Raw genomic sequence first — 55529 nt, forward strand, 5'->3', positions numbered from 1 at the left:
AGGACCGCCTGTCGCGCCGGATCGCGCGCGGCATCGTGTATGCCCGCGAGAAAGCCCCCATCGAGACCACCGTGCAACTGGCCGAGATCGTCAAGCGGGCCTACCCCGGCTTCAGCAAGGGCATCCACCCGGCGCGGCGCACCTTTCAGGCGCTGCGGATTCACGTCAACGACGAGCTGGGGGCTTTGCGCGACGGTCTGGAAGCCGCCGAGGCCCTGCTCAAACCCGGCGGACGGCTGGCCGTGATCAGCTTCCACTCGCTGGAAGACCGCATCGTCAAGCGCTTTCTGCTGGGCAGCGCGACTTTGCGCCCGCTGACCAAGCGCCCGGAAATCGCCTCCGAGACCGAGCAGGCCACCAATCCGCGCGCCCGCAGCGCCAAGCTCCGCAGCGCCGAGAAGCTTGAGCCAGAAGAACTTGAGCCAGCAGAAGCGGACCCGGAGGCGGCAGCGTGACCTCATTGCCCCCGCTGCGCCCGCGCCTGGACCGGCTGGACCTCACGGAAGCCACCTGGCGGGGCCGGGCCATCCGTTACGTGGCGATCTATCTGGCGCTGGCGCTGCTGCTGGTGGGCGCGCGGTATCTGACCCAGGACATCCGCCCGGCATTGCGCGTCGTTCAGGATCAGGAGGCGAAGTTGCTGACCCAGCGCAACGATCTGGCGGTGGGGGTGCAGACGCTGGAAAACCCGCAACGCATCCGCGACTGGGCCTTCGCCAACGGCATGATCCGCTTCGCAGAGGCTCCCAAGGAATCGCAGGCGATCCTGCCGCTGCCGCCTCCGGGTCAGGAAGCTCTTCCAGCCAGCCCGGAGATTGCCCCTCCCACTTCGCCTGACAGCCCAACTTCACCCTCCATATCAGCCCAGCCCGCCAGTCCAGAGACATCAAGCAGCCCAGCCCCGTCCGCCAGCCCAGCCCAGATCAGCCCAGCCCAGCCCAGAAACGACGTGCCCGACAACACCGTGGAGGTGAGAACGCAGTGGAGGTAAAGATTCGCAACCGGTCCCGATTGATGCAGTTTCTGGCGACGCTGATGTTCCTGAGCCTGGTGTGGGCCTATGCGCAACTGGAGTGGAACGCGCCGCAGAGCGTCAGGCGCACGCTGGTGCAGGCGCGCGGCACCATCACCTCCAGTGACGGCAAGGTGCTGGCGCAGAGCATAGATGGCAAACGCGTCTACCCGCAGGGCCATCTGGCCGGGCAGGTGCTGGGCATGATGGGCACCACCAACGGCCTCGAAGGGCTGGAGTACGCCTATGACCGCCCGCTGGAAGCCGGGCAGAACCTGAAACTGACCATCAACACCGGGGTGCAGGCCGCCGCCGAGTCCGCGCTGAGCAAGGCCATTCCCGAACATCAGGCCGACTACGGCTCGGTGGTGGTCATGGAAACCCGCACCGGGCGCGTGCTGGCCGCCGCCAGTTACCCGCAGTTCGATCCCAACCACTGGCGCGACTTTCCCCTGGAAGCCCGGCGCAACCGCCCCTTTCTGGACGTTTACGAGCCGGGTTCGGTGATCAAGGGGCTGGTGGTGGCCGCCGCGATCAACGAGGGCCTGACCACCCCGAAGACCACCTACGACACGCCCATGCAACGGCATGTCGGCGGTCGCTGGGGCAGCGTCATCCACGACGCGGTGGACCATCCCGCCACCCTGACCACCAAGCAGGTGCTGCGCTACAGCAGCAACGTGGGCATGAGCCACATCGTCGAGAACTTCGGGTCCGACAAACTGCGCAATTACTACACGGAGTACGGCTTCGGCAGCTACCCGGACATGCCCGTGGTTCCCGCCGCCACCGGTCAGCTTCAGCCGCTGCGCAAGTGGGACGATCTGGTGCGCGTGACCAACGCTTTCGGGCAGGGGATGAGTACGACCACGCTGCAACTGGCCTCCGCCTACAACGCCCTGGCCAACGACGGCCTGTACCTGCCGCCCCAGCTCATCGAGGGTGTGGCCGCCAGCGGCGAGCGGCGCGAGATCCTGCGCCCGGAGGTGGCCCGCACCACCCGCGACATGTTGCAGGCCGTGATCGAGGAAGGCATTCCGCACGCGGCTGGGGTCAAGGGCTACGCGCTGGGCGGCAAGACCGGCACGGCCCAGGTCGTGGTGGACGGGCGTTATTCCTCCACCGTCTACAACAGCGTCTTCACAGGCTTTTTCCCGGTCGACGCCCCCAAGATGACGGTGGTGGTGATGGTCCACGGCGCGAAGATCAACTACCACGGCTCCATGCTGGCCGCCCCGATCTTCAAGGAAATCTCGACGGAAGTGCTGTCGAGCTGGGGGGCCGCACCGAAAATGGAGACACCCAAGACCACTGAGAAATAGACAGAAAGAGTGCCGTTGACCAGCGGGGGGTGGATGCGAGTTCGGGCATCCACCCCCCTGCTTTGTGATGAGCTTTCGTCGAGGGTCTGGTGTCCTGATAGAACAGGCGAGGTTGGAGGGATGTCCCAGGTCTCGATGTGGTCTTGAAGTGTGATCTTCCACACTAAAGGGACTGAAAAAATAGAAATCCATTGCGAATCTGATTAAAAATTTATGTATTGGCTCGTTTGAAAATGAGAGGAAGGCAGTCCTGTTGACCCTCGTCTCATTTTCAGACTTCTATCTCAGCCGTTATTTTTTATTCTTTTTGGACTTGAGAAAATATTTGCGCGGTGATTTGTGAGACTGAAGACAGGTCAGGCTCATAAGCTAATGATGTTGTCCCTCTAGGCTCACTTCTGAGGTCGGGGGTGTCTTGACTGCTGCCCTCAGACTTGATGACGACCCAATTCGTACTGTGCGGCCTGTCTTTTGACGGCGCATCGTAGGCGGGCTGCCCCACCGCCCACGCCCCAAGGAGAACACATGGTTTCAAAACTCAATCGCTGGACCTTTGCAGCTCTGTTCGGCTTCGCGGGTCTTGCCTGCGCCACCCCTGCCCTGCCCGCCAGCTCTGTCGCCAGCGACGCCGTTCGTCAGGCGATGGTGGTCATCCCGCCCCCCGCACCCGTGGTGGTCCGTGCCCCAGTTCAGGTGGCCCGTCCGCAGCCCGCGCAGACTTCCGCACAGAATGCACGGAGTACCGTGGCCGCAAATGCCGCTGCGCAGGCCCGCGCCGCCGCCATCGTCCAGACGCAGCGGCAACAGGCCCAGCAGGCCGCCGCGCCCGTGGCCGCCATCACCGCGCGGGGCAGAACGGCCATCGTGCGCGCCACTGCCTATAACAGCCTTGCGGGGCAGACCGACAGCACGCCGTTCATTACGGCCACCGGCACCCGCACCCGCCCCGGCGTGGTGGCCCTGAGCCGCGACATGCTGCGCTCCTTTCCCTACGGCACCCGGATCACCATCGAAGACCTGAGCGGGCGTTACAACAACCTGCTGCGGGGCCGGACCTTTATCGTCGAGGACACGATGGCCGCCCGCAAGACCGGCAGCCTGGACATCTGGATGGGCAGCCGCCGCGACGCCCTCAACTTCGGCGCGCGTCAGGTGCGGATTACTGCCCTTCGTTAAACCGTTTCTTCGCCATTGAGGGCCGTCCAGATGGGCGGCTCTTTTTCTGGTCTGCTCAGCCCGGTGGCTCCTCTGCTCAGGTGGAGTCGGGGACCGTGTGAAGCTGGAGGGGGACTCATTTTTGCCATTCCCGCAGGCCAGACCAAGCCTGTCCTGTTCTGGCCAGTGAGGGGATCGACAGAGCCAGCCGTCCCCGGCGTTCAGCGTCCCGTCTGCTATCCTCCGCTTCGCATGGCTTCCGTCCGCCCCACACTGCCGCAGACCTCCGCACCGCGCCCCTCGGGTCTGGCGTGGTCCATCGCGCGGGCGCACCTGTCGCGGCGGCGCACCCAGAACATCCTGACCATCGGCGGCATCGCCGTGGGCGTGATGGCCCTGATCGCCGCCCTGAGCCTGACCAACGGCTTTACCCGCGCGCTGGTGGACGCCACGCTGCGCGCCAGCCCTCACCTGAGCCTGTCCTCGTTCAGCCCTGAAGGCCGTGACCCCGAGATGGAACGGGCGCTGAAGGCGGACCCGCGCGTGGCGGCGTTTACCCCCTTCCTGGCCGACAAGGGGCTGATCACCCGTCCGGCGGGCCTGGGCAACCGCGCGGGCGTGGACTTTGCCACCCTGTTCGGTGTGACACCGCAGGCCGCGAAGGTGCTGCAACTGCCGCCAGGACAGAGCGAGTTGCTGGAAACGCTGGGGCCGGGCGAGATCCTGCTCGGCTCGGCGCTGGCCCGCAGCATCGGCGGCTTTACCGGTGACGAGGTGCGGCTGCTGAACAGCAGTTACCGTCGGGGCAGTTTCAAGGTCAAGGGGATTTTCACCACCGGCAATTACCTGATCGACAGCGCCTACGCCTTTACCAGTCTGGGAACCTTGCAGAAATTGCAGGGCACTGGCAACATCACCGGCTATCAGGTGCGCCTGACCGATCCCAATCTGGCCCCTGTTGTCGGCACGGACCTGACCCGCAGCCGCGCCTATAGCCCGCTGCCGTGGCAGAGCATCTACGGCACGCTGCTGGATCAACTGGCGTTGCAGAAAAAGGTGATCGGCTTCGTGGTCTTTCTGATCGTGATCGTCGCGGCCTTCGGGATTGCCAACGTGCTGACCCTGGCGGTGTTCGAGAAAACGCAGGAAATCGCCATCCTGCGCGCTATCGGGGCCACGCGCGGGCTGATCACGCGCATCTTTTTGCTAGAGGGGCTGGTGCTGGGGCTGGGCGGTCTGCTGGTGGGCAACCTGCTGGGCCTGGGCATCAGCGCGTATTTCACCGTCAGGCCCTTCCAGATTCCCGGCGATCTGTACTTCATCACCTCGCTGCCGGTGGAGGTGCGCTGGACCGATCTGCTGGGAGTGAACGCCGTGGGTCTGATCACCACGATGCTGGCCGCGCTGATTCCTGCCCGCCGCGCCGCCAGCATCGAACCGGCACGCATCATCCGCTGAGAGAGTGTCGATCTGCACATAGAAAACCCGCCTTTGCGGCGGGCCTGCGAATGGGTAATGACATTCTCGGTTTAGTTCAACAAAATCACTGGCTGAGCTGACCGATAATGCTGAACATCGGCAGGAACATGCCTGCCACGATGGTCCCCACAATGCCGCCCAGGAAGACGATCATGATCGGCTCAATAGCAGCGGTCATGCTCTCGACGGCCTCATCCACTTCGCGGTCATAGAAGTCGCCCACCTTGCTCAGCATCGAGTCCAGCGCGCCGGTTTCCTCGCCGATGGAGATCATGCTGACCACCATCGGCGGAAAGACCTTGCTGGTCGCCAGGCTGGAACTCATCTGCTCGCCCACCATCACCACGTTCTTGGCGTTCTCGATGGTTTCCTCGACGATGGCGTTGTCTGCCGTGCCCTTGGTGATTTCCAGCGCCTCGATGATGTTCACGCCGCTGCTGATCAGCAGGCCGAAGGTGCGGGCAAAGGACGCGATGGCGCTCTTCTGGGTCAGGTTGCCGAACACGGGCAGCTTGAGCTTGATGTCGTCGATGACCATCCGGCCCTTGGGCATCTTGTACACCCAGCGGTAGGCGAAGGTGATGATCACCGCGAAGACCACGAGCAGCCACGCCGAATGTTGCAGGAATTCCGAGACCGCCATCAGCATCTTGGTAATGAAGGGCAGCGGCGCGTTGAGCTGCGCCAGGATGCCCGCGAACTGCGGCACGATGGTGGTCAGCAGGAAATAGGTGATCAGGATGGCGAAGACCAGCACCACCACCGGGTAGGTCAGCGCGCTCTTGATCTTGCCGCGCAGGATCAGTTCCTTTTCCTGGAAGGCGGCGATGCGCTCCAGCACCGAGTCGAGGGTGCCGCTGGTCTCGCCGGCGCGCACCAAGTTGACGTACAGGCGGTTGAAGACCTTGGGATACTTTGTGATGGCCTCACTCAGCGGCGTGCCCGCCTCCACGTCGCTGCGGATGGTCTTGACGGTCTTCTGAAAGCCCTTGTGTTCGATCTGGCCCTGCAACACCGCCAGCGACTGCACCAGCGGCACCCCGGCGTTGATCAGCGTGGCGAGCTGTTTGCTGAAGATGGACACTTGCTTGAGGCTGGGCGGGCGGTCATCCAGAAAGGGAATCTTGAGATCCGCGTTCAGGCCGGACTTGGGGGCCTTGATCTCGACGATCATCAGGTTCTTGGCCCGCAGGGTGTCGCGGACCTGGGCCTCCGTTTCGGCCTCCATCTGGGATTTGAGGATCTTGCCAGAGCGGTCGCGTGCGCGGTATTCGAAGACGGCCATATTGGGGCCAGTATAATCTGGGGTGGTCTTGCGCTGGCCTTACAAGCGTCCCCTCTTATGCCTGAATCCCTGACTCCCCTGACTGAAAACGACGCTGCTCTCGCCGTGGATACGGCCTGGGCCGTTCTCCGGCGCGGCGGCGTGGTGGCCTATCCCAGCGAGACGGTCTGGGGACTGGCCGCTGTGCCGGATCACCCGGAGGCCGTGGAGCGCCTGTACGTGGTCAAGGGCCGCGCCGCCCACCGCCCGGTGCAGGTGTCGTGCCAGGATGCCCGCGCCGCGCTGGAATTGGCCCGGCCCAGTGCGGCCCTCACGGCGCTGTCTGTCCTGTGGCCCGGCCCGCTGACGCTGGTGACCCCGGCCCTGTCCGGCACCCCGCCCACGCTGGCCCCCGGCGGTCTGGTGGGTCTGCGCGTGCCGTCGCATCCGCTGGCGCTGGCGCTGCTGCGGCGCTGTGGCGGACGGTTGCTGACCACCAGTTGCAACCCCAGCGGTCTGCCCCCGGCCCTGACGGCGGCCCAGGCGCGGGACATGGCGCTGGCGGATTTCGTGTTGCCCGACGTTCAGGCTGCGGAGGGGGAGCCGATGGGCGGGCAGGCGAGCACCGTGGTCCAGTTGCCGGAAGGGACGGTGCTGCGCTCCGGCCTATTGGACGGCGCAGTGGCCGCGCTGCTGGCGGGGCTGCGAGAGTGACGGAATCCATTTCCCCGCCCCGCCTGTCCGCCTTGATCGGTGCGGCGCTGCTGGCGGCTGGACGGCCCGTGACTGCGCGTGAACTGGCCGACACGCTGGATATTCCCGAGGGTACGGCCCAGCGTGAACTGGAGGCGTTCGCAATCACCCTCGCGGCAGCCAATCTGGGTTTCGTCACCGAGGCGGTGGCGGGAGGGTGGCGCTTGATCGTGCCGCCCGCTCTGGCTGCCCGCCTGTCGCCGCTGCTGGCCCCGCCGCCGCTGCCCGCGCTGAGCAGCGCCGCGCTGGAGGTGCTGGCGGTGATCGCCTACCGCCAGCCCGTGACCCGCGCCGAGATCGAGGCCATGCGCGGCGGCAGCGCGGGCACGGTGGTCACCTTGCAGGAGCGCGAACTGGTCAAGGTGGTGGGCCGCTCGGACGCGGTGGGCGGCCCGCTGCTGTACGGCACCACCGCGCGCTTCCTGCTGGACTTCGGGCTGGGCGGCCTGGAAGACCTTCCGGCGTTGCAGGACGGTGGATTCTCACACCTGTTGCGCGGCTAAAGCGGGGCGGGCCATACCGCGCCTGAACCGTCGGGGGTATCCGGGTGGAGTCCCCCCCCGGAGGGCGCGTTGACTTCTGGCCTTTGCCGGTACACTCACTGTGCAAATAGACTTACTGTGCAAATAGACCCACTGTACAAACGCGACCTGCCCCCAACACCCCATGAATAACACCACCAGCCTCGAAACCTTCGATTTCCTGCAATTGATGTACCTGCTGAGCGAGCAGGGCCGCACGGGCGTGCTGACCGTTCACCGCGCCGACGGGCCGTTTCAGGCGTTTCTGGAAGGCCACCGGGTCCGGCATTTTCAGTTCGCGGCCCAGACTGGGGTTCCCGCCCTGCTGCGGCTGCTGCGCGATCCGCAGGGCCGGTTTCAGTTCGACGAGGGTGTGGTCCATCCCAATCCGCTGCTGAACGTCAATCTGGACGACGTGGCGCTGGAGGTGCTGGACGGCCTGCCGGAAAAGCCGCTGCCGTACACTGGCCCGGCCAAGATCACCTCGCCGGAACGGGTGGCGCGCATCCGCTGGGGCCTGAAAGAGCAGGCGATTCTCAAGCAGATCGAGGTCCAGCGGCCCGTCTCGGTGCTGTCGCAGGACCCCGACGCCCGCAAGCTGCTGCAAAAGATGCACCAGATCAAGCTGATCGCGCCGCGCAAGTCCCGCGTGGCCCGCCTGAGCGTGGCCGTGACCCGCGAGGTCTGGGGCGTGGCTGTTATCGACGAGCTGATCCTCAAGCGTTGGAAGGAGGACATGCTGCGCCCACCGCAGAACATCGCCATCAAGACGGACGATGGGCAGGTCCATACCCTGCCGGTGCGCGGCGGCCCGAATCTGTCCAACTCGCTGCTGATTCCTGCCGAACTGCTGATGAGAACCGGTCTACGTGCCGGAGACAGCGTGCTGGTGCGTCCTGCATGAAGCTGGGCCGGGTGAGCTGGGTCCCGCTCGTCGTGCCGCAAATCGGGTAGCCTCAGCGCATGACCAGGACTCCCCATCTTCCCGCCCAGACCGTGAAACTGGCCGTAATCCAGATGCATGTGACCGACCTGCTGGACGACAACGTGGCCCGCGCCGAGGCGCATATGCGCGACGCTGCCGCTCAGGGGGCGCAGATGATCCTGCTCCCCGAACTGTTCGAGAACCTGTATTTCTGTCAGGTGGAGCGCGAGGACTACTTCGCCCTGGCCCACCCGCAGGAAGATCACCCTTTCATCGGGCGCTTTCAGAATCTGGCGCGCGAATTGGGCGTGGTGCTGCCGCTGAGCTACTTCGAGCGGGCCGGGCAGGCGCATTACAACAGTCTGGTCTGCATCGACGCGGACGGCAGCGTGCTGGGCAACTACCGCAAGACCCACATCCCCGATGGTCCCGGCTACGAGGAAAAGTATTACTTCAACCCCGGCGATACCGGCTTCAAGGTCTGGCCCACCCGCTATGGGCGCGTCGGCGTGGGCATCTGCTGGGACCAGTGGTATCCCGAATCCGCCCGCGTGATGATGCTCCAGGGCGCGGACTTTCTGCTGTATCCCACCGCCATCGGCAGCGAACCTGCCGAGGTGGACACTCCAAACACCCACCACATGTGGCAGCGCGCGATGGTGGGCCACGCGGTCAGCAATTCCAGTTATGTAGGCGCAGCCAACCGCATCGGCACCGAAATTGTCGGAGGGCTGAGTCAGACGTATTACGGCCACTCCTTCATCAGCGACTACACGGGGGAACTGGTGGCCGAATTCGGTGACAGCGACGAGGGCGCGCTGACCCATGACCTGAATCTGGCCGAGGCCCGCAAATTCCGCGCTGGCATGGGCTTTTTCCGGGACCGCCGCCCGGAGCTTTACGGCCCCCTGCTGACGATGGACGGCGTGACGCGCCGGGGCTGAGGAAGAGGTGACTCAGGGCTTCTGGCCCCCCTGAACGAAGGTGCAGGAGGTTTAGTCGTTCTGTCTTTGATCCAGCCAGAAGTTCAGCGCGAGGCGGTTTTCAGCCTCCACGCCCTCAACGCTGATTGTCCTCAATGCTGATTACGGGGCCTGTCCCGCATATGGCCCGCTCAATACGCGTCTGGCTCCCCGGTAGCGCGGTGCCCAGTAGCGGTCCGCCATCAGGGTGTCCAGCGAGACCTTGCCCTGGTAGCTGTTGGCGCTGACGAAGGTGTCGCCGCCCAGATAGATCCCCACATGCGAGATGCGCCCGCCGCCCGCCGTGTCGAAGAACACCAGATCGCCGGGTTGCAGTTGGTCCGCCGCCACCGGCTGGCCCACCCGCGCCTGATCGGCACTGACGCGGGGCAGCCGCACGCCCAGCGGCGCGAAGACCTGTAACACGAAACCGCTGCAATCCAGTCCGCTGCGGGTGGTGCCGCCGTAGCGGTACGGCGTGCCCAGCAGCGCCATCGCCATGCCGCGCCAGTCGCCGGGCAGCGTGGTGGCCGTGGAAGGCACCTCCTGTACTGCCGGGCCGGGTGTGGGAAGAGCTGGCCCCTCTGATACGGGTGATACGGGCAGCGGCTCGCTGGGCGAGGGCTGACTGGGCAGGGGCTGACTGGGCACGGGCTGCACAGGCAGTGGCTCGGGCGGCTGGGGAACGCTCAGAACAGGTGGGGGCGTCAGGGTGGAGGCCAGCGAGAGGACCGGCACCACAGCAAGTGGCCCCGGAGTGGGGGCCAGGGCGACGGGTGCAGCTTGCGTGCTGGACGGCAAGGTGGCGTTCGTGGGCAACAGCAGCACCTGGCCCACGCTGAGAATCGCGCCTTCGGGCAGGGTGTTTTCTGCCAGCAGCGCGTCCACGCTGACCCTGTAGCGCTTGGAGATGGCGTACAGCGTTTCCTTCGGCCCGACGACATGCCGCGCCGCACTCGACACCCGCAGCACCTGCCCGACTTTCAGATCAGGGCTGTGCAGGCCGTTCAGCGCCAGCAATGCATCCACGCTCAGGCCCGCGCGCTTTGCGACAGCGTAAGCAGTGTCTTTAGCCTGAACCGTGACGGTCATGCCCTGAAAGCCGCCAGTCTGCGCGCCCGCCAGCCCGCCCAGGGACAGCAGGGCGCTCAGGATCAGGGCCGGAACGGATGGAACAACTGAGGGCTGGGGCATCAGGAATAGGCTCGCAGGGGGCGAAAAAGTGAATTGACTCGGACACGGGAGGAAAAAGATTGTGCGTACCGTAACACATCATGAAGGATTGAAAAAGGAGAGCGAGATGAGAAACGTCATCCAAAAGATGTTTGACAGGTGGGCCGCTGTGCGGTAGATGAAGAATCCCGCAGTCCTCATCGCCCCTTTCATCGGCTGTGCCGCCTGACATTCTCCTGGGCGGCGGGCGTATGGTGGGCGGGTGTTTGCGCGTGTCGGCGAGTGGCGGATCAATACTTTCAGGGCGCTGGGACATCCCAATTACCGCCGCTACTGGCTCTCGCAGTTGCTGTCGCTGGTGGGATCGTGGATGCAGACCACGGCGCAGCAGTATCTGGTGCTGGAACTGTCCGGGGGCAGCAGTGCGGCGCTGGGCTACGTGACGGTGGCGCAGTTCATGCCCAGCCTGCTGCTGTCGCTGTTCGCCGGGGCCATCGTGGACCGCGTGCCCCGGCGGCGGGTGCTGCTGACCACCCAGTTCGTGCTGCTGACCACCGCCCTGACGCTGGCGATCACCACCCACCTGGGCGTGGTGTCGCTTCCGTTGGTCATGATCCTGGCCTTCGTGTCGGGCTGCGCCAACGCCTTCGATATGCCCGCCCGCCAGAGCATGGTGGTGGACTTCGTGCCGCGTGAGGCCGTGACCAACGCGGTGGCCCTGAACAGCCTGTCCTTCAATGTCAGCCGCACGTTGGGACAGGCGCTGTTCGGGGTGGTGGCGGTGCTGGGTGTGCAGCTTCTGGCTGGCGGAGACGCCACGAACATCGCCCGACTGGCCTTTCCCTTCTACCTGAACGTGGCGTCGTTCGGGGCCGTGATCTACGTGCTGTCCACGCTGCCCTTCCCGGCGCGTCCCGGTGTGCGGCGCGGCAAGGTGGGCGACGACATCCGCGAGGGCCTGCGCTACGTGCGCGCCACGCCCAGCGTCCGCAACGTGATGCTGCTGGTGGGCCTGCTGAGCCTGACCGTCATCAACTTCAACGTGATCATTCCCTACTTTGCCCGTGTGGTTTACGGCGAGCGGGAGGCGGCCTTCGGCCTGCTGTCGGCGTTTTTCGGTGTGGGCGCGATGGGCGGCGCGCTGTGGCAGGCCAGCAAGCCCAATCCGGTGCGGAACCTGCGGTACGGCGCGCTGATTCTGATCGCCAGCACCGTTGCGCTGGCCCTGACCCCTGGCTCCACGCTGGCCGCGCCAGTCCTGGCCGCCTGCGGTTTCGGGATGCTCACGCTGCTGGTCAGCGCCAACAGCACCGTGCAACTGACCATCCCGGACCACCTGCGCGGACGGGTGATGAGCCTGTATTCCTTCGTGCTGGTGGGAATGGGACCGCCCGGCGCGCTGCTGTCCAGCGCATTGATCAACAAAGACGGCCCGCTCGGCTCGCGCTGGGGATTGATTGTGCTGGCAGCGCTGGGACTGATCTCCTTGCTGGCGCTGTGGCGCAGGCTGCCGCGCACGCTGGATGAGCCGAAAGTGGCAGCCGACTGACCGGGCCACCATTGCACCCCCTCTCTCTCAACCCGGTTCAAATCCTGCCCCGCGCGCAGACTGTTATGCTTCACACATGGTTTCAGACCGCACCCACGAACATTCGCAAGTGCTGATCACCTGGACGCTGATCGTGATCGGCATCGGCGCGGTGATCGGCATCGGCACTGCCGCCGCTCTGATGGCGCGCAAGGACCGCCCTCTTCTAGATGACCCGGACGCGCCACTGTTTATCTGAGTGGCCTTGGTTTTCCATGTCACCCTCTTCCCGGTGGAGAGGGTTTTTTCGTCTCTGCCCCTCAGAACGGCCAGACGCGTGGAATGATCAGTAGGGAGACTGCGAACGTCACCAGCGTCAGGCCAGAGCCGACGCGCACGAAATCCATGAAGGTGTAGCGTCCGGGGCCGTAGACCAGCATGCACGACGGCTCCAGCGGCGTGATGAACGAGTTGCTGGCCGCAATCGTGATCCCGATGATGAAGGGGCGTGGATCGTAGCCCAGCGTCTTGGCCGTGCCAATCGCCAGCGGCAGCATCACCAGGGCCGCCGCCTGATTGCTCATCGGCTGGGTCAGGGCCACCGTGACCACGAACAGCGCGGCCAGCAGGCCATAGGGTCCCAGCGGTTCCAGCACACCCGACAGTGCCCCGGTCAGCACGCCCGCCGCCCCGGTGGCCTCGAAGGCCGTACCGAAGGCCAGCATGGAGGCGATCAGCACGATGATCGGCCACTCCACCGCGCCGTACGCCTCCTCCGGCGAGATCAGGCGGAAGATCAGGCTCAGGGCGACGGCCACCACCACGGCCACCGACAGGGGCACGACGCCGAATGCACCCAGACCCACCGCCCCCACGAACAGGGCCACCGCCAGCGGCGCGCGGCGCGGGTCACGCACGCGCTCGGTCAGGTCACCCATCACCGCCAGATCATCTCCCAGCGAGTCGATGCGGGCCGCATTCCCCTGGATCAGTAGCAGGTCGCCCACCGCCAGCCGCACCCCCGCCAGCCGCTCGAAATTCTGCGCGCGGCGGTGCAGCGCCAGCACCGAGACGCCGTAGCGTTCGCGGAAGCGGCCCTCCTTGAGCGTGCGCCCCAGCAGCGGCGAACCGGGCAGCACGACGGCCTCGATCAACCTCACGTCCCCGTCCTGGCCCGGCTCTGCGCGCAGCTTCTGCTCGGACTTGCTCACCACGCCCAGCGTGCTTTTCCCCGCCAGGATGCGCTCGGTCTGGCCCTCCACCGCCAGCGTGTCGCCGGACTGGACCATAAAATCCGGCCCCGGCGCGTAGAAGGTCTGGTTGCCCCGGCGCACGGCCACCACCGTCAGTCCGTAGTCGCGCCCCAGTCCACTGTCGCGCAGCGCCCTGTCGGCCAGCGCACTACCGGGGGCCACGGTCAGGTCGGCCAGATAGTCGCGCAACGAGTCTTCCAGCGCGGGTTCGCGGTCTGGCAGCAAACGGGGGGCCACGAAAAACAGATACAGCAGCCCCACCACCGCCACCGGCAACCCCACCCAGGCCAGCTCGAAGAAGCCCAGCGGCCTCTGCCCGGTGGTGGGCAGCGCCCCCGAGACCACCAGATTGGTGGTGGTGCCGATCAGGGTGATGGTTCCGCCCAGAATGCTGGCAAAGGCCAGCGGCATCAACGCCCGGCCCGCCCCGATGCCCGCCCGTTTGGACAGGCCCGCCACCACGGGCAGGAAAACGGCGGTGGTGGCGGTGTTGCTGGTAAACGCGCTGATCCCCGCCACCGTGCCCAGCAGCCCGCGCAGCATGGCCGGGGCGTTGCGGGCGCGGCGGGCCAGCGACACGCCGATCCACTCGATCACCCCCGCCCGCAGCAGCACCCGCGTCAGGATGAACAGCGAGGCCAGCGTGAGGACCGTGTCGCTGCCAAAGCCCGCGAATGCCTGCTTGGGCGTTACTAGCCCGGTCAGCAGCAGCCCCGAGAGCAGGCCCAGCGCGGTCACGTCCACCGGCAGCCATTCGGTGGCGAACAGCACCAGCGCGGCCACGAACAGGATCAGAATTAGGGTTACGGGGTCCATACAGTCACCTGTGGGCAATGGGGAGTGGGGAAGAGGAGGCGAAGGGTCCGCAGTTGCCCAGAGTGTGCGCGGGAGCAAGGTTGATCAGATGAGACGGTCTAGATCAGGCTTGATGGCGGCCCGGCTCCACTCCTCTGGGCAACCTGCTGCCGCGCGGTGGCACGGATACGGCGGCGCTGATACTGTGATCCGACACCGGCTGCCCATCCCCGCCACCCAAAGGAGTCCCCATGCCCACCGTCCATGTCTTTGCCCGCGATCACATCAACACCGACGAGATCATTCCCGCCCGCCACCTGACCACCGACGTGGAGGCCGAGCTGGCGAAATTTGCCATGGAGGATTACGACAAGACCTTCGTGCAGCGCGTCCAGCCCGGCGATCTCATCGTGGCCGGGGCCGACTTCGGCTGTGGCAGCAGCCGCGAACATGCCGTCTGGGCGCTGCGCGGTGCAGGGGTCAGCGCAGTCATCGCCCCCAACTTTGCGCGCATCTATTACCGCAATTCCATCAACAACGGCTTTCTGGCGCTGGAATGCGACGGAATCGTGGAAGCCTTTCAGGACGGCGACAACGCCGATCTGGACTTGCAGGCAGGGACCATCACCAACACGCGCACCGGGCAGGCCCTGACCTTCGTGCCCGTGCCGCAGTTCGCGCTGGACGTGCAGAAGGCGGGCGGCTGGCTGGAATACATGAAGGAACACGACGCTGCCGATCTGGAAGCCGAGACCCTGAACGCCCACAGCACGGAAGCGGGACACGGCCACCCCGGTCACGACTCCACTGAATTCGACTCAGCCGCCCCAAATCCCGCTGCACAGGAGAAGACCCATGCCTAAGATCGTGACCCTGCCCGGCGACGGCATCGGCCCCGAAGTGACCGCCGCCGCCGTGGAAGTGCTGCGCGAGGTGGCCCCGGACCTGACCTTCGAGGAACACGCCATCGGCGGGATGGCCTACGACGCGCACGGCGATCCCTTTCCTCAGCGGACCCGCGACGCGCTGGCCGACGCCGACGCCGTGCTGCTGGGCACCGTGGGCGGGCCGCAGAACAGCCCCTGGAACAGCCTGCCGCGCCCGATGCGCCCCGAGAGTGGCCTGCTGGCCCTCCGCAAGGCGCTGGGCTGCTACGCCAACCTGCGTCCGGTGCGCGTGCAGCCGGGCCTGGAACACCTGTCGCCCCTGAAGCCCGAACTGGCGCGCGGCGTGGACATTTTAATCGTGCGCGAGCTGCTGGGCGGCGTGTATTTCGATCAGGACCGCAAGATCGACGGCGACACCGCCTACAACACCATGCGCTACACCACCCCCGAGGTGGAGCGCGTGGCGAGAATGGCCTTCTGGGCCGCCGAGCAGCGCAAGGGCCGCGTGACCAGCGTGGACAAGGCCAACGTGCTGGAGGTCAGCGAGCTGTGGCGGCGCGACGTGCAGGCGCTGCGGGACCGCGATTACCGCAACATCCACCTGAACCACGAGTACGTCGATTCCGTCGCCATGCTGATCGTCTCCGATCCCAGCCGCTATGACGTGATCGTCACCGAGAACCTGTTCGGCGACATTCTGAGCGATCTGGCCGCCGTGATCCCCGGCAGCCTGGGCCTGATGCCCAGCGCGTCCCTGGGCGACGGCGCGGGCCTGTTCGAGCCGATCCACGGCAGCGCCCCCGACATCGCCGGGAAAGGGATCGCCAATCCCGCCGCCGCCATCATGAGCGCCGCCATGCTGCTGCGCCACGGCCTCAAGCGCAGCGACGCCGCCAACCAGATCGAGCGCGCCGTGGCCCTGGCCCTGCGCGAGGAACCCACCCGCGATCTGGGCGGCAAGGCCGACACCAGAACCTTCACGAACGCCGTGCTGGAAGCGATGGGCACGCCCGTCGGCTGATCGAACCAGGCAGTCCGGGGGCGGGGCGCTGGATGGCCCCGTCCCCCTTTCGTTTTTCCTATGCCAGCCACACGCTATCCTGCTCGCATGCGACTGGTCAGAATGCAGCACGGCGGCGGGGCTTCTTGGGGAGAAGTGGAGGGCGAAACGGTGCAGTTCACCGAGGGCATGGGCGGGCCGCGCACGGGCCAGAGCGCTCCGCTGGACATGGCGGCGCTGCTTGCCCCTGCCGAGCCGTCCAAGATCGTCTGCGTGGGGCGCAATTACCTGGACCACATCCGCGAGCTGGGCAACGACACGGGCGACTTGCCCACCGAACCCGGCATCTTCTTGAAAGGCCCCAACACCCTGGCCGAGCCGGGCGGCACGGTGGACGCCCCCGACTGGAGCGACAACTTTCACTTCGAGGGTGAGCTGGCGCTGGTGATCGGCACGCGGGCGCAGGGGCTGACGCCGGAGAATGCGCTGGCCGCCGTCGCCGGGTACACCTGCGGACTGGACCTGACCGCGCGGGACCGCCAGAAGACGGACCTGCAATGGTTCCGGGCCAAGGCGGCGGACCGTTTCTGCCCGCTGGGGCCGTGGCTGGAGACCGAACTGGACCCGGCGGACCTGCGCGTGCAGACCCGCGTGAACGGCGACACGCTGCAAGACAGCCGCACCAGCCTGATGATCTTCGACGTGCCCGCCATTTTGGCCTACGTGACCCGCTTCGTGACCTTGGAACCGGGCGACGTGGTGCTGACCGGCACGCCCTCGGGCGTCGGCCCCCTGAAGTCGGGCGACACGGTGGAGGTGGAGGTGGAGGGCATCGGGGTGCTGGTCACGCAGATCGGCTGAGGTCTGGCCCCACTAGTATCTCGGCTCTTTCTCCAGTCCAGGCGCTAGCCTGTGCGCGTGACTCCCGCCGACAAGCACGCCGCCCACCCTACAAACTATGATCTGACCACCCTGGCTGCCCGCGCGGGCGAGGAGGCTCGGCCCAACGCGTCCGCGCCGCTCGTCGAGCCGATCTACCAGTCCACCGTCTACGCTTTTCCCGATCTGGACGCGCTGGACGGGGCCATGAGCGGCGCGGAACCTGCCGCCTTTTACTACCGCAACGGCACCCCCAACGGCGCGAGTCTGGAACGCGCCCTGGCCGTGCTGGAAGGCACCGAGGGCGCATTGGTGGCCGCCAGCGGCATGGCCGCTATCAGCGCCGCCTTTCTGGGCGTTCTGAAAACAGGCGATCACGTCATCACCGACGCCCGCGTGTACGGCGTGACCTACGCCCTGCTGGCCGAGGAATTTCCACGCCTGGGCATTGAGGTCTCCTTCGTGGACGCCTGCGATCTGAACGAGGTGGAGGCGGCGTTTCGTCCCAACACCAGGATCGTGCATGTCGAGAGCCTGACCAATCCGCTGCTGACCGTGCCGGACGTGCCCGCCCTGGCAAAGCTGGCGCATGAGCGTGACGCGCTCCTGAGCGTGGACAACACCTTCGCCAGCCCTGCCGTCTTCCGCCCGGCCCTGCACGGTGCGGACCTGATCACCCACAGCGTCAGCAAGTACCTCAGCGGGCACAGCACCGCGTTCGGTGGCGTGCTGTGCGCCCGCGCCGATCTGGTGGCGCTGGCCCGCACCCGCCTGTTGCGGCTGGGCGGCACCATGTCCGCCTTCGATGCCTGGATGACCATGCAGGGCCTGAAAACCCTGGGCTTGCGAATGCGCGCTCATTCCGGCAACGCGCAGGCCGTGGCCGACGTGCTGGTCAACCACCCGCGCGTGAAGGCGGTGTACCATCCCGGCCTGAGCGATCACCCGCAGTTTCATCTGGCGATGGACCTCTTCCCGAACGGCTTCGGCGGCATGCTGGCCGCCGACATCGAGGACGCTCCCGCTTTCGTCAAGGCGCTGGCGGGCCGCATTCCCCTGGCCCCCAGCCTGGCCGACGTGATCACCACCCTGTCGTGGCCGTGGGGCACCTCGCACCGCGCACTGCCCGAGGCCGAGCGCCGCCGCCTGGGCATCACGCCGGAGCTGCTGCGGATCAGCGTGGGCATCGAGGACATCGGCGACCTGCTGGGGGATTTCGAGAGCGCTCTGGAAGGCTGAAGTTAAGGCAGCGGCAGACGTGTGGGAATGGGGGCCGCAAAATCGGGCTTGAGTGGAGGAATCTGCTGTCTCAGGGGCCGGAGCCTTAGGGAAGAGCAACGGTCTGCGCCCCGCTCGTCCGCTTTGAAGGCGGGCGTCTGGCCCGGTTTGACCCACAACTGGTACTGCCGGATGCTTCCCACCGCCGCTCCCCCGGGTTGACCGGGTTCGCATCTTTCCGTCGCCGCCGTGAAGCGGTAGGGCGTGGTGGGCAGGCCCCCGGCAACCACCCGCCTGAAATCCCAGACGTTCAGCCACTTCAGGCCCACACCCGCGTCTCCGAAGTTTTCCAGCATCGCCAGTTCGCGCAGGCCGTCGCGGTTAATGTCCAGCACGCTGTAGACCTCGCTGATCGCGCTGCCCTCGAAGGCTAGGTGCAGCACGGGTTTCCCAGCGCGCGTGATCAGCAGGCCCAGCGTGTCTGCCATGTAGATTGAGCAGGTCTGATAAACCAGCGCCGTTTCCTGCGCGCCCGCTTTCAGGAACGGTCCCGGCGCACGCCCAATCAGCTTCGGCGCGGCAAAACGTTCCCCCAGCGCGCAATCTTCTCCCCCGCGCAGAGCGGCGGCCCGTCCGATCAGCGCGCGTTCCTGGGGCGTGGCCTGCGGCGGCGTGAGTATCAGCGCCGCGCTATACAGCACGCGCCAGCCTGCCTGGGCATCTGCTCCGCCTCCCAGCAGCATCAAGGAGGCCACGCCCGCCGTCACCCTGTTCAGGAGTTTCATGCTCCAGCGTAACAGGTGCGGGCCAGTGATCAGTCGTAGCGCAGACCTGTTGGGGGCAGAGCAGTTGGAGGGCAGGGGGGGCGCGGACGGTCTGTGACTGGAAGGCGTCGGTAGATTTTCCAGCCGGGTGGGGGAGGCTGTGCGTTCTTCCGCTGTGCCCTGGCTTGCTGCCCCGGTTTCCTGGCCCGCCAATTCAGAATCGGGCCGTCTATACTGGGCCGTGTGAAGCCCATTGGCCCCTACGTGGCAGTTCAGGCCCTGCCTCCCCCGGCGAATGGGGTGGCGGCGGCTGACAGCCCCATTCAGACCTTTCGGGCCACGGACCGGCTGACTGGAATCCCTGTTCTGCTGCATGTCCTGCCCTATGCACAGGGGCTGCCGGAAGTGCCGTTCTCGCCCCATCTGCTGCCGGTGGTAGACAGCGGTGTGGACGGCGAACAGGCGTATCTAGTAACTGAACTGCCGCTTCAGGCCCACCCCGCGCAGGACCCGGAACTGGCCGCGCGCGGCGCACTGGCGGCCCTGAGTGCCCTGCACGAGCGGGGCATGACACATGGCGGTGTCAGTGGAGCGCAGCTCTGGAACCACGACGGTGGGGTCGCGCTGGCCGGGGCGGGCCTGCCCTGGCGCGAGGACGCCACCCCGCAGGGTGATCTGAGCGATCTGGCCCTGACCTTGCAGGCGCTGGGCGCGTTGCCGGAGGCCCTGCGCCCCCTGCTCCAGCAGCCCGGTTCCCTGAGCGCACATGGAGCGCTGGCGCTGCTCGGCGGCGATGTGGCAGAGCAGAAGCAGAAAACGGCGGGGCAGCAGGAAGCCGCAGTGGAGTTGCCGCTGGATCAGCCTGCCGCGCTGGGTCAGCCGTCGGAAGAAAAGAATGCCGCAGCCATCATGTCGGGGCCTTCCAGCTCCGAGGTATCGGGAGGCCAGTCTGCGGTTCCGCCGTCCTCCCCTGTGGAGCTTGCGCCTGTACCTTCTGGGAAGAATGGGGCCTCCAGCCCGTCTGGGACCGAAGGAGGGGGAATCGACGGCGAGGGGAGTGCCGTCGGGTCTGCCCAGACCGAGACTGCAATGCCCGCGTCTGAACAGGGACAGACTTCGGTGGTCTCTCCCTTTTCCAACGCTCCGACGGGGCAGTCGGAAACACCGCAGGAGCGCCGCAGACGCCAGAACGATGAGCGTCAGGAGCAGGCCGCGTTGGACAGCCAGGCCGCCGCTGAGCGCCGGGCGGCATACCTGAAAGAGCAGAGCGAACAGGAAATGCGTGAGATTGCACAGGCCGCCGAACTGGCCGCGCGGGGTGTACCGGTGCCCGAGCCGTTTCAGATGGGCTTCGCGGCTGACAGCACTGACAATGTGGGCGGCGCAGTTCCCGGTCTGCAAACGCGTCAGGTCGAGCGTCTGCCTGCCTCTCTGCGCCGTCCGGGCGGGGAAGCGCTGGACGGGACGGGAACGGTGCAGCGGCTCCCCAGCTCTGCCTCGGCTGCGGGGACTCCGGCGCGGCGCGATCTTCCGCCGATCCGTATCGGCTGGGATGAAGACGATTCCTGGCGGGTGGTCCGAACCGCACCGAAGAGCAGTCAGCCCTCGCCGCTGCTGCGCTGGGTGCCGCTGGCGCTGGTGGTCATCGTGTTGCTGGGCGCGGCCCTGCTGTGGGCGCTGCGGCCCGCCCGCGCGGCCTCTACCGCCGCTGGCAGCGCCGCCCTGGGCGCACCATGCTGCAATGTGGACTTCACCCTGCGCGGCGCGGCGGGCGTCACGGCCCAGTTGAATGTCGTCTCGGCTCCCGCCAGCGCGAAACTGGCGGCGAACCAGACGCTGGGCCTCGCGCCAGGGAAGGTGAACTTTCCAGTTCAGGGAACGTACCAGTTGAATGTGGTGGCCGAGGGCTACCGATCTGCGCCGCTGACCGTCACGGTTCCGCGCACGCAGCCCGTGACCATTGATCTGGGCAATTAGGCTGCGGCATTAGAGATCAGCCGCAGAGGGTTCCGATTTGGGCGGCCTCCCTCGACTTCCAAGTGAATCTGGCACACTTTCTGTCCTTTGAAGTCCCGGAGACGTTCGGCGCAGGTAGTACGGATTCCGTCTTGCGTTCCGAGCCGCCCTGACAGTTGTGGCCCCAAGATAAGAAATGAGGAGGCGTGCATTACTGACGCCTCCTCTTTCCTTCGTCCCAATTTGATGTATCGACTACCGTGAAAATACGCTGATCTGCAAAAACAGGTAAGTGGCAGGTACGGCGAACAGCAGGCTGTCGATGCGGTCCAGAAAACCGCCGTGGCCGGGCAAACTGGTGCCGCTGTCCTTGGTTTTCAGGGCGCGTTTGACCAGACTCTCGGCCAGATCGCCGAGCTGGCTGGCGCTGGCCACCAGAATGGAGTACAGCAGCGATTCCAGCGGGGACCAGATGCCAGTCAGGCTGGCAATCGCCAGCACGATCAGAAAGCCCGCCAGCAGGCCGCCAATCGCCCCCTCCACGGTCTTGCCGGGGCTGACCTCCGGGGCCAGTTTGCGGCGTCCGAAGTAATAGCCGCCGAAAAAGCCCCCGATGTCGGCGGCAAACGTCGCCAGCAGCGGCAGGGCGAAGTACAGCAGGCCCGCCGTGGCGTCCGGGCTGTAGCGCAGCAGCAGAAAGTAGCCCAGCAGCCACGGAATGTACAGCAGCCCGAACACGCTGTAGACCACCCGTTCCAGCGGGCGTTCGCCGGGGCGCACCACCTCCATGACCAGCAGATAGGCCACCGCCACCGTCAGGACCACCTCGCGCCAGGAACCGCCGGGCCAGGGTGGAGTCTGTGCCCAGATGGGCAGGCTGGCGACGATGATGGCGGCGGCGAACACGCCCAGACTGGCCCGCCGCACGTCGATGTCGTTGCGGTCCAGCATGCGGATGTACTCGTACAGGCCCATCACCGAGACGAACACCAGCGCCGGAAGCATGGCCCACCAGCCGATCCACACGATGGCGCTCACGATGGCGAAGCCCACCACCGAGGTCAGAACGCGGGTACTCAGCGTTTCCATGACCCTTCCTGTCGGCATGTCTTCTGAGGGCCTGGCTTCCGATGGTCCGGCTTCAGATGGCGGGGCGCAATGGAAAACGTGGAGCGTGGTGATCTTCCACGATCCACGCTCCACAGGCCACGTCCGGGCGCAGCTTTCACCCGAGGATTTCCTGCTCCTTCTTCTGGAAGGTGCTGTCCACGCGCGCGATGAATTCGTCGGTGATCTTCTGCACGTCGGCCTCGCCGCGCTTGATGTCGTCGTCGCCGATGCCTTCGAGCTTCTTGACGTCGTCCAGCGAGTGTTTACGCAGGTTGCGCACGGCGATGCGGGCGTCCTCGGCGTAGGTTCTGGCGTTCTTGACCAGATCCTTGCGGCGTTCCTCGGTCAGCACGGGCATGCTGAGGAAGATGGTGTCGCCCTTGTTGTTGGGATTCAGCCCCAGATCGCTGTCGCGGATGGCCTTCTCGATGGGGGCCAGTGCGCCCCGGTCCCAGGGCGTGATGACCAGCGTGCGCGCGTCGGGCGTGCTGACGCTGGCGACCTGATCGATGGGCATGGACTGGCCGTAGTAGTCCACCACGATGCGCTTGAGGATGCCGGGATTGGCGCGGCCCGTGCGCAGGACGCTCAGGCTGTTTTCCAGCGACTCGATGGCCTTGCCCATCTTCTCGCGGGTCTCGGCCTGGATGGTTTTCATGTCGGACATGGGGAAACACTCCTTTGAATGATTGGAGGCGAATGTGTGATGGGGCAGAGTTTAGCGTGTAGAAGCGGCGGGGACGAGGCGCTGTTCTTTATCTTCGCCTCTCGCATACGTCATACACGCCTAGCTCTGGATCAGCGTGCCGACCCGTTCGCCCCGGAACAGCCGTTCCAGGTTGCCCGGCTCGAACAGATCGAAGACCACGATGGGCAGGCCCTTGTCCATGCAAAGCGTGATGGCGGTGGCGTCCATGACGGCCAGACGACGCTCCACGACTTCATGGTGGGTCAGGGTGTCGTATTTGACCGCCCCTGGATTTTTCTGTGGATCGCTGTCGTACACGCCGTCCACCTTGTTTTTGGCCATTAGCACCACTTCCGCGCCTATTTCCAGGGCGCGCAGGGTGCTGGTGGTGTCGGTGGTGAAGAACGGTGCGCCGTTGCCCCCGCCAAAAATAACCACGCGGCCCTTTTCCAGGTGACGCATGGCCCGGCGGCGGATGTACGGCTCGGCCACCGCCGCCATCGGAATGGCGCTCATGACGCGGGTGGGGCGTCCGGCAGTTTCCATCGCGTCCTGCAACGCCATCGCGTTCATCACGGTGCCCAGCATGCCGATGTAGTCGGCAGTGGCCGGGTCCATGCCCACGCCGTTGCGCGCGCCGCGCCAGAAGTTGCCGCCGCCGATCACGATGGCCAGTTCCACATCGCTGCCTTCCAGTGAGGTGGAGATCAGCCGGGCGAGGCGGGCGGTGGTGTCGGGACTGATGCCGAAGCCCTCCTCTCCGGCCAGGAATTCACCGGAGAGTTTGAGCAGAACGCGCTTGAACATGGGCATGGGATACCACCTCGCAGGAGAAGATCACAGAAAGAAAGTTACGGAAAGAAAGTCAAGAAAAAACCCGGTAACCGCTGCTGGGGCCACCGGGAAGACAGGAATGCGGCCCAGAAAAAAGGGCGGCTATCTGCGCCGCCCCATCTTGAATTACGAACCGATCTCGAAGCGGACGAAGTTGCTGACCGTGGCGTCACCCAGGTACTTGCCCACCGTCATGGAGTTGTCCTTGACGAACTTCTGCTCGGGCAGTACTTTTTCCTCGTAGAACTTGCCGATCTGCCCGCTCACGATCTTCTCGACGATCTGCTGGGGCTTGCCCTCGTTGAGCGCTTTGTTGGTCAGGATCTCGCGCTCCTTCTCGATGTCGTCGCTGTTGACCTGCTCGCGCTTCAGGTACTGCGGGTTCTCGGCGGCCACGTGCAGGGCCACGTCCTTGGCCTGGGCCGCGCTCCCGCCGTCCAGGTCCACCAGCACGCCGATCTTGCCGTTGCTGTGAACATAGCCGGCGATCTGCTGGCCTTCCATGTAGGTCACCCGGTTCAGCACCAGATTTTCGCCGATGCGGCCAGCGGCGGCAGCTAGGGCGACTCCCACGGTGTCGCCGCCGTCCATCTTGAAGTTCTTGAACTCCTCGACGTCGCTGGTTTTGGCCTGGAGTGCGGCTGCGGCCATTCCTTCCACGAGCTTCTGGAAGTCGGCGTTGCGGGCCACGAAGTCGGTCTCGCTGTTGACTTCCACCATCGCGGCGGTCTTGCCGTCGACCACAAAGCGCACCAGACCCTCACGGGCTTCACGGTCCGACTTCTTGGCGGCCTTGACGATGCCGCGTTCGCGCAGCAGGGCTACGGCCTTGTCCTCGTCGTTGCCCGCGTCGGCCAGCGCCTTCTTGACGTCCATCATGCCCGCGCCAGTCATTTCGCGCAGCTTCTTGATCGATTGCAGCATAGTGATTCCTCCTGAAAAGTGTTTAGAGCAGGGTATTGAGAGCAAAAATAGGGGGCGCGGCCCGCTCACCGCGCAGCGACGCCCCCCACCATTGAGTGGGTTTAGCTGCGGCCCTGTTTAGCTGCGACCCTGGGTGGTGGTGACCTGGGCGGTGTCGCCCTCGGCCCCCTGCTCGGCGTTCTTCATGTCGGCGTTCTCGCCTTCCACGCGCTCGCCGGACACGTCCTCGCCGCCGCCACGCGCCTCGACCAGCAGGTCACCGATGCGGTGCGTGATGAGCTGGATGCTGCGGATGGCGTCGTCGTTGCCGGGCACGATGTAGTCGATCACGTCGGGATCGCTGTCGGTATCGGCCAGCGCGATGACGGGAATGCCCAGCTTGTTGGCTTCCTTGACGGCGATGACTTCCTTGGTGGGGTCCACCACGAAGATCGCGTCGGGCAGGCGGTTCATCTTGCGGATGCCGCCCACGAAGCGCAGCAGACGCTCACGCTCGGTACTCAGGGCAATACGCTCGGCCTTGCCACGGTCATTGATGCGCTCGGACTCGAACAGGTCATCCAGTTCGTTCAGGCGGTCAATGCGGGTGCGCATGGTCTTGAAGTTGGTGAGCATGCCGCCCAGCCAGCGGCTGGTGACAAAGGGCATACCGGTGCGGCGCGCTTCCAGCTCCACGATTTCCTGCGCCTGCTTCTTAGTGCCGACGAACAGGATCACGCCGCCGCGCTCCGCGAGTTCCTTGATGAAATCGAAGCTGCGGTCCACCTGCTTGAGGGTCTTTTGCAGGTCGATGATGAAAATACCGTTGCGTTCGGCGAAGATGAACCGCTTGAACTTGGGGTTCCAGCGCTTGGTTTCGTGACCGAAGTGAACTCCGGCTTCCAGCAGTTGCTTCATGCTGATGTAGGACATGTGGCTCCGTAAGCGTTGAGTGGGAAGAGTTTGCCATTTTCGTGCCAGCCCAGCGTCTGTTCTCGCTTTGTTTGTCGTGAACGCTGTGGGCCAGGCCGATGCGCGACGCTTGAGCGCGCACGGCGGGTCACGGGGGCACCCAACCGAGGAGTATAGCGCGTCTGGAGATGGGAGGGAAGTCTTGAATTCGCCTGTTCGCCCTCTGAATTGCGCCATCCATCTACTGGAAGCGCTGGTGATTGAACCAGTGATTGAACAGAACGGCAACCGGGCCGGAAAAGGACAGACGAAAAAAGCGTGGACACCCTCCTGGGCGCTCCACGCTTCCTGACTGATCTGGCCGGGCTAGAAGGCCACCTGCGCCTGGAGTTCCTGGGTGGTGCGGAAGGTGGTCTGTGCGTCTCCCGCCGTGGAATTGGCCATCGTTCCCGAGCCGCTGACCTGGGCCAGAATGTTGGCGCTGGCCTGGATGTTCAGCTCGATGACGTTCCAGCCGGGCTGCACATTGACGGCCACCGTGACCGGCAACGTGGAAATCTGCGGAATGCTCAGAATTTTCGCGCAGTCCATGGTGCCACGGAGCTGGGTGGCACCGTCGCTGTACAGCCACACGCGGACATTCACGCGGCGGCTGAGCAGACCGGGTTTGCTGCCGGTCATGGCGCTGGTCTGGCGCGATCCAGCACCGTCTTTCACGTCCAACGACATCAGCGTGAATGCGCGGGCGTCTGGCGCACTGCTCTGCACGCTGCCCAGGCAATCCAGATTCCCTGCGATCTCGGCGATGGGCAGGCTCTGCTTGGTCAGTTCGGCCTCGCCGGGAAGTGTCAGGGTAAACGAACCGTCCGTGTGGACGCTGGAAGACGCGCCCGGCAGGCCGGAAACGGCCACCCGTCCCTCGCCCTGCCACCCGGAGACCTTGCCGCTGATGGTCTGCACGGTGGGTTGATCGGACGCCTGCGGGGTGGGGAGGCCGCCGCCGCAGGCCACCAGTGCCAGGGACAGTCCGCCCAGAAGTCCCCATTTTGCCCCTTGAATCCTCAACACGTTCTGCATGCCATCAGGGTAAACAGACGTCCCTGACGCGCCTCTGACAGATTCGCGGATTGAGCGGGCATTTGTCACACGGTCAGGTGGGTGGTGTGGGGTATTCGTCTGGCGCTGGGTTCTGGCGACAGAGTCTATGGATGCTGTGGCCTCTGCCTGCATCCTTTGCATGCCGTCCCTGATCCCGCTTCTGGCCGCCGTGGTCACGCCCCACCCCTGCTACACTCCCCGGCGATGACGCAAGCGCCGCTCTACATTCTGGGCATCGACACCTCCTGCGACGATACCGGCGTGGGCATCGTGGAGCTGAGTGCGAGCGGCAGCGTGCAGGTGCGCGCCAACCGGATCTGGACGCAGGCCGTCCACGCGCAGTACGGCGGCGTGATGCCCGAACTCGCCAGCCGCGAACATGTGGAGCGCATTGACGGTGTTATGGCGGATGCGCTGGCCGAGGCAGGTCTGAAGGTGTCCGATATAGGCGCGGTGGCGGCCACTTCTGGCCCCGGTCTGGTGGGGGCGCTGCTGGTGGGCCTGATGTACGGCAAGGGACTGGCGCAGGCGCTGGACGTGCCGTTCTTCGCCGCGCACCATCTGGAAGGCCATATCTTCGCCGCTGCCTCCGAGGACAACCTGCAAGCGCCGTATCTGGCCCTGGTGGTCAGCGGCGGGCACACCCACCTGTTCGACGTGCCGGAAGAGGGGAAATACATCCTGGTAGGCGCGACCCGTGACGACGCGGCGGGGGAGGCGTTCGACAAGATCGCCCGGCTGGCAGGTCTGGGCTATCCGGGGGGGCCAGCCATTGCCGAAGCCGCCCTGCGTGGCAATCCCGACGCCGTGCCGTTCAAGGAACCCCTGCAAGGCCAGAAAGCCTTCGAGTTCAGCTTCAGCGGGCTTAAAACTGCCGCTCTGCTGGCGCACAAGGCCGGGGCGAAGCCCGAAGACCTGGCTGCCAGTTTCCAGAGAGCCGCTGTGCATGTGCTGGTCAAGACCACCCGCCGCGCCGCCGAGGCTTACGGAAGGCAGACGGTGGTGGTGTCGGGCGGCGTGGCGGCCAACACGGCTCTGCGTGAAGCCTTCAATCAGACTGATCTGCACGTCGTTTTCCCCGGCAAGGGTCTGAACACCGACAACGGCGCGATGATCGCTCTGGCGGGGGCCGCCGCGCTCCGGGCAGGCCGTGCGCCCAGCCCGCTGGCGGCGGGGGCGACGGCTTACGCGCCGCTGGCGAACGGGTAGGGAAAACCAGAATCCGCAGGGGAAACCAGAGTCCTCAGCACGCTCGGTAAGGAAAAGCCCCCTCATCCACATGGGCGGGAGGCGTTCTTGATGCCGTTCAGACTCGGTTCGCCGTTGCCGTGCTGAGTTTACGCGCTGGGCTGCCCCGCCCGCGCTTCCCTGGCTTCCTCGGCCAACTGGCGGCGCAGGATTTTCATGGCCGCTGTCTTGGGCAGCTCCTCGTTGCGGAATTCCACGCTGCGGGGGGCCTTGTACGCGCTGAGGTGCTGGCGGCAGAACGCGATGATCTCGGCCTCGGTGGCGCTTGCGCCGGGCTTCAGATGCACCACGGCATGCACCGTCTCGCCCCGGTACTCGTCGGGCAGGCCCACGGCGGCGGCTTCCAGCACGGCGGGGTGGGCGTTCAGCACCTCGTCCACCTCACGCGGGTAGACATTGTGGCCGCCCGCGATGATCAGGTCCTTCTTGCGGTCCACGATGCGGAAATAGCCGTCGCCGTCCACCGTCGCCATGTCTCCGGTCAGCAGCCACGTCAGGCCGTGCAACTCGCGCATGGTCTTTTCGGTGGCCTCCGGGCGCTGCCAGTAGCCCAGCATGATGTTCGGCCCGGCCACCCACAGCTCGCCCACTTCACCAGTGTCCACGATCTCGCCGTCCTCGCCCACCACGATGGCGTCCACCCCTGGCATGGGCAGACCGATGCTGCCTTCCTCCTGCCGCCCGAAAATGGGGTTGGTGTGCGTGATGGGGCTGGCCTCGGTCAGGCCGTAGCCCTCCACCAGATTCGCGCCCCCGGTGATCTCGCGGAACTTGCGGGCGGTTTCCAGCAGCAGGGGCGCGCTGCCGCTGATGCACGCGCGGATGCTGGTCAGGTCATGCTTGGGCGTGTCCGGGTGGTTGTTGATGGCGTTGTACAGCGTTGGCACACCGGGAAACAGTGTCGCCCTGGAAGCCTCGATCTGGTCCAGCACCATCCCGATATCGCGGGCGTTGGGTATCAGCGCCATCGTCGCGCCGATCAGGATGCTGAGGTTCATGGCCACGGTCATCCCATAGACGTGGAAGAAGGGAATGGCGGCCAGCGTGACCTCCTGCCCGTCTTTCAGGTCCGTCATCCACACGCGGCCCTGCTCAGCGTTGGCGATCAGGTTGCGGTGGCTGAGCATCGCGCCCTTGGGAACGCCAGTGGTGCCCCCGGTGTATTGCAGCAGCGCCAGATCGCCGGGCCGCCGGGGCGCGGGTGCGGGCGTGGGTGGCTGGAACTTCAGCAGATCGGTGTACTGGAGAAGGCGGGCGCTGTCCGGCACCTCCACCCATGTTCCCTCGCGCCGCGCCTTGATGGGGTACAGCAGATTTTTGGGGAACGGCAGAGCGTCCTGAATCCCGGTCACGATCACCCGTCTGACCGGCACACGGCCCTGAATCTGAGCGTAGCGCGGGTAAAAGGTGTCCAGCAGGATCAGGGTCTCGCTGCCGCTGTCTTTGAGCTGGTATTCCAGTTCGTCGGCCACGTACAGCGGACTGGTGTTGACCACCACCGCCCCGGCCAGCAGCGTGCCGAAGAAGGCGGTCACGAACTGCGGGCAGTTGGGCAGCATCACCGAGACGCGGTCCCCCGGCTCCACGCCCATTTTTTGCAGTGCCAGTGCAAACTTCTGCGCGTCCTGCCAGAGTTCGCGGTAGGAGGTGTTCGCCCCCAGAAAGGCCAATGCCGTCCGGTCCGGGTAGGTCTGGGCGGCGCGTTCCAGCAGTTGCGGCAGCGTCAGATTGCTGGGCGTGAAGTCGTGTGGCACGCCGGGTTCGTAATGCTTAAGCCACGGACGGGGCAGGGTTGATGGGACGGGCAGGGTAGGGGACACGGCGCTCCTCCAGGGGTGGGGCGAGGGGATGGAGTGAATTGACGCGGCGCTGATCGGGCCGGAAGCCAGAAAGAAAAAATTAAACTTGGTCCAATTATTACCGAAGGACGGTCCGATCTTCAAGCCACACCCCCACCATTGCCCCCGTATGTGTATCGCCTGAAGTTTTTTTACGCGAGTGATGAATGTTGCGCTGGACGTTCTGCGGGTGGCCGACTGGCAGACTGAGGGCATGACCCCGCCTGTCTCTGACCCGTCTGTCCATGAAGCCTTTCTGCGTGAAACCCTGGCCCTGGCCCGCAAGTCACTGGACGTCGGGAGTTCGCCTATTGGGGCCGTGCTGGTGGACAAAAACGGAGAAGTGATCGCGCGGGGACGCAACCGCGTGGGCGAACCCCAGACTGCCCGGCGGGTGGGCGACGCCAGCGTGGCGCACGCCGAGATGGACGTGTTTTTCCAGGTAGGCAAGCTGGAAAACCCGCAGGACCTGACCCTCTACACCAGTCTGGAACCCTGCCTGATGTGCGGCGGGGCCTCGGCGCTGCTAGAAGTGGGCCGGATCGTGTGGGCCACCGCCGATCCCTGGGGCGGCGCGGGCCGCCTGCTGGCGTGGTCCGATCACCCGGCCATGCAGGAAACGGAGATTGTTCCCTGTCCCCTGCCAGACTTGGAAACAGAGGGGGCGAGTCTGTTTGCCCCCGAGGCCAAACGGGCTTTCCCCGACGAGGGCTGGGCGCTGTGGCGCGAGAAATACCCGACGGAGACTGAGGGCGTCTGATCCGCCTATCATCCTTGCCATGAAGCAACTCGATCTGGAGCCTGAATGAGCGTGCTGGTGGTGGGCAGCGTCAATGCCGATCTGACGGTGCGGGCCGCGCGCATTCCCGGCCCCGGTGAAACGGTGCTGGGCAATGAGGCGCGAACCTCGCCGGGCGGGAAGGGGGCGAACGGCGCAGTGGCGGCGGCGCTGGCTGGGGCAACGGTTTCAATGGTGGGGGGGGTTGGAGAGGACGCTTTTCAGGACGTGGCCCTCTCTGGCCTGAAACGGGCGGGCGTGGACCTGTCCGGTCTGCTGACGCTGGACGCCCCCACCGGACTGGCCCTGATCACCGTCTCGGACGCGGGCGAGAACGCCATCACGGTGGCGAGCGGCGCGAATGCCCGGTTAGCGCCCCCGCATCTGCCTGAGAGTTTTGATGGGTTCACGCATCTGCTGATGCAACAGGAACTGCCGCCCGAGATCACGTTGGAGGCGGCGAAACGTGCCTCGGCGGCGGGTCTGATGGTCCTTCTCAACGCTACCCCCACCCGCGACACCTCTCCCGAACTGCTGCGTCTGACGGGTCATCTGCTGGTCAACGAACACGAACTGGCTGCCCTGGCTGGCGACGGGGAGGTGGAGATCAGCGCCCGCTCATTGCTGGAGCGTGGGCCGCAGGCTGTGACTGTCACCCTGGGCGGCGAGGGCAGCCTGACCGTGACAGCAGGGGAAACGTACCGCCTGCCCGCGCATCCGGTCAACGCCGTGGACACCACCGGGGCGGGGGATACCTTCTGCGGCGTGCTGACCGCGCGGCTTTCTCACGGCGACACTCTGAAAACGGCGTTGCACTGGGCCGGGATCGCCGCTGCCCTGGCCTGCACCCGCCCCGGCGCGCAGGACGCCATGCCCACCTGGGCCGAGGTGGAGCGGGAGAACGCTCACGGCCCTCAGCCCCTTTGACCCTTAGAGCAGGTTTCCGAATGGAGTCACCGGAAAAAGAGACTTCCGGTGACTCCATTCTCTCCTTCGGAGCTGTGCCAGTCCATCCTGCTCGGCAAAAGTCTCTCGCTCCGCTCGATCATAAAAATGGTCTTTTTATGACAACTGCTCTAGACTTCTCCCCATGCGTTACCGGATTTTTACCGAACAGGACAACGACGCGCTTCAGGCGCTGGACCTGACCGTGCAGCGGCATCTGGACCCTACCTTCGACGCCTTGCCCGAACGGGAACGCGAGGGCCGCATCAGCACCAGCCTTCCCGCCCTGAAGTTCTACGAACGCAGCGAGCATTCCTTTGTGGCCGAGGACGAGGGTCAACTGGTGGGCTTCATCTTCGCGCAGTCGGTGTGGCAGGGCGACAAACCTATCGTGCTGGTGCGGACGCTGAGCCTGTCGCCCGGCGCACCTGTGGAAACGGCGCAGGGCCTGCTCCACGCCACCATCAAAAGTGCTTACGACACTGCCGTCTACGAGGTGCATTTTCCGTTGGTCCCCGGTCTGGAAGACACCGCGCGGGCCGAGGAAGCCGTGACCATCGGCGCTTACGCGGTGCGGCATCTGGGCAGCCGTCTGGAGACCTCGCCGGGCGTGCGGCTGAATCTCGCCGCACACCCCGCTGGGGGTGGTGAGGTTTCCGGCAGTTTGGGCGGGGGCGGGGACGCATAATGGCGGGTATGACCACTCCCGCTACCCGTGTGCTGCTGGGCGTTCGCGGCATGTCCCGCGAGGCCGGCAAGACTGTCGCCGCTGCCCTGTCCGCCCTGCCCGGCGTCTCGAAGGCTGCCCCCGACGACGGCCAGATCGAAGTGCATTACGATCCCTCGCAACTGACCATTATGGACCTGGTGCGGGCGGTGCGCGGTCAGGGCTTCCTGGCCGGAATGCTGTAGCGGTGGCGCTGGGTTACGTGGGCGTGCTGACCGTTCGCCTGGAAATGCCCTGGGTCAGCAACCTCAAGGAAAAACGCGCCCTGGTGCGCCCAGTTGTGGAACGCCTCAAGGTGCGTTTTCCCCTGACTGTGGCCCGCCTGGACGGCCTGGACGCCCATGACTGGGAAGTGATCGGCGTCGCCACCATCAGCAACGATTACCAGTGGGTCAAGGAAACGCTGAAGATGGCCGCCGACTACATTGCCAGCGAGGGACCGTACCGCGTCACCGAGGAAGAAACCGAGATCACCATGATCGGCGAGGGCGATTCAGAAGAGGACGAACTGGAGGACTGAGCGGTCACCGTACCCCTAGACCAGTCTTTCCCCTCTCCTTTTGCGTTGAACGTCACGCACATTTTGCTGATGTATCTGAAAGCGACGCATGGGACGGTGTTTTTAGCTCCTCTCGCCTTTCAGGGGAGTCTGGTACTGGAACGGCTCGAAGTGAGGGGGGAGTCGCAAACGTCCTCCCAGCGCGAGTTGAGAAAATAACATCCTGCTGAAATCGGCGCGGAGCCGGAGATGAGAGACCTGTCTGTCTCGTCTAACCCTGTGGGAGAGGTTGAGAGGTCTGTATCCATGTCAAGATGCCCCGGCTTTTCACCCCTCAACCCCGTGTTAGCCTCCCTCCGTGATCGAACGTTACCTGACCCCTGAAATGAAGACCCTCTGGTCCGAGGCCAGCAAGTACCGCGCGTGGCTGCGGGTGGAACTGGCGGCGATGGACGCGCAGGCCGATCAGGGCGAGGTGCCGCGCGAGGCGCACACGGCGCTGCTGGAGCAGACGGGGGCCGATCCCATCGACGACGCTTTCGCCGCCCGCGTGGCCGAGATTGAGGCCGTCACCCGCCATGACATCGTGGCCTTTACCCGCGCCCTCAGCGAACGCTACGGCGAGGAAGCCCGTTTTATTCACCACGGTCTGACCAGCACCGATGTGGTGGACACCGCCCAGAACCTGCTGCTGGACGAGGCGCTGACCCTGATCCTGGCCGATGCTGCCGCGCTGCGCGAGGTCTGCCGCATGCAGGCGCTGGCCTACAAGCACACACCCACGGTGGGCCGCACCCACGGCATCCACGCCGAGCCGATGACCTTTGGTCTCAAGTTCCTGAACTGGATGGCGGCGCTGGACCGCGATCTGGAACGGCTGACGGCGGCCCGTAAGCGCATTCAGGTGGTGATGCTTTCCGGCTCGGTGGGCACCTACGCGCACGTCTCGCCACAGGTGGAAGTAGAAGTGGCCCGCGCCTGGGGCTGGGAGGCGGCCCCGGTCACCAACCAGACCCTGGCCCGTGACCGCCACGCCGAGGTGCTGGCTGCGCTGGCCATTTTCGGCACCACACTGGAAAAGATTTCCGTCGAAATTCGCCACCTCCAGCGCTCGGAGGTCCGCGAGGCGATGGAACCCTTCGGCAAGGGGCAGACGGGCAGCAGCTCCATGCCGCACAAGAAAAACCCGATCCTGACCGAGAACGTCACCGGTTTTGCCCGCCTGCTGCGCGGATTTCTGACCACCGGGCTGGAAAACGTGGCCCTGTGGCACGAGCGCGACATCAGCCACTCCAGCGCCGAGCGCGTCATTCTGCCCGACGCCACCGCCGCCGCCAGTTACGCCACCCGCCGCCTGACCGGGGTGCTGCGTGGTCTGGTGGTCTTCCCGGAGCGGATGCTCAAGAACATGAACGATCTGGGCGGTCTGGTCTTCAGCCAGCGCGTGCTGCACGCTCTAATTGACGAGAAGGGCATGACCCGCGAAACGGCCTACGATCTGGTGCAGCGCCACGCCCTGAAAAGCTGGGAAACCGGCGAGGGCCTGCGCGAACTGCTGGCCGCCGATCCCGAATGCCCCCTGAACGACACCGAACTGGATGGGGCCTTTGATCTGGCATGGTATCTGCGCCATGTGGATGACATCTACGCGCGCTTTGGGATGTGAATCGAAACCACGCTCAGTTGACCAGACGAATCTCGCACGTCCCCGCGCTCCGCGAAGTCTTCCAGTCCGCGAAATAGTCCGAGATCGCCACCCGCTGATTCTTGTCTGCGAACACGAACTTGCAGCGCCCGGTTTCCTGGTTCAGCGCCGAGTACAGCGACAGTTGCATTGTCCGGCTTTTGGGAAAATAAAGCAGGGTTGCGCCCCTGGCGACTTCACCGGCCATCAACGCGCTGGAATCGTCTTTCGGGGCGTCGATGGGCGTGGTGAATTTGACGGTCTTGATGGAAATCGTGCCGGTGATCGGTGGCTGGCCCTCTGGCGTCGCCGTGTACTCCCAGAGCTGTCCGGCCCTGATCGGCAATGGCGCGGTGGGTGAGGTGGTAGCCGGGGCGCAGGCCACCAGTCCTACGCTGAGGATGAAGAAAATCCGTTTCACCGTGCCAGCGTAGTGCCACGCCCATTCCGGCGGTGTCACATTCCTGCATCCCTTATGCTGCTCGTATGGGATTTATTCTTCGGCTTCTGGTCAACGCGCTGGCGCTGTATCTGCTGACTCAGGTGTATTCGGGCGTGTTCTTCGCGGGCGGTACGGGCGTGGGCAGCATTCTGATTGCCGCGCTGGTCATGGGCATCGTCAACGCGCTGATTCGCCCGGTGCTGCTGCTGCTCTCGCTGCCGCTGACGATACTCACGCTGGGACTATTCACGCTGGTGGTCAACGGGGTGGTGCTGCTCCTGGTGGCAGCGGTCACGGCGCTGGACACGGCGGGCTTCGGCGCGGCCATCGTGGGCGCACTGATTCTGACCATCATTTCCTGGCTGCTGGATTCGCTGGTGGGTGTGCTGGGGCTGGACGGAAAACGTGACTGAGTTGACCGTGACTGAGACGGCCTCGCAGGTCAGGCCGCAGGTGGTCAGCTCTCCAGAAGACCTGCGCGCCGCGCTGGCTGGGCGGGGGCGCGTGGGGCTGGTCCCGACGATGGGCTACCTGCACGACGGCCACGCTACCCTGATGCGCCGCGCCCGCGAGGTCTGCGACGTGCTGGTGGTCAGCATCTTCGTCAATCCGCTGCAATTCGGCCCCAGCGAGGATCTGGCCGCCTACCCCCGCGATCTGGAACGTGATCTGGGCGTGGTGGCGGGGGCCGGGGTGGACGTGGTGTTCATGCCGGGTGTGGAGACGATGTACCCGCCCCGCTTCGATACCCGTGTGGTGGTCTCCGGCGTCAGCGAGGGGCTGGACGGTGCCTCGCGGCCCGGTCATTTCGTGGGCGTGGCCACCGTGGTCCTCAAACTGCTGAATCTGGTGCGCCCGGACGTGGCTTTTTTTGGCGAGAAGGACTGGCAGCAACTGGCCGTGCTGCGCCAGATGGTCCGCGACCTGAACGTGCCGGTAGAGGTGGTGGGTCTGCCCACTGTGCGCGCTGCTTCTGGACTGGCCCTCAGCAGCCGCAACAGCTACCTGGACCCGCAGCAGCAGGCACGCGCCGCCGTGCTGTCGCGGGCGCTGATGGCGGTGCAGGCCGCCTACGCCAGTGGCGAGCGATCAGCCGTAAAGCTGCGCCAGGCCGGACTGGATGTTCTCGCCCAGGACCCGGAGGTCACGCTGGATTACCTGAGCGTCGTGGGCCGTGACATGCAGGACCGTGACATCCCAGGCCGTGACATCCAGGACAGAGAGGTTGTGGACAATGGTCCCATGACCCGTGTTCTGGTGGCTGCCCGCATGTTCGGCGTCCGGCTGATCGACAACATGCCCCTCGTTTCCGGGGAGCCTGATTCCGCATGACCCTCGACGAGCTGCTGCGCGAGATGGTGGGCCGCCGGGCCTCCGACATCCACCTGCAAGCGGGCAGCCCGCCGATGGGCCGCGTGGACGGCCATCTGGTCCCTTTCGGCACGCAGGCGCTGATGCCGCCCGACACCGAACTGCTGGCGCAGGCGTTGATGTCTGCCGAACAGTGGGACGACTTCGCCTACCGCAACGAGCTGGACATCGCCTACGGGGTCTCGGGGCTGGGGCGCTTCCGCTGCAACATCTTCCGGCAGCGCGGCTCGGTGGGCATCGTGATGCGGGTGGTCAGCGACGCCATTCCGGGCTTCGAGTCGCTGGGGCTGCCCACCGGGGTCCTGCAAAGGCTGGCCGATGCGCCGCGCGGCCTGATTCTGGTCACGGGTCCCACCGGCAGTGGTAAGACCACCACGCTGGCCAGTCTGGTCGATCACATCAACCGGACGTTTGCCTACAACGTCATCACGGTGGAAGACCCTATCGAGATCCTGCACAAGAACAAGAAGAGCATCGTCGTGCAGCGCGAGATCGGCAGCGATACCCGCGACTTTCGCACCGCCCTGAAATACGCCATGCGCCAGGACCCCGACGTGATCATGATCGGCGAGATGCGCGACAAGGAAACGGTGGAGGCGGCCCTGAGCGCGGCGCAGACCGGGCATCTGGTCCTCAGCACGCTGCACACGCAGGACGCGGTTCGCAGCGTCAACCGCATCATCGATTTCTTTGCTCCCTACGAGCGCGATCAGGTCCGGCTGCAACTGGCCGAAACGCTGGTGGGCATCGTCAGTCAGCGCCTGCTCAGGCGTGCGGACGGCGTGGGCCGTGTGCTGGCGCTGGAAATCATGCTGAACACACCCCTGATCCAGGATTACATCAAGGACGAGGACAAGACCCCGCTGATCAAGGACGCCCTGATGGAAGACGATATCCGGGGCATGCACACCTTCGATCAGCATCTGGCGCAGCTTTACCGCCACAACATGATCAGCATCGACGAGGCTGTCGCCGCCGCCACCAGCGCCCACGAACTGAAACTGATGGTGACGCGCAGCGGCTACGCATACTGAACGCGGGTTGTCCGTCTACAACCCACTTCACGCCTCTACAGAGGGCATGTTCCGCCTGCCGGGTTTCTTCCGTCTGGCTTAGCCGCTGTGTTACACTCTGAGCGTCAGATTGGCATAAGCGTAAGCAATGGGTTTCTCGTCCACGTACCCCGGTTGTCCGAACCCGTATCGGCACGTTTCTGCGTGTCCTGTACACATTCACGGACAAGAGTAGGGGCAAAGGCAGGCACAACATGGCAGAAGTTATCCTGGAACACATCGAGAAGATGTACGGCAGCAAGCAGCACGCGGTGAAGGACTTTAACCTCCACATTCAGGACCGCGAGTTCATGGTCTTCGTGGGACCGTCCGGCTGTGGCAAGTCCACCACCCTGCGCATGATCGCGGGCCTGGAAGACATCAGCGACGGCATCCTCAAGATCGGGGACCGTGTGGTCAACGACGTGCCGCCCAAGGACCGCGACATCGCGATGGTCTTCCAGAACTACGCGTTGTACCCGCACATGAACGTATACGAGAACATGGCCTTTGGCCTGAAGCTCCGCAAGACGCCCAAGGACGAGATCGAGCGCCGCGTGCGTGACGCCGCCAAGATCCTTCAGATCGAGCATCTGCTGGGGCGCAAGCCCAAGGAACTGTCGGGCGGTCAGCGTCAGCGTGTGGCGATGGGCCGCGCCATCGTGCGCGAACCCGCCGTGTTCCTGATGGACGAGCCGCTGTCCAACCTGGATGCCAAGCTGCGCGTGGAAATGCGCTCGCAGATCAACCAGCTCCACCGCCGTCTGGGCGCAACCATCGTCTACGTGACCCACGATCAGGTGGAAGCGATGACACTGGGCAACCGCATCGTGGTCATGCGCGACGGCCTGATCATGCAGGTCGATACCCCGATGAACCTCTACGATTTCCCGCAGAACAAGTTCGTGGCCGGGTTTATCGGCAGTCCCAGCATGAACCTGATCACGGGCACCGTGAAGAACGGTCAGTTCATGGTCGGCAACGATCCTGTGGCCGCGATGGGCAAGCTGGCGCAGAGCCTGAAAGCCTACGAGGGCAAGGAAGTCCTGATGGGCATCCGTCCCGAACACATCGGGCTGATCGGGCTGACCGAGACGCCGGTGGGGACCAACGTGATTCACGGCAAAGTGGTGGTCGTCGAGCCGCTGGGCGCGCAGACCGATCTGATCGTGGAAGTGGCCGGGCAGGATATGACGGTCAAGGTGGAAGGTCAGGCGCTGGTGCAACCCGGCGACGATATCGAGCTGGTGATCGACCAGACCCGCCTGCACGCCTTCGATACCGCCACCGAACAGGCGATTGACCGTGGCACGGCCCTCGGCAAGCGCGGACAGGCCGATACCCCGGACCTGGGCTACGAGTACCCCGGCGTGGCCAAGAAGGGTGCTGAGGCCATTCTGAGCAAGGAAAGGATGGCCGCTAGCAGCGACTGATCCAGGCGAGTCAGCTCAGAAGGGGGCCGGAGGCGTGATCGCTGTCCGGCCCTTTTCTTTTACCTGGATTAACCCCGCACGTCCCGCTTGCCGAACATGGGCGCGGCGATCCAGACCAGCGCGCCGCCCAGCAGCAGGCAGATCAGTAGGGGCGTGGGGCTGACCGCGTGTTCCAGCGGCAGGTCGCTCAGCGCGTATTTCCAGGGGTTTAGCCACGCCAGATCGCTCAGGAGCTGCACCTGCGAGGCCACGCTTTGCAGCACCACCAGCCCGATGCCCAGGCCAGCGCCGACGCCCACCGCCAGTCCGCCCCGCCCCGTCGCCGCGCCAATCGCCAGGGCCAGCGCCCCGAACAGCCACGCGCCCAATGTGTGCAGGGCCACCGCTCCAAGCAATCTTCCGGCGGGCAGTGGGGCCTGAAAGACCTGTCCGGCCAGCCAGATGCTCAGGAACAGCACCAGTCCCAGGACCAGCAACATCGTCAGCAGCGCGGCGGCGCGTCCCAGCAGCAGTGTGGCGCGCGGCAGCGGCTGGGCCAGTGGAAATTCCAGCCAGCCGCGTTCCTCCTGTCCGGCGATCAGCGCCGAGCCTTGCAGGGCGGCGAAGACGGTCAGCAGGATGGGCATCATGCTCAGCAGCTTGCCGCCCACGTACCCGGCGGGGGTGCCCAGGTTGTCGCCCGCCAGCGCCCGCAGCGATTCGGGCAGGCTCTGCATCAGGTCACCCAGGGCCGTATTGCCCTTCAGCAGCGGAAAAAAAGCCAGCAACATCACTGTGTACAGGGCGATCCCCACCGCCCACCACAGCAGACTTCGGCGTGAGTCTTGCATCGTCTGAGACCACGCTTCAAGCCACATGCGCGCCCTCCTTTCGCGGCGTTTCGCTGCGGTACTCGTCCATGAAGGCGTCCTCCAGCGTGGACGGCGTGAGGCTGAAACTGGCCAGTGACTCGCCTGCCAACGCCCGGATCAGCATGTCGGGACTGCCGCGCCACTGGCCCCAGAAATCCAGGCCATCGGCCACGGCATCACTCATCCCGTCCAGCGTCATCAGGTCGACGCGCGGGGGCAGCGCGAAACCCACGGCCACCTGCTGCGGGAGGCTGGCCTTCAGTTCCCGCACCCCTTCCACCCGGATCAGTTCCCCGCGCCGGATGATGCCCACCCGCCCGGCAATGCGCTCGATCTCGCTCAGGACGTGGCTGGATAGAAAGACGGTGCGGCCCTCGCTCCCGGCCTCGCGCAGCAGGTCCAGCACGGTTTCCTGCACCAGCGGGTCCAGGCCGTCGGTGGGTTCGTCCAGCACCAGCAGCTCGGGGCGGTGCATCAGGGCCAGGGTCAGGCCCACCTTCTGGCGGTTGCCCTTGCTCAGCGTGCCCAGGCGGGCGTCCAGCCGCAGTTCCAGCCGCCGGGCTACGTCCAGACCGTAGGCGTCGCTGGCCCCACCGCGCAGCCTGCAACTGCGTCCCATCAGTTCGCGGGCGGTGTGGTCACGCGCAAGATGAACCTCGCCGGGCAGGTAGCCCACCCGGCGGTGAACCGCCACCCGCTCGTGCCACACGTCATGCCCCAGGATGCGCCCGCTGCCCCCGCTGGGCCGCAGAAAGCCCATCAGCGTGCGAATGGCGGTGGTCTTGCCCGCCCCGTTTGGCCCGATAAAACCGAAGATCTCACCCGCCGCCACACTCAGATTCAGTGGGGCCAGACCCACGCCGGGTGCATACAGTTTGCTGAGGCCACTGGTTTCTATCGCGTTCATGATTCCTCCCTCTCCTCTTTGCTGAGCTGGTGCCACTCCTCCAGTACGGCGGGGAACAGCCGCAGCCAGTGGCCGTAGAACCGCTCCATCTCGCGCAGGGGTGTGGCGTCTGCCCCCTGCGGCAGCGCCCGCAGACCCTCGGCGGCCAGATCGTGCAGCGTCTGCAACTTGCGGTTGCCCTGTTCGGTCAGGGTGGCCCAGGCGTTGGGGCGCACCCGGAAGCGGTCCGCGCGTTCGCCGGGGTTGGGCGCACGTTCGGCCAGGCCCATCAGGGTCAGGTACTTGATCGCCCCACTTAGGCTGGCGCGGCTGGCCTGCAAAGAGGCGGCCAGTTCGGCCGGGGTCAGCCCGCCTGACGGGGCCACCAGCAGCGCGCCCAGCACGCGCCCCGCCGCACGCGGCATCCCTACCATCTCGAACAGCAGGCCGGCGCGTTCCATGAACTGCCCGCTCTCGGCGGTGGGAGCGAAACTGGCGGGGACTTGTGGCGTGTCGGACATGTCTGAATAGTACGACTTTTCAGTCATTTGTGAAATCTGCAAAGTGGCTGGTGTTTTTGTTTCTTCATGTTGGACCTCTTGCGGGCTACCGTGACCTGGACCTGACATCGTCGGAGCGCGAATCTGCTAAAATCTCCGTTTGGGTGTCCCGCCCACTGCAAGTGGCCGTCAAGGCGCGGCAGTCGAGGTGGGCTTTTTGAGGTCGGTTCTGGCTCCCCAGCGCGCTTTTTCCAGCATCTGGCGCAGACCGGCAGCACCACGCAAACAAGAGAACTGTCCTCCACCCTTGTCGGGCGTCTCCCGGCAGGCCGCGCCGGGCAGAAGAGAGGCAAAAATATGGAATACCGGAATATCGCCATCATCGCGCACGTCGACCACGGCAAGACCACCCTGGTGGACGCCCTGCTTCGCCAGACCCTCAAGCTCGGCCACGGTGAGGAAATTGCCGAGCGGGCCATGGACAGCAACGATCTGGAAAAGGAACGCGGCATCACCATTCTCGCCAAGAACACGGCGGTGGAATACAACGGCGTCAAGATCAATATCGTGGACACCCCCGGCCACGCGGATTTCGGCGGGGAAGTGGAGCGCGTGCTGGGCATGGTCAACGGCTGCCTGGTGCTGGTGGACGCGGCAGAAGGCCCGATGCCCCAGACCCGCTTCGTGCTGCGCAAGGCCATCGAACTGGGCCTCAAGCCCATCGTGGTCATCAACAAGATCGACCGCATCGACGCCCGCCCGGAAGAAGTGGTCAACCTGACCTTCGATCTGATGGCCGATCTGGGTGCCAGCGACGATCAGCTCGATTTCCCGATCCTGTACGCGATTGCCCGTGAAGGCAAGGCGTTCAAGGATCTGGACAACCCCCAGGACGACATGCACGAGCTGTTCGAGATGGTGCTGGAGCATATTCCCGCGCCGCCCACCGATCTGGAGGCCCCCTTCCAGATGCTGGTGACCAACCTGGATTACTCCGAGTATCTGGGCCGCATCGTGCTGGGCCGGGTGCAGCGCGGCACGGTCAAGAAGGGCGAATTTGTGCAACTGATGCACAAGGACGGCACGATGACCAAATCGCGCGTCGTCCAGCCCTTCACCCACATGGGTCTGCGCCGCATCGAGGCCGATCAGGTCAGCGCGGGCGACATCGTGGCGCTGGCCGGCATCGAGGACGCGCAGATCGGGGAAACCGTGGCTGATCTGGCGGACCCTGAAGCCTTGCCGATCATCACCGTGGACGAGCCGACGGTCAGCATGACCTTCCAGCCCAACACCAGCCCGTTCGCAGGCAAGGACGGCAAGTACGTCACCAGCCGTCACCTGAATGACCGCCTCAAGCGCGAAGTCATGACCAACGTATCGCTGAAGGTCGAGGAAGTGCGCCCCGACGAGTTCATCGTTTCCGGGCGCGGCGAACTGCACCTGTCGATCTTGCTGGAAACCATGCGCCGCGAGGGCTATGAGGTTCAGGTCGGCAGCCCGCAGGTGATCATCCGCGAGATTGACGGCGAGAAGCATGAGCCGGTGGAGCATCTGGTCATCGACGTGCCGGAGCATCACGCCAGCACCGTGATCGGTGTGCTGGGCGGGCGCAAGGGCCAGATGGTCAACATGGAGCCGCAGGGCAAGCGCAGCCGGGTGGAATTCAAGATTCCTTCCCGCGCGCTGTTCGGCTTCCGCAACCAGTTCCTGTCCATGACCCAGGGCGAAGGCATCATGAGCCACGTCTTTGACGGCTATGCGCCGTGGGCCGGGGACATCAAGATTCGCCAGAACGGCTCGCTGGTCAGCATGGAAGACGGCGCGGCCTTCGCGTACTCGATCTGGAAGTTGCAGGACCGTGGAGCGTTCTTCATCGACGCCGGCGCGGAAGTCTATGTGGGCATGATCGTGGGTGAAAATGCCCGCGAGCAGGACATGAACGTCAACGTCTGCAAGAACAAGAAGCTGACCAACGTGCGCTCCAGCGGCGCGGACGACGCCCTGACCCTGACCCCGCCGCGCAAGATGAGCCTGGAAGATGCTCTGGAATACATCGGCAGCGACGAACTGGTGGAACTGACTCCTCACAACATCCGCCTGCGGAAGAAAGTGCTGAACCCCAGCATGCGCAAGTAAACCGAGCTGGTCTCAAAATTCAAAGCCCCCGCTTCTCAATGGAAGCGGGGGCTTTTTGCTGTTGATTGCGACCGTAGGGCGCTCGGATTCGCGCTCAGCCCTTGCGCAATCCAGGCTTCAAGCTCAACTCGGATTCCGCCGCGCCGAAGCGTTCGCGCAGGAAGCGGCCCTGGCTCAGGAGGCGGTCTGCGGTGGCGTGATCGTGGCGCAATGCCTCGCGCACGCCGTCTTCCAGCAGGCCCAGTTGCTCGGTCAGCAGGGTTTCGGGCGGCTGGCCCTGGCCTTCCAGCGTGCGCCGCGCGCCGTCCGTGAGGCTCAGGTAGGCGCGCAGGGTGTCGGGCAGATACGATTCGCGGGTTTGCGTCAGCAGGTAGGCGGTACGTGTGTCGCCATTCACACCGTCCTTGCGGGCGTCGATGACCATGCACAGCAGCTTCCACGCCTGGGTGCGCGCAGGTTCGGGCAGGCGCAGGGCCAGCGATTCCGGGGTCTCGGCCTGCGGGTGGGGCAGGGCAGTTTGTGAGGCAGCAGGCAGCGGCTGGGCCTGCTCCTGGGTGGACTGGGAGAGGGCCTTTCGGCCCGCCTTGCCCGCGTTGTCCACGTAAACGATGGCGGTGATGCCGCCAAAAATAACCAGCAGGATCAGGACAGCGATCATGCGGCGAACCTCCTGCGGGCAGGCTGCGGAAAGGGCGTTCGGCTCATTCCAGGCAGTCTAGCGCCCGCGTGGGACGCGCCGCCACGTTGCCGTGTCCTCAATTGCCGGGCTGGGTGGGCGTGGCTGAAGTCTGGGCCACCTTCGGCAGCGTCTGCGTGCCAAAGGATTTCAGGTCCAGCAGGAAGTTGCCGTCGCTGGGCAGCATCACGGTCTGGATGCCAGGGGCCAGGCGCTCGGCCACCGTGAGCTGGATCAGTTGTGGATTTTCCTTGAGGGCACGGCCCCGCAACGACAGCGCCTCGGCCTGCCCCTTCGCCGTGGCGACGGCGGCCTTGGCCTCGCCCTCGGCCTTGACCACAGCGCGCTGGGCGCTGATCTCGGACTGACGCAATCGGTTGGTCTCCACGGCCACCTGCTGCTCCGCCGTCTGTTTTTCCTCAATGGCGTTGGCAACACTCTCGGGAATCTTCAGCTCGCGCAGCAGAATGGCGTCCAGAACCAGGTTGTTGCGGGTAAAGGCCTTTTCTAGCTCGGTGGTGATGCTGGTCTCCAGTTGCGTGCGCTGGTTGCTGATCAGGTCGGCGGCCCCGAACTGCCCGATAGAATCGCGCACCTTGCTGCGAACCTGCGGACGCAGGACGGTGTTGATGTAGTTGCGTCCCAGTTCCTTATGCAAGATGGCCGCCTTGTTGCGGTCAATGCGGAACTGCACGGTCACGTCCGCCGTGATGTCCAGACCCTCCTTGCTGCGGGCGCGGATGGACCCCTCGTCGCTCTGGGCCGTTTCGCGCGCCAGCGTCACTTCCTGAAGGCGGGCGTCGTACAGCGTCACCTGATCTACGAAGGGCACCACGAAATGCAGTCCGGCCTCCAGCGGACTGGGCTTGACGCCGCTCAGGGCGCTGAAGACCACGCCTACAAAACCCGCTGGGATGACCCGCACACTCTGCGACACGATCAGGCCCACCACCACCACGCCGCCGATGATCCAGCCCAGACGGGGCGAGATGCGAATCTGGGGTGTGGGCGGGGGACCGCTGGGATTGTTGACTGGATTGGGCCGCAGGGGCGAGGAGCCACGGTCATTGTCAGGATTGGTCATGCCTACAGATACGCGGTCCACACGGTAGAAGTTGCGCCGCAGCGGACCAGACGCCCATTGCTGGCGTTCAGGACGTGGCTGAGAGACAGCGATTTCTGAACTGGCTGCTGAAGGCTTCCACGAAAATTCCAGCAAAGAGGGGAGAGGCGACAACTTCGCATCTCTCCCCGGCACTCAATATTTTTACTGCCGGATGATCTCAGCGTCCTGCGGCAGTTTCTTCAGGCTGGCCACGCTGAGGCCGGAGTTGACCTTGTAATTGCCCACGTTCAGATCGGCCAGCGACTTGCCCGCGCTGCTGACGATCTGAATGCGGGTGGGCCGCCAGCCCGCCTCGGTGATGTACACGCGGGTCTTGTCGGTGGAGTTTCCGTTCTTGGGCACGGCTTCCAACTGAAACAGCCGCTTGCCTGCCGCGCCCGTGGTGGACAGCAGTTTCACGTCGTACTGTGAAAGCAGGGAGGCCGTGTTGCTGAGCTGAGTGAAGTCCAGCCCGCCGAAGCCCGCGCCATCTGCCGCCTTCTTGGTAGACGTAATAGTGACCTGATTGGTCAGGAACAGGTACTGACGAATCTCGTTCTTGTCGGCCACCACGATATTGTCGGCCAGCGCGTCGGGGGCGTTGAATTGCAGGCGGGCCAGACCCTGCGCCGGAATGCTCTTGACCGTGAAATCAATCTTCTGCGGGCTGGATTCCAGCGAGGCGCTGCCGCTCAGGCGAAAGGAAATATCCTTGGCGGCCTTCTGCGCGGCGTCCACTTTGGAGATGATGTCCTGGACACTCTGGGCGCTGGCGGAAGGAATTAGCAGCACACCGCTCAGGGCGGCGAGAACAGTGAATCTGAGAGGTTTGCTCATGCCAGGAGTATCGCGTCCGTTCTCATGAGAAGGCGGCGCAGCGGCTGACGTGAGGTTCACGCTGTAGAGGGGTTCAGGGCTGGTTGTTGGCTCCCAATGGCAGGCTGTAGGTCAGCCGTGCGCCGTACCCGGTCTTGCCGTCCACGCCCCGCCCGCCGCTGACGTTCAGCCCCACCTCGCCGCCCCCCAGAGGCCGGGTGGCTGCAATGCCCGCGCGCAATGGGGTGCTGGCGGTGCGCCACGGTTCGTAGGCTGCGTACACGCGCACGCTGCTGCCGGGGCCGAACAGTTCCCCGGCGTCCACGCTGCCCGTGATGCCAAACGCCTTTGGCCCCACCAGCGCGTCCAGCCCCAGATTCAGGCCCGACTCGGCAGCGTAGGACACGCCCCCGGTGACGCCCAGGATGTTCTGGCCTGCCCGCACACCCGCGCGCCAGGTCAGCGTGCCGGTGGATTCGGTTTCCGGTTCGTCGCCGGGCTGCGCGCCTTCGTCGGGTGGCAGGACGCGGGTCAACTCGCGGCGGCCTTCCACCCCCAGAACGCCCATATTCTGCCCGCCGAACTCGCCGCCCGCCACGGCGATCAGGTTGCGGCTGATGCGGTAGCGGGCGCTGACGTCGGCGTTGAAGCCGCGCTCCCGGCTGTCGGTGGCGTCAAAATTCCAGATCGAGAGCGGATCAACGCGCGCTGCCGAGGTGCTGAAGACAGTCGCCCCCAGATTCAGCGCTACCGGCCCTGCGCTGCCGCCCAGCCGCGTGGAGGCCCGCACGCCCCCCGCAAAAGCCACTGCCACGTCTGCGCGGGCCGTGACTACGCCCAGCGGCGGCAGGGCCAGGCTGCGCGCGTACCCCACCTCGGCGGCGCGGGTGGACAGGCCCGCCGAAAAGCGTCCGCCCAGCGCTGGAAAATCCGAAACCCCTACGTGTGCCCAGCCGCCGCCCTGCCCATTCCCAGCCTGTTCGCCGCCGTGATAGGACACGCCGAAGTCCACATTTGTCGCGCCCGCCGTTCCTGTCAAGGTTCCCGCCAATGCCAGTGCCATCCACCTGCTGTTCATGGGTGCAGGGTAGCAGCACACCATCAGCTTTTTCAGAGTCGAGGCAGGTAGGCTAGCTGCATGCGTCTCCTTGTTCCCGCCGCCCTTGCCGCCTGTGGTCTGGCCGCCTGTGCGCCCGCGCCCCAGGTTCTTCAGGTGCCCACTATCGAGGTTCAGAGCGTTCGCCTGACCCGCCTGTCGCTCCCCGGTGGGCTGGGCGGCGCGCCTGTGGCGGACCTGAAGCTGAAGCTGCGCGTGACCAATCCCAATGCCGTGCCCCTGAAAATGAGCAACATCGCCGCCACGCTGGTGATCGACGGCGCGCAGGTGGGTCAGGCGGAATTTCCGCGCGTGAATGTTCCGGCGCGGGCTTCGGCGGATCAGGAGGCCGACGTGTCCATTCCGGTCACGCTGTCCACCGCCGCCTCGTTCCTGAAGGTGGCGCGCGGTCAGGCCGTCACCTACCGTCTGGACGGCACTTTTACTGCCGATTTTGGCCCGCTGGGTCCGAAGAACTTTGGACCGTTCACGCTGAGCCAGGGACAGTGGAAGCAGGCCCCGATCATTCCGTTTTGAGGCGAGCAATGGAAGGGTGGGCGTTTATCCGATGTGAGGGGCACTCTGACGCCGCCTCGCGGTCTCAACGCCGTACCCTGTCCTCATGTCCACCACTCCTGATTTCCCGGACCCTCAACGCGCCTGGGCCTACCGCCCCGCCGAGCCGCTTTCCGGTGCAGCGGGCGGACCACTCTCGGGGCTGACCTTCAGCGTCAAGGACCTGTACGGCGTTCCCGGCTGGCCGCTGACCGCCAGCACCCGCGCGCCCGTCCCTGATCCCGGCGAGAGCGTGCTGGTGCGCCGACTGCTAGAGCTGGGCGCGTCCGCCGTGGGCAAGACCCATCTGCACGAGATCGCGCTGGGCATCACGGGCATGAACGGTTACGGCAGTACCACCCACCCGCATGATCCGGCGCGCATTCCTGGCGGCAGCAGCGGCGGCGCGGCAGTCAGCGTGGCGCTGGGTCAAGCCGACTTCGCGCTGGGAACGGATACGGGCGGCAGCATTCGCGTTCCGGCGGCGTGGTGCGGCGTGGTGGGATACAAGCCGACGAAGGGCCACCCGGACTGGAGTACGGAAGGCGTGCTGCCGCTGTCGTGGACCTGTGACCATACCGGCCCGCTGGCGCGTGATCTGGCAACCATTGCGCGGGTGCAGGCGGCGCTGACCGGGCGGCAGATAGAGGCGCAGGACTGGAATGGCGTGCGCGTGGGCCTGTGGCTACCGGACGGCTGGACAGACAGCGCTTTGCACGAGGCGACGCTGGCCTTCGCCGCCGATCTGAAACGGCGCGGCGCAACCATCACGCCCGTTTACCTGCCCGAGATGCTGGATGCCTACTCGCCCATCGTCCTCAGTGAGGCGGCCAGCATTCACGCTAAAGCCCTGAAATTGGATGAACCCGGTTTCCAGCCCTTCACGCTCGCCGCCTTGCGTCAGGGGGCCGCGCTGAGTGATGAGGAGGTCCAGCACGCCTTTGACCGCCGCGCCGACTACGCGTGGCTGCTGAACGGGCTGTTCACTGCCTTTGACGTGCTGCTGGCCCCCGCCGTTCCCACCCCGCCCCCGCTGATCGGACAGGATGAGGTGGAGGTTGAAGCGGGAACGTTGCCCCTGCGCCGCGTCGTCCTGCGCCTGACCGCGCCGTTCAGCATGCTGGGTGTGCCCACTATCTCGCTGCCCACCTCCACGCCTTACGTCGGCGTGCAACTCGTCGGGCGGCACGGCGAGGATGACCGCCTGCTGGGCCTGGGGCTGGCCTGGGAGGCTGGGGCTTGAAACGGCTGCTTCCCATCGCTCTGCTGCTGGCGGCCTGCGCGCCCGCCGTCCGCCCCCAACCCGTGCAGGTCTGGGAGGGTTCGGCGCGGGTGCTGTTGACCGTGCAGCAGTACCGCCTGACCTTCACTGTCAATCCGGTGAATTACGCCCTGAGCGGCACGCTGGCCAACCTCAGCAGCGGGGACCGATTTGAAGCGACGGGCACATTGCTGCCCGGAGCAGACGCGGCGGAATTAAGCGTCCAGATCACGCCGGGCAACGTGCCTCGCCTGAATGCGGGCATCCTGGGCTTCGGCATCAGCGGCGTGGCCCTCAAGTCCGACGCCTTTCTGAGCGGGCAGGTCAGGGGTGAGCTGTTTGACGGCAGCCTGCGCGTCAACGGCATTCGCTACCCGCTGACGCTGCGGCGGGTTCAGTGAGCGGTATGGACGTGGCTGCGCTGTATCTCTCGGACGTGCGCGGGCGGATGCGCGGCGTCAAGGCGCTGGGAGACGGGGCGCTGGCCCAGCTCGGGGAGGGCGAGTGGCACACGCTGCTGGCCCCGGACGGCAATTCCGCTGCCGTACTGGTGCAGCATCTGGCGGGCAACATGCACTCGCGCTGGGGAGGCTTGCGCGGTGGCTACAGCGTGGGAACCGAGGGCGAGAGTGCCGTCCGCAACCGCGACGCCGAATTTGAGGAAGGCACGCAGGATGGGGCTGCCCTGATAGACCGCTGGGAGGACGGCTGGCAGGTCTTTCTGGACACGTTGGACCACCTGGCTCCCGAAGACCTGACCCGCCCGCTGACCATCCGGGGCGAGGTCCATACCGTGCTAGAAGCCGTTCAGCGGCAGGTGGCCCACTACAGCGGACATGTCTATCAGCTCATTCTGCTGGTCAAGACCCTGCGCGGCCCGGCGTGGCAGACCCTGAGCATCGCGCGTGGGCAGTCGGCGGCGTATAACGCAGCCATGCTGACTGGGCCAGACTCTACTTGAGCTTGTTCTTCTGAAACAGCGGATTGCCCTCGGACGGGCGTGGCGTGTTCACGGCCTCTTCCAGCGCCGTCACGATCTGCGCGACTTCCAGCGTGAAGACGCCCGCCTCGCCCCGCTCGTGCGCCCCACGCCACTGCTCATAGCCGCTCTGGTCCTCGGGCAGCGTCGCGCCTTCCTCCAGCAGTGCGCTCACGCTGGCCCGCAGCGCGCCTGCGGAAATGGGCGAGTGCGGCAGATCGGTCTGGACGCCGCCCGCCGTGTACGGGTTTTTCAGGTGCAGGCCGTCCACTGTGATGTGCCAGGTGTCCCCGCCGCCGCGCAGGATCAGCAGCGTGGAGGCGGCCTTGCCGGGGCGGGTGCGGTAGGCCCAGCGCTGGCCGGGGGCGAACGGCGTTTCGGGGGCGGTCATGGCCTCACGATACCTGATACCAATCACCGAAAATTCGGCTCCGTTGAGCCGGATTTTCCGAGCAGAGCGAGGAGGGAAAAATGCCAATCACAACAATGGAGGGGGCGATCTCGGCGCTGTTCCGAGATTGTACCCGGAATTGTGGTGATTGGCATCACCGCTTGAACGGCGTTCCAATCCAGGCGGGGAGAAGCGGCGCACCCTCTAAGCTGCCCCCATGCGAATCCTGGTGACGGGAGCAACCGGCTTTCTGGGCGGCGTCACGGCCCGTGAGCTGGCACGGCGTGGCCACACGGTCACGGGGCTGGGCCGCGATATGGGCAAAGGCGCGGCGCTTGAGTCGGATGGCGTCCGGTTCCTGCGCGCCGATCTGCGGAACCCCGCCGACTGGCTGCCCGCTCTGGAGGATGCCGACGCCGTGCTACATGCCGCTGCCCGCTCCACGCTGTGGGGCCGCTGGGATGATTTCGTGGCCGACAACATTATGGTCAGCCGGGAGATCGCGCGGGCTTGTGCCGCACGGGGACTGCGACTGGTTCACATCAGCACGCCCAGCGTGTACAACGCCACGGGCCTTTCTCAAGACGTGCCGGAATCTGCGCCGATTGGCCCGCGCTTTGACAGCCTGTACGCTCGCAGCAAGTTTCTGGCCGAACTGGAGGTGACATCGGCCCATCCCGAAGCCACCATTCTGCGCCCACGCGGCATTTACGGCGTCGGGGACACCTCCATCATTCCCCGGCTGAGCCGTGCCCTGCGTTCGGGCCGTCTGCCGCGTCTGGTGCGGGGCGAGGTCCACACTGAACTGACCCACGTTCGCAACGTCGCCCACGCCGCGCGGCTGGCGCTGGAGGGGTCTGCTCCCGGCATCTACAACGTCACCGACGGCGAAACGGTGCCGATCTGGGCCACGCTGGACGCGCTGGCGGATGCGTTGGGGGTGGCCCGTCCGAAGCGGTACATCCCGGCCCGTCTGGTTGAGAACGCGGCACGCGTGCTTGAACTGGCTGCTCGCCTTCATCCCGCACGCCCTGAGCCGACGCTGACCGCCAGCGGCGTGCGCCTGCTGACCCGCCCGATGACCCTGGACCTGACCCGCGTGCAGGCGCGGCTGGGGTACGCCCCGGTCATTCATCCACACGAAGGGCTGGCGGAAGTGCTAAGAGGCGTGCGCCCATGACCCACCTGCGTGTGATTCCCCTGGCGGCGGGCGAGTGCCTGAACATCTCGGCGCTGACCCAGCGCGGCGCGGCGTGGCGGGTGCAGACCTACCCGGCGGGGTTCGCGCTGCTGCTGCACCCGTTGCTTGGCCCGGTGTTGTTTGACACGGGCTATTCGGCGCGGGTGCAGGCGTCCATGCGGCGCTGGCCCGGCGTGCTGTACGGCCTGCTGACCCCGGTGCGCCTGGACCCCCGCGAGACGGCGCTGTCGCAACTGGCCCGCCTGGGCTTTGCGCCGGATGAGGTGAGGGAGGTCATCGTGTCCCACCTGCACGCCGATCATGTGGGCGGGCTGCGCGATTTCGGGGCGGCGCGATTCTCTCTGGACGCGGCAACCTACGCGCCGCTGCGTGATCTGCGCGGCGTGGCCGCCATCCGCAAGGCGTTCATGCCCGAACTGCTCCCCGATGACTTTGAGGCGCGCCTGCACCCGCTGGATTTCCAGCCTGCTCCGCCCGGTTTGTCGCCTTTCGCAGTCGCTGCTGACGTGTTCGGGGACGGCAGCGCCTACGCGGTCAAGGTGCCGGGCCATGCGGCAGGGATGATTGCGCTGATCGTCCGCACCACGCCCGAAGCGGTGCTGGACGGTGACGGCGCGGGCCTGATGTTGCTGGCCGCCGACGCTGCCTGGAGCGTGTGGGGTCTGCGCGAGGGGTTGGAAGTTCATCCGCTGGCCCGCGTGATCTTTGATGACGCTGCTGCCGAACGCCGCAGCGCCGAACAGTTGCGCCAGTGGCTGCTGGCTCACCCTCGTGCCGGGGTCTTCGTCAGCCACGACGCGCCGGAGACTGGACATGTCTGAAGTGCTGGACCGTCTGACCGTTCTGAAACACGCGCTGGGCGAGGGTGGTTTGATGTTTCGGAACCGCGCCACGCTGGAAAAGCATCAGGGGCGGCTGGCGACAGGGCATCTGCGCTGGGTGGCCGCACACAGTCCCTTCACCGCCCAGCGGTTCCTGGATGCGGGTCTGGGCCTCAGCCAGTGGCGCGAGTTACCGCCCGTGGGGAAGGCGGAGATGATGGCCCATTTTGATCAGCTCAATACCGCCGGGCTGCATCTGAAGGATGTGCTGGAAATCGCCCGCCGCGCCGAGGACACCCGCGATTTCACGCCCACGCTGCCCACGCCGCGCGGCCCCGTTACGGTGGGCCTGTCCAGCGGCACCAGCGGCAATGCGGGCGCGTTCGTGGTGTCGCGCGCCGAGCGCTTGCAGTGGGCCGGGGTGGTGCTGCGGCATCTGCTGCCCGCTTTCCCACTGGGCCTGCTGAAACGGCAGCGCGTCGCCTTCCTGCTGCGCGCCGACGGTGGCCTGTACCGCAGCGTGGGCAGCGGGCGGCTGGACTTCAACTTTCTGGACCTGCTGCGCCCGCTGGACGAACTGGCCGCCGATCTGAGCGCCTACGGTCCCACCCTGCTGATCGGCCCACCCAGCGTGTTGCGTGCCCTGCTGGACGCCGGGGCCACGGCACAACCTGAACGCGTGGTCAGCGTGGCCGAAGTCCTTGAGGACGATGACCGCGCGGCGCTGGAACGCGGCTTCGGCCCCGTGGTGCAGGTCTATCAGGCCACCGAGGGGCTGCTTGGCCTGCCCTGTCGGCATGGAAATCTGCATCTCAACGAGGCGCACGTTCACTTTGACTTTGAAGCGGTGGGAGACGGCCACCAGCGCCCCATCCTGACCGACCTGCGCCGTACCACCCAGCCGATGGTCCGGCACCGGCTGGACGATCTGCTGGTGCTGGCGGACGGGTGTTCGTGTGGGCTGGCCTCCCGCCGAGTACTGCGAGTGGCCGGGCGGCAGGACGACGCGCTGGATTTGCCTGGAACTCTGGGACGTGTCAAAATCTGGCCCGATTTTCTGCGTGGGGCCATGAACCGCGTCCCCGGCCTGCGCGAGTACCGGGTGGAACAGACTGGCCCAGCCGAACTGCGTCTGTTGATTCAGCCTCTCACTCCTGAAACCCGGCAGGAGGCGTGTGCCCAGGTTCGCCGCGCGCTGGAGCGGGGTGGGGGAGACGTTGCGCGTATTCAGGTCACTGTTCAGCCCTTGCCCGCTCCTTCGCCGGGTGTCAAGTGCCGCCGGGTCCGCCGTCTCTGGCTGTGTGGGGAAATGGGAGAATTGCCATGAATCAAGTTCTCGGTCTGCGAATCCTGTCCACTGCTCAGGCACTGCCCGCCCGCATCGTTTCCACCGCCGAGGCCGCTGCCCTGTGCGGGATGCCCCCCGAAATCGCCGTCAAGCGTACCGGGGTCCACGAGCGCCGCTGGCTGTCCGGTTCCGAAACGGCCCTGACCCTGGGCGCACAGGCCGCGCGGGAGGCGGTGGCGGCGGCGGGGTTGGAAGTGGCCCAGATCGACACCCTGCTGAATGCCAGTGGCAGCCAGCTCCAGCCCATTCCCGACGGTGCGGCGCTGTTTGCCCGCGAGCTGGGTCTGCGCGGCGCGGCCACCTACAGCATTCACGGCACCTGCCTGAGCTTTCTGCTGGCGCTGAATCACGCGGCCCTGCTGATCGGCGCGGGTCAGGCAAAGCATGTCCTGATCGTCAGCAGCGAGGCGGGCAGCCCTGGCCTCAACTTTGCCCAGCCGGAAAGTGCGCTGCTGATCGGGGACGGTGCGGCGGCTGTCGTCGTCGGCCCCGCTGCGCGTGACGGGCAGGGCATCCACGCCATGCGCGTCGCCACCTACCCGGAGGGCGCGGACCACACCCGCATTCGCGGCGGCGGCTCCCTGCTCTCGCCCCGGCACCCGGACGCCGTGCCAACAGACTTTACCTTCGACATGCACGGCCTCTCGGTCCTGCGGCTGGCCTCGCAGGTGGTTCCCGATTTTCTGGAAACGCTGCGCCCCGGCCTCAGCACGGGGCTGCCCGGCATTGACCGCGTCGTGCCGCATCAGGCCAGCGCGGCGGGTCTGGACCTGATGCGCCGCTACGGCTGGCCCGCCGAGCAGACCGAGGTGACCCTCACGCACCTGGGCAACGTGATCGCCGCCAGTCTGCCGCTCACGCTACATCAGGCCCTCACGACGGGCCGGGCAGGGGAGGGCGACACACTGATGTTCGCGGGGACGGGGGCGGGATTGATCGCCGGGGGCATGATTCTGCAAATGTAGCCGGATAACTCTGTTTCCAGACCGCGTTTTTTCAGAACAGCGCCCCTGAATGCTCCGCGATCAACCGCGCCGCGTCCGCCGGGGCCAGAGCCAGGGTGTCGATGCGGATGGCGTCGGGCGGCGCACTCAACATGCCGGATGTTCGCAATGTTTCCCGCAGGATGGCCGGGTCACGCAACTTGGCCCGCTCCAGCCGTTCGGGCAAGGACAGACGGCGCTCAAGTTCCTCCACGTCGCACTCCAGCCAGACGGGAATGTACCGGACATCTCGGGCTGCCGCCAGATTTCGCACCAGTTGCAGGGCGGCGGGGCCGGAGGGGCGGTTGGTCAGATAGCTCGTGAATATCTGGCTCACGTCGCGCGGGGCAAGGCGGGCGGCCTCCAGCCCCAGCTTGCGAACCTGCGTTGCCAGCACGTGGATTTCCTCCGGGATGGAGCGCAACCCATCCGCACCGTAGGGCCTGAACACGGCGTCGTTGAACAGGGGGTTGTCCAGCAATACCGCACCCGTCAGTGCCGACAGCTTCAGCCCAATGGTTCGTTTGCCGCTTCCCGGTGGACCGACGAGATGGAAGAGGTAGCCCATCTCCACAGCCTAGCCGGAACAGCGATTCGGACGCATCGGTCATATGGCACAGAACGAAAACGCCCCAGCCGAAGCGGGGGCGCGGGTCTTCGCTTTCTACAGGCTATTCCAGCACGGCCTCGTGCGTGATTTCCACGTTGCCCTGCATGACCCTGCTCATGGGGCACAGCTCGGCGGCCTGGGCCACATGCTTCTCAAATTCGGCCTGATCGATGCTGCCCACCTTGCCGCGCACCATCAGCCTCATGGCGCTGACCTTGAAGCCGGGGCCGTCCTTGACCATCTCGCAGGTGGCTTCGGTCCGCACGTCTTTGGGGTCATGGCCGTGGTCTGCCAGCATGGCGCACAGTTGCATGGTGAAACAGCCCGCGTGCGCGGCGGCCAGCAGCTCTTCCGGGTTGGTGCCGGTGCCGTTCTCGAAGCGCGTCCCGAACGAGTACTGCGCGTCCTTGACCGTGCCGCTCTCGGTACTGATGTTGCCCTTGCCGCCCTTGAGATCGCCCATCCACTGGGCATTCGCCTTTCTTGCAATATCTGCCATGCGCCCAGTCTGCGCCTGTGGCGGTGCGCGCCGTGATGAAGCTGGTTTACGCAGGCTTTATCAGGGCGGCTGCATGGGGAACGCTACACTCCGTGACATGGAACATCAGGAATGGAAGGTGCCGGGTGCGCCCGTCAGCGGCTACGTGTGGCAGGCCCAGCACCCAGAAGCCCAGCACCCAGCAGCCCAGCACCCAGAGGCACAGCACCCGCGCGGCGCGGTTCTGATCTCGCATGGAGTGGGTGAGTACGCGCAGCGCTACGTCGAGCGCTATCACGCCCTGATTCCCACGCTGGTCCAGGCAGGCTTCACCGTCTACGCCTACGATCAGCGCGGCCACGGCCACTCGGAGGGACGGCGCGCGGTGGTGGACCTGAACGTGCTGGTAGAAGACCATCTGAAGG

The 55529-nt window shown here is 65.6% G+C and carries 60 protein-coding genes (2 of these 60 cut by a window edge); 37 read left to right on the forward strand and 23 right to left on the reverse strand.

Annotated elements, in window-relative coordinates; genetic code table 11:
* The 5 genes from rsmH to BOO71_RS11875 all read left to right on the forward strand — a co-directional run.
* Positions 1–455, forward strand: the end of a protein-coding gene (gene rsmH / locus BOO71_RS11855; RefSeq protein ID WP_075832557.1) for a 16S rRNA (cytosine(1402)-N(4))-methyltransferase RsmH. It extends 514 nt beyond the left edge of the window; the window shows 455 of its 969 coding nt (coding positions 515–969); its start codon lies beyond the left edge, outside the window; its stop codon occupies positions 453–455.
* Positions 452–991: a hypothetical protein gene (locus BOO71_RS27810; RefSeq protein ID WP_075832559.1), complete on the forward strand. Its 540-nt coding sequence runs from the start codon at positions 452–454 to the stop codon at positions 989–991. Before rsmH ends, BOO71_RS27810 begins: the two co-directional genes overlap by 4 nt.
* A complete protein-coding gene (locus BOO71_RS11865) occupies positions 982–2334 on the forward strand; it encodes a peptidoglycan D,D-transpeptidase FtsI family protein (protein ID WP_075832561.1) in 1353 nt (450 codons plus the stop codon). Before BOO71_RS27810 ends, BOO71_RS11865 begins: the two co-directional genes overlap by 10 nt.
* Before the next feature lie 525 nt (positions 2335–2859).
* Entirely contained in the window at positions 2860–3510 is a 651-nt protein-coding gene (locus BOO71_RS27815) for a 3D domain-containing protein (RefSeq protein WP_075832563.1), read from the forward strand.
* Between the two features lie 231 nt (positions 3511–3741).
* Entirely contained in the window at positions 3742–4947 is a 1206-nt protein-coding gene (locus tag BOO71_RS11875; RefSeq protein ID WP_075832565.1) for an ABC transporter permease, read from the forward strand.
* 85 nt (positions 4948–5032) lie between these two features.
* On the opposite strand, the gene BOO71_RS11880 is transcribed toward BOO71_RS11875, so the two are convergent.
* Positions 5033–6253, reverse strand: coding sequence for a type II secretion system F family protein (locus tag BOO71_RS11880; protein WP_075832567.1), 1221 nt, complete (start codon positions 6251–6253; stop codon positions 5033–5035).
* Between the two features lie 57 nt (positions 6254–6310).
* On the opposite strand from BOO71_RS11880, the gene BOO71_RS11885 reads away from it, so the two are divergent.
* The 4 genes from BOO71_RS11885 (at position 6311) to aguB (ending at position 9375) form a co-directional block, all read left to right on the forward strand.
* Entirely contained in the window at positions 6311–6946 is a 636-nt protein-coding gene (locus BOO71_RS11885; RefSeq protein ID WP_083653371.1) for an L-threonylcarbamoyladenylate synthase, read from the forward strand.
* The gene (gene scpB / locus BOO71_RS11890) at positions 6943–7488 is read left to right on the forward strand and encodes an SMC-Scp complex subunit ScpB (RefSeq protein ID WP_139322913.1); all 546 of its coding nucleotides are present in this window, start codon (positions 6943–6945) and stop codon (positions 7486–7488) included. Before BOO71_RS11885 ends, scpB begins: the two co-directional genes overlap by 4 nt.
* Positions 7489–7651: 163 nt before the next feature.
* Entirely contained in the window at positions 7652–8410 is a 759-nt protein-coding gene (locus BOO71_RS11895) for a DUF4388 domain-containing protein (protein WP_075832569.1), read from the forward strand.
* A gap of 59 nt (positions 8411–8469) precedes the next feature.
* Entirely contained in the window at positions 8470–9375 is a 906-nt protein-coding gene (gene aguB, locus BOO71_RS11900) for an N-carbamoylputrescine amidase (RefSeq protein ID WP_075832571.1), read from the forward strand.
* A 141-nt stretch (positions 9376–9516) separates the two neighbouring features.
* On the opposite strand, the gene BOO71_RS11905 is transcribed toward aguB, so the two are convergent.
* Positions 9517–10587, reverse strand: a complete 1071-nt coding sequence (locus BOO71_RS11905; protein WP_083653372.1) for a peptidoglycan endopeptidase — start codon at positions 10585–10587, stop codon at positions 9517–9519.
* Positions 10588–10828: 241 nt separating this feature from the next.
* Here BOO71_RS11905 and BOO71_RS11910 point away from each other — a divergent pair, with 241 nt between their 5' ends.
* Together BOO71_RS11910 and BOO71_RS27820 are read left to right on the forward strand one after the other, a co-directional pair.
* The gene (locus BOO71_RS11910; protein WP_075832573.1) at positions 10829–12115 is read left to right on the forward strand and encodes an MFS transporter; all 1287 of its coding nucleotides are present in this window, start codon (positions 10829–10831) and stop codon (positions 12113–12115) included.
* Between the two features lie 76 nt (positions 12116–12191).
* Positions 12192–12353 carry a hypothetical protein gene (locus tag BOO71_RS27820; protein WP_169739084.1) on the forward strand — a complete coding sequence of 54 codons (162 nt, stop codon included), beginning with the start codon at positions 12192–12194 and terminating at the stop codon, positions 12351–12353.
* Positions 12354–12414: 61 nt separating this feature from the next.
* Here BOO71_RS27820 and BOO71_RS11915 read toward each other — a convergent pair whose 3' ends face one another.
* Entirely contained in the window at positions 12415–14163 is a 1749-nt protein-coding gene (locus tag BOO71_RS11915; RefSeq protein WP_075832575.1) for an SLC13 family permease, read from the reverse strand.
* 230 nt (positions 14164–14393) lie between these two features.
* On the opposite strand from BOO71_RS11915, the gene BOO71_RS11920 reads away from it, so the two are divergent.
* The 4 genes from BOO71_RS11920 (at position 14394) to BOO71_RS11935 (ending at position 18147) form a co-directional block, all read left to right on the forward strand.
* Entirely contained in the window at positions 14394–15005 is a 612-nt protein-coding gene (locus tag BOO71_RS11920) for a 3-isopropylmalate dehydratase small subunit (RefSeq protein WP_075832577.1), read from the forward strand.
* Positions 14998–16050, forward strand: a complete 1053-nt coding sequence (gene leuB / locus BOO71_RS11925; protein WP_075832579.1) for a 3-isopropylmalate dehydrogenase — start codon at positions 14998–15000, stop codon at positions 16048–16050. The genes BOO71_RS11920 and leuB overlap by 8 nt, the downstream gene beginning before the upstream one ends.
* A gap of 87 nt (positions 16051–16137) precedes the next feature.
* Positions 16138–16890: a fumarylacetoacetate hydrolase family protein gene (locus BOO71_RS11930; RefSeq protein WP_075832581.1), complete on the forward strand. Its 753-nt coding sequence runs from the start codon at positions 16138–16140 to the stop codon at positions 16888–16890.
* Positions 16891–16947: 57 nt separating this feature from the next.
* On the forward strand, positions 16948–18147 hold the full coding sequence (locus BOO71_RS11935) for a trans-sulfuration enzyme family protein (protein ID WP_075832875.1): 1200 nt from the start codon (positions 16948–16950) through the stop codon (positions 18145–18147).
* Positions 18148–18149: 2 nt separating this feature from the next.
* On the opposite strand, the gene BOO71_RS11940 is transcribed toward BOO71_RS11935, so the two are convergent.
* On the reverse strand, positions 18150–18911 hold the full coding sequence (locus BOO71_RS11940; protein ID WP_075832583.1) for a hypothetical protein: 762 nt from the start codon (positions 18909–18911) through the stop codon (positions 18150–18152).
* A gap of 222 nt (positions 18912–19133) precedes the next feature.
* On the opposite strand from BOO71_RS11940, the gene BOO71_RS11945 reads away from it, so the two are divergent.
* Positions 19134–20867 (forward strand): hypothetical protein, encoded by a 1734-nt coding sequence (locus BOO71_RS11945; protein WP_075832585.1) that lies wholly within the window; start codon positions 19134–19136, stop codon positions 20865–20867.
* 234 nt (positions 20868–21101) lie between these two features.
* Here BOO71_RS11945 and BOO71_RS11950 read toward each other — a convergent pair whose 3' ends face one another.
* From BOO71_RS11950 to BOO71_RS11975, 6 genes are all read right to left on the reverse strand, one after another.
* A complete protein-coding gene (locus BOO71_RS11950; protein ID WP_075832587.1) occupies positions 21102–21935 on the reverse strand; it encodes a phosphatidate cytidylyltransferase in 834 nt (277 codons plus the stop codon).
* A gap of 136 nt (positions 21936–22071) precedes the next feature.
* Positions 22072–22623 (reverse strand): ribosome recycling factor, encoded by a 552-nt coding sequence (gene frr, locus BOO71_RS11955; protein ID WP_029480978.1) that lies wholly within the window; start codon positions 22621–22623, stop codon positions 22072–22074.
* Positions 22624–22743: 120 nt separating this feature from the next.
* On the reverse strand, positions 22744–23451 hold the full coding sequence (pyrH, locus tag BOO71_RS11960; RefSeq protein ID WP_029480977.1) for a UMP kinase: 708 nt from the start codon (positions 23449–23451) through the stop codon (positions 22744–22746).
* Between the two features lie 153 nt (positions 23452–23604).
* Positions 23605–24402, reverse strand: a complete 798-nt coding sequence (gene tsf, locus BOO71_RS11965; protein ID WP_075832589.1) for a translation elongation factor Ts — start codon at positions 24400–24402, stop codon at positions 23605–23607.
* Between the two features lie 117 nt (positions 24403–24519).
* Complete coding sequence (gene rpsB / locus BOO71_RS11970) at positions 24520–25314, reverse strand: 30S ribosomal protein S2 (RefSeq protein WP_075832591.1); 795 nt, start codon at positions 25312–25314, stop codon at positions 24520–24522.
* A gap of 345 nt (positions 25315–25659) precedes the next feature.
* Positions 25660–26370 carry a hypothetical protein gene (locus BOO71_RS11975; RefSeq protein WP_075832593.1) on the reverse strand — a complete coding sequence of 237 codons (711 nt, stop codon included), beginning with the start codon at positions 26368–26370 and terminating at the stop codon, positions 25660–25662.
* Positions 26371–26595: 225 nt separating this feature from the next.
* Here BOO71_RS11975 and tsaD point away from each other — a divergent pair, with 225 nt between their 5' ends.
* Positions 26596–27600 (forward strand): tRNA (adenosine(37)-N6)-threonylcarbamoyltransferase complex transferase subunit TsaD, encoded by a 1005-nt coding sequence (tsaD, locus tag BOO71_RS11980; protein WP_075832595.1) that lies wholly within the window; start codon positions 26596–26598, stop codon positions 27598–27600.
* Between the two features lie 128 nt (positions 27601–27728).
* Here tsaD and BOO71_RS11985 read toward each other — a convergent pair whose 3' ends face one another.
* On the reverse strand, positions 27729–29459 hold the full coding sequence (locus tag BOO71_RS11985) for a long-chain-fatty-acid--CoA ligase (protein ID WP_254843135.1): 1731 nt from the start codon (positions 29457–29459) through the stop codon (positions 27729–27731).
* Positions 29460–29640: 181 nt separating this feature from the next.
* On the opposite strand from BOO71_RS11985, the gene BOO71_RS11990 reads away from it, so the two are divergent.
* The 6 genes from BOO71_RS11990 (at position 29641) to purB (ending at position 34092) form a co-directional block, all read left to right on the forward strand.
* Entirely contained in the window at positions 29641–30237 is a 597-nt protein-coding gene (locus tag BOO71_RS11990; protein WP_254843136.1) for a nucleoside deaminase, read from the forward strand.
* Between the two features lie 45 nt (positions 30238–30282).
* A complete protein-coding gene (locus BOO71_RS11995; RefSeq protein WP_075832597.1) occupies positions 30283–31182 on the forward strand; it encodes a ribokinase in 900 nt (299 codons plus the stop codon).
* A gap of 163 nt (positions 31183–31345) precedes the next feature.
* Entirely contained in the window at positions 31346–31888 is a 543-nt protein-coding gene (locus tag BOO71_RS12000; protein ID WP_083653374.1) for a DUF1999 domain-containing protein, read from the forward strand.
* Positions 31888–32112: a heavy-metal-associated domain-containing protein gene (locus tag BOO71_RS12005; RefSeq protein ID WP_075832599.1), complete on the forward strand. Its 225-nt coding sequence runs from the start codon at positions 31888–31890 to the stop codon at positions 32110–32112. Before BOO71_RS12000 ends, BOO71_RS12005 begins: the two co-directional genes overlap by 1 nt.
* A 2-nt stretch (positions 32113–32114) precedes the next feature.
* Positions 32115–32447, forward strand: a complete 333-nt coding sequence (locus BOO71_RS12010; RefSeq protein WP_075832601.1) for a DUF503 domain-containing protein — start codon at positions 32115–32117, stop codon at positions 32445–32447.
* 337 nt (positions 32448–32784) lie between these two features.
* The gene (purB, locus tag BOO71_RS12015; protein WP_075832603.1) at positions 32785–34092 is read left to right on the forward strand and encodes an adenylosuccinate lyase; all 1308 of its coding nucleotides are present in this window, start codon (positions 32785–32787) and stop codon (positions 34090–34092) included.
* 13 nt (positions 34093–34105) lie between these two features.
* On the opposite strand, the gene BOO71_RS12020 is transcribed toward purB, so the two are convergent.
* Entirely contained in the window at positions 34106–34531 is a 426-nt protein-coding gene (locus BOO71_RS12020) for a hypothetical protein (RefSeq protein WP_139322914.1), read from the reverse strand.
* 65 nt (positions 34532–34596) lie between these two features.
* Between BOO71_RS12020 and BOO71_RS12025 the strand changes: the two genes are divergently transcribed.
* The 4 genes from BOO71_RS12025 to BOO71_RS12040 all read left to right on the forward strand — a co-directional run bounded on the left by BOO71_RS12025 (position 34597) and on the right by BOO71_RS12040 (position 38408).
* Complete coding sequence (locus tag BOO71_RS12025) at positions 34597–34965, forward strand: phage holin family protein (protein WP_075832607.1); 369 nt, start codon at positions 34597–34599, stop codon at positions 34963–34965.
* Position 34966: 1 nt separating this feature from the next.
* Positions 34967–35884, forward strand: coding sequence for a pantoate--beta-alanine ligase (gene panC / locus BOO71_RS12030; protein WP_254843144.1), 918 nt, complete (start codon positions 34967–34969; stop codon positions 35882–35884).
* Positions 35881–36957 (forward strand): type IV pilus twitching motility protein PilT, encoded by a 1077-nt coding sequence (locus tag BOO71_RS12035; protein WP_075832609.1) that lies wholly within the window; start codon positions 35881–35883, stop codon positions 36955–36957. The genes panC and BOO71_RS12035 overlap by 4 nt, the downstream gene beginning before the upstream one ends.
* Before the next feature lie 233 nt (positions 36958–37190).
* Positions 37191–38408 carry an ABC transporter ATP-binding protein gene (locus BOO71_RS12040; protein WP_075832611.1) on the forward strand — a complete coding sequence of 406 codons (1218 nt, stop codon included), beginning with the start codon at positions 37191–37193 and terminating at the stop codon, positions 38406–38408.
* Positions 38409–38476: 68 nt separating this feature from the next.
* Here the strand turns inward: BOO71_RS12040 and BOO71_RS12045 are convergent, their stop codons facing one another.
* From BOO71_RS12045 to BOO71_RS27015, 4 genes are all read right to left on the reverse strand, one after another.
* Positions 38477–39238: an ABC transporter permease subunit gene (locus BOO71_RS12045; protein WP_075832613.1), complete on the reverse strand. Its 762-nt coding sequence runs from the start codon at positions 39236–39238 to the stop codon at positions 38477–38479.
* A 16-nt stretch (positions 39239–39254) separates the two neighbouring features.
* A complete protein-coding gene (locus BOO71_RS12050; RefSeq protein ID WP_075832615.1) occupies positions 39255–40166 on the reverse strand; it encodes an ABC transporter ATP-binding protein in 912 nt (303 codons plus the stop codon).
* Entirely contained in the window at positions 40163–40666 is a 504-nt protein-coding gene (locus BOO71_RS12055; protein ID WP_175607434.1) for a GbsR/MarR family transcriptional regulator, read from the reverse strand. Before BOO71_RS12055 ends, BOO71_RS12050 begins: the two co-directional genes overlap by 4 nt.
* 168 nt (positions 40667–40834) lie before the next feature.
* On the reverse strand, positions 40835–41044 hold the full coding sequence (locus tag BOO71_RS27015) for a hypothetical protein (RefSeq protein WP_139322915.1): 210 nt from the start codon (positions 41042–41044) through the stop codon (positions 40835–40837).
* On the opposite strand from BOO71_RS27015, the gene typA reads away from it, so the two are divergent.
* Positions 41003–42784: a translational GTPase TypA gene (typA, locus tag BOO71_RS12060; RefSeq protein ID WP_075832617.1), complete on the forward strand. Its 1782-nt coding sequence runs from the start codon at positions 41003–41005 to the stop codon at positions 42782–42784. The two genes, BOO71_RS27015 and typA, sit on opposite strands and share 42 nt — an antisense overlap.
* 94 nt (positions 42785–42878) lie before the next feature.
* Here typA and BOO71_RS12065 read toward each other — a convergent pair whose 3' ends face one another.
* The 4 genes from BOO71_RS12065 to BOO71_RS12080 all read right to left on the reverse strand — a co-directional run bounded on the left by BOO71_RS12065 (position 42879) and on the right by BOO71_RS12080 (position 46459).
* The gene (locus tag BOO71_RS12065; protein ID WP_075832619.1) at positions 42879–43442 is read right to left on the reverse strand and encodes a hypothetical protein; all 564 of its coding nucleotides are present in this window, start codon (positions 43440–43442) and stop codon (positions 42879–42881) included.
* A 97-nt stretch (positions 43443–43539) separates the two neighbouring features.
* Positions 43540–44544, reverse strand: a complete 1005-nt coding sequence (locus tag BOO71_RS12070; RefSeq protein ID WP_083653377.1) for a prohibitin family protein — start codon at positions 44542–44544, stop codon at positions 43540–43542.
* A gap of 183 nt (positions 44545–44727) precedes the next feature.
* On the reverse strand, positions 44728–45402 hold the full coding sequence (locus tag BOO71_RS12075; protein ID WP_075832621.1) for an outer membrane lipoprotein carrier protein LolA: 675 nt from the start codon (positions 45400–45402) through the stop codon (positions 44728–44730).
* Between the two features lie 73 nt (positions 45403–45475).
* The gene (locus tag BOO71_RS12080) at positions 45476–46459 is read right to left on the reverse strand and encodes a hypothetical protein (protein ID WP_075832623.1); all 984 of its coding nucleotides are present in this window, start codon (positions 46457–46459) and stop codon (positions 45476–45478) included.
* Between the two features lie 60 nt (positions 46460–46519).
* On the opposite strand from BOO71_RS12080, the gene BOO71_RS12085 reads away from it, so the two are divergent.
* The 4 genes from BOO71_RS12085 to BOO71_RS12100 all read left to right on the forward strand — a co-directional run bounded on the left by BOO71_RS12085 (position 46520) and on the right by BOO71_RS12100 (position 49254).
* Positions 46520–47014 (forward strand): LEA type 2 family protein, encoded by a 495-nt coding sequence (locus BOO71_RS12085; RefSeq protein ID WP_075832625.1) that lies wholly within the window; start codon positions 46520–46522, stop codon positions 47012–47014.
* 85 nt (positions 47015–47099) lie between these two features.
* On the forward strand, positions 47100–48275 hold the full coding sequence (locus tag BOO71_RS12090) for an amidase (protein ID WP_075832627.1): 1176 nt from the start codon (positions 47100–47102) through the stop codon (positions 48273–48275).
* Positions 48272–48694: a hypothetical protein gene (locus BOO71_RS12095; protein WP_075832629.1), complete on the forward strand. Its 423-nt coding sequence runs from the start codon at positions 48272–48274 to the stop codon at positions 48692–48694. The genes BOO71_RS12090 and BOO71_RS12095 overlap by 4 nt, the downstream gene beginning before the upstream one ends.
* A 5-nt stretch (positions 48695–48699) precedes the next feature.
* Positions 48700–49254, forward strand: a complete 555-nt coding sequence (locus BOO71_RS12100) for a DUF1572 family protein (protein WP_075832631.1) — start codon at positions 48700–48702, stop codon at positions 49252–49254.
* On the opposite strand, the gene BOO71_RS12105 is transcribed toward BOO71_RS12100, so the two are convergent.
* A complete protein-coding gene (locus tag BOO71_RS12105; protein ID WP_075832633.1) occupies positions 49247–49663 on the reverse strand; it encodes a hypothetical protein in 417 nt (138 codons plus the stop codon). The two genes, BOO71_RS12100 and BOO71_RS12105, sit on opposite strands and share 8 nt — an antisense overlap.
* A 217-nt stretch (positions 49664–49880) precedes the next feature.
* Here BOO71_RS12105 and BOO71_RS12110 point away from each other — a divergent pair, with 217 nt between their 5' ends.
* Genes BOO71_RS12110 through BOO71_RS12125 form a run of 4 tightly spaced genes read left to right on the forward strand, consistent with a single transcriptional unit; the run spans position 49881 to position 53998 of the window.
* Positions 49881–50843, forward strand: a complete 963-nt coding sequence (locus BOO71_RS12110; protein ID WP_075832636.1) for an NAD-dependent epimerase/dehydratase family protein — start codon at positions 49881–49883, stop codon at positions 50841–50843.
* Positions 50840–51685 carry an MBL fold metallo-hydrolase gene (locus BOO71_RS12115; protein ID WP_075832638.1) on the forward strand — a complete coding sequence of 282 codons (846 nt, stop codon included), beginning with the start codon at positions 50840–50842 and terminating at the stop codon, positions 51683–51685. The genes BOO71_RS12110 and BOO71_RS12115 overlap by 4 nt, the downstream gene beginning before the upstream one ends.
* Entirely contained in the window at positions 51678–53012 is a 1335-nt protein-coding gene (locus BOO71_RS12120) for a F390 synthetase-related protein (RefSeq protein WP_075832640.1), read from the forward strand. Before BOO71_RS12115 ends, BOO71_RS12120 begins: the two co-directional genes overlap by 8 nt.
* Positions 53009–53998, forward strand: a complete 990-nt coding sequence (locus BOO71_RS12125; protein WP_075832642.1) for a 3-oxoacyl-[acyl-carrier-protein] synthase III C-terminal domain-containing protein — start codon at positions 53009–53011, stop codon at positions 53996–53998. Before BOO71_RS12120 ends, BOO71_RS12125 begins: the two co-directional genes overlap by 4 nt.
* 31 nt (positions 53999–54029) lie before the next feature.
* Here the strand turns inward: BOO71_RS12125 and BOO71_RS12130 are convergent, their stop codons facing one another.
* The gene (locus tag BOO71_RS12130) at positions 54030–54584 is read right to left on the reverse strand and encodes a hypothetical protein (RefSeq protein WP_075832644.1); all 555 of its coding nucleotides are present in this window, start codon (positions 54582–54584) and stop codon (positions 54030–54032) included.
* Positions 54585–54687: 103 nt separating this feature from the next.
* Positions 54688–55125, reverse strand: coding sequence for an OsmC family protein (locus BOO71_RS12135; protein WP_075832646.1), 438 nt, complete (start codon positions 55123–55125; stop codon positions 54688–54690).
* A gap of 97 nt (positions 55126–55222) precedes the next feature.
* Here BOO71_RS12135 and BOO71_RS12140 point away from each other — a divergent pair, with 97 nt between their 5' ends.
* Positions 55223–55529, forward strand: the 5' end (the start) of a protein-coding gene (locus BOO71_RS12140; RefSeq protein WP_075832648.1) for an alpha/beta hydrolase. The gene runs 578 nt beyond the window's last position; only the first 307 of its 885 coding nucleotides appear in the window; it begins with the start codon at positions 55223–55225; its stop codon lies off the right edge, out of view.

The organism is Deinococcus marmoris, assembly GCF_001949125.1.
In the GTDB taxonomy this organism is placed as follows: domain Bacteria; phylum Deinococcota; class Deinococci; order Deinococcales; family Deinococcaceae; genus Deinococcus; species Deinococcus marmoris_A.

Coding starts and splice junctions, on each gene's coding strand:
- BOO71_RS12040 (WP_075832611.1), top strand. CDS start 37,191: ATGGCAGAAGTTATCCTGGAACACATCGAGAAGATGTACGGCAGCAAG.
- BOO71_RS12085 (WP_075832625.1), top strand. CDS start 46,520: ATGCGTCTCCTTGTTCCCGCCGCCCTTGCCGCCTGTGGTCTGGCCGCC.
- BOO71_RS12050 (WP_075832615.1), bottom strand. CDS start 40,166: ATGAACGCGATAGAAACCAGTGGCCTCAGCAAACTGTATGCACCCGGC.
- BOO71_RS12110 (WP_075832636.1), top strand. CDS start 49,881: ATGCGAATCCTGGTGACGGGAGCAACCGGCTTTCTGGGCGGCGTCACG.
- BOO71_RS11975 (WP_075832593.1), bottom strand. CDS start 26,370: ATGCAGAACGTGTTGAGGATTCAAGGGGCAAAATGGGGACTTCTGGGC.
- BOO71_RS11930 (WP_075832581.1), top strand. CDS start 16,138: ATGCGACTGGTCAGAATGCAGCACGGCGGCGGGGCTTCTTGGGGAGAA.
- BOO71_RS12130 (WP_075832644.1), bottom strand. CDS start 54,584: ATGGGCTACCTCTTCCATCTCGTCGGTCCACCGGGAAGCGGCAAACGA.
- BOO71_RS12100 (WP_075832631.1), top strand. CDS start 48,700: ATGGACGTGGCTGCGCTGTATCTCTCGGACGTGCGCGGGCGGATGCGC.
- BOO71_RS12080 (WP_075832623.1), bottom strand. CDS start 46,459: ATGAACAGCAGGTGGATGGCACTGGCATTGGCGGGAACCTTGACAGGA.
- BOO71_RS11895 (WP_075832569.1), top strand. CDS start 7,652: ATGAATAACACCACCAGCCTCGAAACCTTCGATTTCCTGCAATTGATG.
- BOO71_RS11915 (WP_075832575.1), bottom strand. CDS start 14,163: ATGGACCCCGTAACCCTAATTCTGATCCTGTTCGTGGCCGCGCTGGTG.
- typA (WP_075832617.1), top strand. CDS start 41,003: ATGGAATACCGGAATATCGCCATCATCGCGCACGTCGACCACGGCAAG.
- tsaD (WP_075832595.1), top strand. CDS start 26,596: ATGACGCAAGCGCCGCTCTACATTCTGGGCATCGACACCTCCTGCGAC.
- BOO71_RS12065 (WP_075832619.1), bottom strand. CDS start 43,442: ATGATCGCTGTCCTGATCCTGCTGGTTATTTTTGGCGGCATCACCGCC.
- BOO71_RS27820 (WP_169739084.1), top strand. CDS start 12,192: ATGGTTTCAGACCGCACCCACGAACATTCGCAAGTGCTGATCACCTGG.
- tsf (WP_075832589.1), bottom strand. CDS start 24,402: ATGCTGCAATCGATCAAGAAGCTGCGCGAAATGACTGGCGCGGGCATG.
- BOO71_RS12005 (WP_075832599.1), top strand. CDS start 31,888: ATGGCGGGTATGACCACTCCCGCTACCCGTGTGCTGCTGGGCGTTCGC.
- frr (WP_029480978.1), bottom strand. CDS start 22,623: ATGTCCGACATGAAAACCATCCAGGCCGAGACCCGCGAGAAGATGGGC.
- pyrH (WP_029480977.1), bottom strand. CDS start 23,451: ATGTTCAAGCGCGTTCTGCTCAAACTCTCCGGTGAATTCCTGGCCGGA.
- BOO71_RS11950 (WP_075832587.1), bottom strand. CDS start 21,935: ATGGAAACGCTGAGTACCCGCGTTCTGACCTCGGTGGTGGGCTTCGCC.
- BOO71_RS11990 (WP_254843136.1), top strand. CDS start 29,641: ATGAATGTTGCGCTGGACGTTCTGCGGGTGGCCGACTGGCAGACTGAG.
- BOO71_RS11885 (WP_083653371.1), top strand. CDS start 6,311: ATGCCTGAATCCCTGACTCCCCTGACTGAAAACGACGCTGCTCTCGCC.
- BOO71_RS12055 (WP_175607434.1), bottom strand. CDS start 40,666: ATGTCCGACACGCCACAAGTCCCCGCCAGTTTCGCTCCCACCGCCGAG.
- BOO71_RS27815 (WP_075832563.1), top strand. CDS start 2,860: ATGGTTTCAAAACTCAATCGCTGGACCTTTGCAGCTCTGTTCGGCTTC.
- aguB (WP_075832571.1), top strand. CDS start 8,470: ATGACCAGGACTCCCCATCTTCCCGCCCAGACCGTGAAACTGGCCGTA.
- BOO71_RS12115 (WP_075832638.1), top strand. CDS start 50,840: ATGACCCACCTGCGTGTGATTCCCCTGGCGGCGGGCGAGTGCCTGAAC.
- BOO71_RS11875 (WP_075832565.1), top strand. CDS start 3,742: ATGGCTTCCGTCCGCCCCACACTGCCGCAGACCTCCGCACCGCGCCCC.
- BOO71_RS11905 (WP_083653372.1), bottom strand. CDS start 10,587: ATGCCCCAGCCCTCAGTTGTTCCATCCGTTCCGGCCCTGATCCTGAGC.
- BOO71_RS12025 (WP_075832607.1), top strand. CDS start 34,597: ATGGGATTTATTCTTCGGCTTCTGGTCAACGCGCTGGCGCTGTATCTG.
- BOO71_RS12105 (WP_075832633.1), bottom strand. CDS start 49,663: ATGACCGCCCCCGAAACGCCGTTCGCCCCCGGCCAGCGCTGGGCCTAC.
- BOO71_RS12125 (WP_075832642.1), top strand. CDS start 53,009: ATGAATCAAGTTCTCGGTCTGCGAATCCTGTCCACTGCTCAGGCACTG.
- BOO71_RS12075 (WP_075832621.1), bottom strand. CDS start 45,402: ATGAGCAAACCTCTCAGATTCACTGTTCTCGCCGCCCTGAGCGGTGTG.
- BOO71_RS12135 (WP_075832646.1), bottom strand. CDS start 55,125: ATGGCAGATATTGCAAGAAAGGCGAATGCCCAGTGGATGGGCGATCTC.
- BOO71_RS12035 (WP_075832609.1), top strand. CDS start 35,881: ATGACCCTCGACGAGCTGCTGCGCGAGATGGTGGGCCGCCGGGCCTCC.
- BOO71_RS12045 (WP_075832613.1), bottom strand. CDS start 39,238: ATGCAAGACTCACGCCGAAGTCTGCTGTGGTGGGCGGTGGGGATCGCC.
- BOO71_RS11940 (WP_075832583.1), bottom strand. CDS start 18,911: ATGAAACTCCTGAACAGGGTGACGGCGGGCGTGGCCTCCTTGATGCTG.
- rpsB (WP_075832591.1), bottom strand. CDS start 25,314: ATGTCCTACATCAGCATGAAGCAACTGCTGGAAGCCGGAGTTCACTTC.
- BOO71_RS12070 (WP_083653377.1), bottom strand. CDS start 44,544: ATGACCAATCCTGACAATGACCGTGGCTCCTCGCCCCTGCGGCCCAAT.
- BOO71_RS11920 (WP_075832577.1), top strand. CDS start 14,394: ATGCCCACCGTCCATGTCTTTGCCCGCGATCACATCAACACCGACGAG.
- BOO71_RS11880 (WP_075832567.1), bottom strand. CDS start 6,253: ATGGCCGTCTTCGAATACCGCGCACGCGACCGCTCTGGCAAGATCCTC.
- BOO71_RS12120 (WP_075832640.1), top strand. CDS start 51,678: ATGTCTGAAGTGCTGGACCGTCTGACCGTTCTGAAACACGCGCTGGGC.
- BOO71_RS12090 (WP_075832627.1), top strand. CDS start 47,100: ATGTCCACCACTCCTGATTTCCCGGACCCTCAACGCGCCTGGGCCTAC.
- BOO71_RS12000 (WP_083653374.1), top strand. CDS start 31,346: ATGCGTTACCGGATTTTTACCGAACAGGACAACGACGCGCTTCAGGCG.
- leuB (WP_075832579.1), top strand. CDS start 14,998: ATGCCTAAGATCGTGACCCTGCCCGGCGACGGCATCGGCCCCGAAGTG.
- BOO71_RS11995 (WP_075832597.1), top strand. CDS start 30,283: ATGAGCGTGCTGGTGGTGGGCAGCGTCAATGCCGATCTGACGGTGCGG.